Raw genomic sequence first — 56,402 nt, 5'->3', positions numbered from 1 at the left:
ACAAGCCGCTCACCTGTTGACCTTGTCTAGGGCGATGAGCGCAATGCCGAGATCGGGCCGGTGCGTGCGCTTTAATTCGGCGGACATTTCCCGCAGAATCACTTCGAGCGTGGGGCGGACATGGCCCTCCAGGAAATGCCCTCCTTTGGCACTTCCGTCGGAGAACCCGAGGACCACATGCAGATGCAAGCTTGCCTTGCCGCTGTTGTCCACCGCGATATCCCCCAGCATGCTGAGGACTTCCGACTGAACCTCAATAGGTAGGCGATCCCACGTAGCGCGTTTGTGCTCGGAAGCTCATTTTCTGCATGAATCATGCGGAGAGCCATATGAGCGACAAGGTGAATCAGGTTCGGACATTCGAAAGTTTGACGGCGACGCCGTCGCAACGTTCGCCGCGCCATTGGTCTGATGACGAGATAGCGCGGCTTGTGGCGGAAGCGTTTTCGCCAGGAGGGACGGTGGCGGAGGTTGCGCGCGCCTATGAACTGTGACCACTTGGCCGCGAGACAGTTTCCTGCGCAAGACCACACTTCCATCGCTTCTGGCGGCATGAACCTGAAACACCCTCTTTGCTAGGTCCAGGCCGACGATGCAAACTTCCTTCATGGATGCCCTCTCCTCTAAGTGGCGCTCTGGCGAACATCACTCTGGCACATTGCGATGCCGTCGGTAGGGGGCATCCACATGGGGTAATCGCGGGAGCGGTACCGCTCTCAAGCCGATCATGATCTTGGATGGCGGCTGTTCCCCGATAAGATGAAGTACGGGCCCTCGACTGGACGCCAGGCCCAAGCATCAATGGAGAACAGCCATGGAAGAATATATCGGCCTCGACGTGTCAATGAAAAGAGACTGCAGTGGCAATCCGTCGGGATGGCGTGCGTGTTTGGCGCGGGAAATGCGCGTCCGATCCTCACGTCACCTTAAAGCCCTTCACGCCGGACATAGTCCGCGACGGTCAGGGGCTGGATGTGGGGTAACGCGTATTGACCAACGGCCCCAGCTTGCCCTTTCCGCTGAGCATGCCGCGCCAGTACATAAGCGGCAGGTATATGTTCTCACCTTCACCCAGCCCGAACAGGTTCATCGAGTAATCCGAGGGGATGAAGCGGGGGACTCCGGATTTGCGCGCGGCCTCCAGGAGCCGATACGCATGGGCGAACTCGAGCCCTCGCATATGATCGCCCGGCCTCTAGCTCAGCTGCGATCCCGTCTCTATGCCTCACCTCGCTACATCGAGCGGCATGGCGAGCCCGGCAACCCATCGGCGCTGACGGAACACGAATGCTTATGCCTGCCCACATCCAGCACATGGACGTTGAGCGACGGGCCATGCACCATCGAGGTTGCCGTCGGCGGAAGGTTCCGGCTCAACAGCGTCGGCATGATCCGCCGGTTGGCCACGCTCGACCTGGGTATCGCATTCATCTCCGAAGAGTTGGTGACCGACGAACCCGCTAACGGCCAATTGCGTCGCATTCTGCCTCGCTGGCAGGGGTCGCCTGCCACTGTCTACGCCGTCACCGAAACCCGCCTCGTGCCGGCTAAGACCCAACGCTTCATCGAGTTCCTACGAGAACGGCTGAAGGGCCACTAACAAAGTGACGGTCGGGGTTATCTTCGCCGGCGCGGCAATCGGTGGCGCCGCGCTATCCTCGCCAGGATTGAGCATCCTGCTTTGGATCGTCGTCATAGCGATGGTGATCTCATTCATGTCGGTATTTGCCGGGTGCAAGTTCGCTTTTCCGCGCACAACCTGACAGCGCTGAAGTGCTTCGGCACCCGGCTTCGCATTGGGATCGAGCTGACAGACCAGCATGGCTTCAATTATAAGAGGGCGTATCACGCAGGGGGCAACGCTCTAACCCGCCAAGCCTACCCCTAGTGGGGTGGCCGCCGGAGAGGATGAAGCTGATAACTCTTATATCATTGTTTCTTCGATATAATTTTTAAATTTTGGGAGTGCGCGGACGCCCTCGTTGATCACCTCTTCGGTGAGTTTGTGGATCTTTCGGTCCTGAACGTACTCCAGCACGACTTTCGCCATGTCGATTGCGCCCTGAGGTGCGGGATCATGCCACGCATAAGGTCCACGTCAGCGTTGCCGGTGAATTCCACAGCCAGCGCGATGGTGCCGCTGTGTATGAATCGGGTCCGCCGCTGGATTGATTATGGCCAGTTGCTCCGGGCATCAGCTATAATTGATGCTGTATGAGATGGTGGGGAGACCGAGCACGGTATTTGGCAGCGACCGGCCGAGATGAAGTCAACATGCCCAAGTGAGGCGACAGGTTAGAGAATGCACGAACACAGCAACCATCCCCACAATTCCCATAATCATGGCCATTCGGGCGATGCGCATCGGGTCAAGGACCCTGTGTGCGGCATGGAGGTCGATACGCAGACGGCTGAATATCGCCTGACACACGAGGGGCACACGCACTATTTCTGCTCGGCTTCATGCAAGGCAAAATTCGAGGCCGATCCCGCACGATATCTTGGCGGACGCACCGATGCGGACACGCCGCAAGCGGCCGAAGGTACGATCTGGACCTGCCCGATGCACCCCGAGATTCGGCAGGACGGACCGGGAAGCTGCCCGATCTGCGGCATGGCGCTTGAACCGCTGATCGTGACAGCCGACAGCGGCCCCAGTCCTGAACTCGCCGACATGACGAAGCGCTTCTGGATCGGGCTGGTTCTCGCGGTTCCCGTGTTCGTGCTCGAAATGGGCGGCCATCTCTTTCCGGTGCTACATCATCTTGTGCCAACCCAAGTTTCCATCTGGTCACAACTCGTTCTGGCGACGCCAGTGGTCCTGTGGTGCGGCTGGCCGTTCTTCGAGCGAGCCTGGGCGTCCCTGGTCAACCGCAGCCTCAACATGTTCACCCTGATCGCCATGGGAACCGGCGTTGCCTGGGCCTACAGCATCATCGCTGCCATTGCGCCGGGCATTTTCCCGACAGCGTTCCGCGCGACGGACGGCACGGTCGCGGTCTATTTCGAGGCGGCGGCGGTCATCACCGTTCTGGTGCTGCTCGGTCAGGTGCTCGAACTGCGCGCCCGTGAGCAAACCTCGGGCGCGATCAAGGCCCTTCTCAATCTGGCGCCAAAGACAGCGCGGCGCGTCGGTGATGACGGCGTGGAGGAAGACGTGCCGGTGGAATACGTCGCGCTTGGCGACAGGCTGCGCGTTCGTCCCGGCGAAACGGTGCCGGTCGATGGCCTCGTGGAAGATGGGCGCTCGTCGCTCGATGAGGCGATGGTCACAGGCGAATCCATGCCCGTCACCCGCACTGTGGGCGATCATGTCATCGGCGGCACGCTGAACCAGACCGGCGCGCTGGTGATCCGCGCCGAAAAGGTAGGCCGAGATACCATGCTGGCACGCATCGTTCAGATGGTCGCTGATGCGCAACGCTCGCGCGCCCCGATCCAGCGCATGGCCGACCAGGTTTCCGGCTGGTTCGTGCCATTGGTTATCGTTATTGCGATTCTCGCTTTCGTCGCCTGGGGCATCTGGGGGCCGGAACCACGCTTAGCCTATGGGCTGGTCGTGGCAGTCTCCGTGCTGATCATCGCCTGTCCTTGTGCGTTGGGGCTGGCCACGCCGATGTCGATCATGGTCGGCGTAGGCAAGGGCGCAGGCGCCGGCGTGCTGATCAAGAATGCCGAAGCGCTCGAACACATGGAAAAGGTCGACACGCTCATTGTCGACAAGACGGGAACGCTCACCGAGGGCAAGCCGTCCGTGACAGCGATCGTAGCGGCGATCGGTTTTGATGAGGCGGAAATCCTGCGGTTGGCCGCTGCCGTCGAAAAGGTCTCGGAGCATCCGCTTGCGCTCGCAATCGTGGCGGCAGCCGACGCGAAGGGTATCATTGTTCCGGCAGTGACCGGCTTCGACTCTCCGCTCGGCAAGGGCGCGCTCGGCAGCGTCGAGGGTAAGGCGATCGTACTGGGCAATGCCTCGTTCATGAAAGAGCATGGCATTGATCCATCGATTCTCGCCACGCAGGCGGACGCATTGCGCCATGATGGCGCGACGGCGATCTATATCGGCATCGATGGTGCGATCGGCGGCGTCTTCGCCATCGCCGATCCGGTCAAGGCGACGACGGCCGAAGCGATCAACGCGTTGCATGCGGAAGGCATTCGCATCGTGATGCTGACCGGCGACAACAAGACCACGGCGGAAGCGGTCGCCCGCAAGCTTGGCATAGACGAGGTCGAGGCGGACGTTCTGCCGGATCAAAAGAGTGCGGTGGTGAACCGTCTCAAGGCGGAAGGCCGCGTGGTGGCAATGGCGGGTGACGGCGTAAATGACGCCCCCGCGCTTGCGGCGGCCGATGTTGGCATCGCGATGGGTTCGGGGACCGATGTCGCAATCGAGAGCGCCGGTATCACCCTGCTGCAGGGCGATCTTTTGGGGATCGTCAAGGCGCGGCGGTTGTCGCAGGTAACGATGGCAAATATCCGCCAGAACCTGTTCTTCGCCTTCATCTACAATGCCGCCGGCATCCCCCTGGCAGCCGGTGTCCTCTACCCCGCGTTCGGCCTGCTGCTCTCACCCGTCCTCGCAGCTGCCGCCATGGCGCTTTCCTCGGTCAGCGTCATCGGAAATGCACTGCGGTTGCGCGGATTGAAGCTCGGCTGACGCCACTGGGCAGGGGCGGCATCGCCGCGATCGAGACCAGTTCTGGTCGCTAAAGGACATCGATTTGCATAGGGACGTATACGACCGGCCCGAGGGCGGCACCGGTTGCCCGAGTGCCCAGCTTTGTTCCGGAATGGTGAAAATTTGGCGGGCCACAGAGGATGAAACTGGGAACTCGTATGTCATTACAATTGCTCTATGAATTTTCATCGACCCCTGACGTCGCGGCCCTCTTTGCTTCGTCCTGCGCCGCCTTTATAGGCTTCAGCCGGGCAATGTGAGGTTCCATTCGCTTGAGGACACGTTGCAATGGTTCGCCGTCTAGCCAGAATGCGCCCAGTTCGATTCCCGCATTCTTCTGCTGCGTTTCGAACCATGTGATCAGCTCCTCTGTCGGCTCCTGATCGAACATCATGCGGATGAGCGTGTCACGGTCACTGGAGTAACCGCCAAGAGCGTGTACGCTGGCGCGGTCAAGATTTTCGATGCTGAGGACGACTTCGGCCTGCATGTTGCCGTATCGACCGGCCCCATCCCAGAATCCGTCGATTGCGCTGCTTTCGCGTTCCATCGCAGCGCGAAAATCGGGAGCCTGATAGAGGGCGTGAAGATTGACGATTACGCTGCTTGGCTCCGGCATGATCTCAAAGATCGCGCCCTGCCAGCCTTCAGGAGGAACGCCGCCCTTAAACGTCTTCGCTATAGACGGCGCGAGCGTCCAGGCGGAGATTTTTTCAGGCAGACTTCGCTCGGCAATGAGCTTCCAGACACTGCCCTTATCTAGTTTTAAAAGTACAGACGCCGGGCCTTCGGCACCATGACGAGGACGGCAAGGGCGAAAGCTGCGGCAGCCAGCCCGATCAGGGCCTGCAGGTCGATCCATTGCGCCAGAATGCCGATGACAAAGGCTCCAAGCGCCGGCGCGGCGCGGAAGATCAGCGTGTAGAGCGCGACAACGCGGCCGCGCATCGCCGGCGCGCTCATCAATTGCGCCATGGACTGCATGGCGATGTTGCAGGCGACATGGAAGAGGCCCGCCACGGCAATGGCCGGAAGGGCGACCAGAGGACCTGCCGCAAGCGCAAAGACGACCAGCGAGGCGGCAATGCCGAGCGCTGAAGCATAGCTGATGCGCGCCAGAACCTGAAGGCTTCGCCGCTTCAGCATCCAGGAGGCGCCGATGAGGGCACCGATGCCCTGCGCGCTCATCAGCATCGCCAGCAGTTCGGGGCCGCCTGCGAAACTTCCACCTGCAATTGCCGGAAACAACTCGGTGAACGGGCGTGCGAGCAACGCAAAGGACAGGGTCAGGAGGAACAGCATGGCGATGGGGCCGGTGTTGCGGATATAGGCAAAACCCGAACGCACGTCGCCGATGAGCCGTGTCGAACGGGGCGCCGACGCGGGCCTGTCGATCCAGCGCCGGACGTGGAGAAGCACGGCGAACACGGCGACGAAGGAGCAGGCATTCAGCAGGAAGACGCTGGAAATGCCCGAATAAAGCATGAGCAGCCCGGCAATCGCCGGCCCGATAGTTCGCGCCAGGTTGAAGGCGATGGAGTTGGCGGCTATCGCCTGGGACAAACGGCCTTCCGGTGCCAGAGATCCTGTCACGAGCATGCGTACCGGCTGGTTGAAGCCCTGAAAGGTGGCATCGATGACAGCCCAGGCAAGCAGCAGCAGCGGGGAGGCAAGCCCCGCGACGACCAGCCCCCAGACGACGCCGGTATTGGCCATGGCGAAAAGCTGCGTCAGCCGGATCAGGCGGTAGGGATTGGACCGGTCGGCGATCGCTCCCGCGAAAGGCGCCACCCATATGGCGGCGATCAGGTCGCTGAGCGCGATCGCGCCGACCCAGGCCGGCGAATGCGTCAGGTCCCAGACCAGCCAGCCGACGGCCGTCTTCTGCGCCCAGATGCCGGTGGCGCCCGCGCATTGGGCCGCGGCGAAGAGCACGAAATTCCGGATGCGCGGTTCTGGTGATGAGTCGAGAGCGGCGGCTTCAGGTATGGCGGTCATGGTACGGCTATGGCTTCCGTCTAAAAAATGTCTGGCTGCCGGACGGATTCTTGCCGTCGGACCACATGCGCCACGATTATCGGCACTGATACAAGAAAAACCTATTCCTCAACGCCGAGTGCCGCCAGCAGTTCGCCGCGCAGCTTTGCGAAAGCATCGTCCGTCTTCACGCGCGGCCTTGCGAAACCGACAGGCCGGTCGAAGACGATCTCGCCGTCATCCATCACCATGACGCGGTCCGCGAGCACCAGCGCCTCGTCGACATCGTGGGTGACGAGCAGGACGGTCGGGCGGTAGACGGAAACAAGCCTCGTCAGAAGGCCGTGCATCCGGATGCGCGTCAGCGCGTCGAGTGCACCAAAAGGCTCGTCCGCGAGGATGAGATCCGGGCGGCGCACGAGCGACCGGGCAAGCGCGACGCGCTGCTGCTCGCCGCCCGACAGCATGTTGGGCCAAGCGTCCTGCCGCCCGCCCAGACCCACATCGTTCAGCACGCCGAGCGACAGATCCTTCGCATCGCCTCGACGCAGCCCGAGCGCGATATTGTCGAGAACCGAATGCCAGGGCAGCAGGCGCGAATCCTGAAACAGCACCGAGAGATTTTCCGGCGCGTCGATCGTGCCGTCACCCTCGGCATCGTCGTCGAGCTTGGCGAGCGCTCGAAGCAGCGTGCTCTTGCCGGAGCCGCTCTTGCCGATCAGCGCCACGAACTCTCCGGCGGGAATGTCCAGCGACACATCCTTGAGCACGGCCCGGCCGGAAAAGCCCCGCGTCAGGTTGCGGATATGCACCGGCTGGGTATGGGCGACATGCTTCTGGAGGGCGTCTGCATTCATGTTCCGATGACCTTTCGGTAGGAAAGCGCCCGGTTTTCCAAGACGCGAACGATGGCATCTGATGCAAGGCCGAGCACCGCATAGATGACGAGGCCGACGACGATGATCTCGGTCTGCCCGTAGTCGCGCGCCCGGCTCATCAGGTAGCCGATGCCGCGCGTCGTGTTGATCTGCTCCAGCACGACAAGGGCCGTCCAGCAGGTGGTGACCGAGAGCCTGAGGCCGGTGAAGAAGCCCGGAAGCGCACCCGGGATCGCCACCTGGCGGATGAATTCCCAATGCGTCAGCCCCGTCGTGCGGGCGAGCTCGACATAACGGATATCGATGCCGCGCAACGCCGCGTGGGTGTTGATGTAGACGGGCACGAGTACGCTGGTGACGATGATGGTGATTTTCATCACCTCGCCGATGCCCAGCCATAGAATCGCGAGCGGAATGAGGGCGAGCGTCGGGATGGCGCGCTTGATCTGGACGAGCCCGTCGATAGAGGCCTCACCGATCCGCGTCAGGCCGGACAGGAGAGCCAGCACCAGGCCGAGGACCACACCCAGCACAAGCGCCAGATAGGCGCGCGCGGCGGAGGCGAGGAAGTGTTTGCCGAGCGTGCCGTCCGCGGCGAGATCGATGCCGACTGAAAGCACCGTCGAGGGGGCTGCCAGGATATTGGCGGGCAGCCAGCCGGCCGATGACGAGATCTGCCAGATTGCGAGAACGGCGAAAGGTCCGAAGAGCAGGGCTACCGGCGGAAGCTTGCGCGGCACGAGCACGCGCTGCTGTCTTGCCGCCGGTCGCGATGCCGCCTCAGGGGAACCGAAGAGGCGAGGCGCCGGATAGCGGGCGCCGAGAAAGCCGGTCGGGTCGATATTGGCCTGGTCAGTCATGGGACACTCCTCGGAAATCGGGATCGGACATCAGCTTGCGGAAACGGGTTTCGGCGTTGCCAATCCGATCCCGGCCCCGATACCGGCGGAAAGGGAGCCCGGATCGGCCAGCCCGCGAAGCGCCGGAAACCGCCAGGCGCAGAGCGCTGCGACCAGCACTGTGCAGAGGCCGCCCACGGCCGCTGCCGGCACCACGCCCAGCCAGCCGGCAACGGCGCCCGCACGGAAGTCGCCGACTTCGTTGGAGGCGCTGATGAATATCTGCGACGCGGCATTCACCCGGCCGCGCACGGCATCGGGCGTGCCGAGCTGCAGCACGGTGTGCCGCATCACGACGCTGACCGTATCGGCCGCACCGCCGATGCCGAGCGCCACGAGCGACAGCGTGAAATCGCGCGAGATCGCGAAGACGAAGGCCGACAGGCCGAAAAGCGCGGTGAAGCCCAGCATCGCCGTTCCGGCCTTCCGGCGCGGCATGGCGCGGGCGAGAACGAAGGCCGCGAAGACGGCGCCGACGGCGGGCGCGGCCCTGAGCAGGCCAAGCCCAGCCGGCCCAACCTCCAGGATGTCCTTCGCGAAGGCCGGTAGCAGCACGACCACGCTGCCGAAAAGCACGGCGAACAGATCGAGCAGCACCATGCCGAGCAGGATGGGCGTGGCCCAGATATAGGAAAGGCCGGCCAGCAGGCGCTGGGCCGTCGTTTCACCTGTTTCGCGCTGTGGGGGTACGGTTGCCAACGGAGCAAGGCGCAGGGAAAGGACAGCGCCCGCAAGCGCGGCAAGGCCGACCCCGGCATAGCCGCTGGCGGGACCTGCAAGCAGCAGAAGGCCTGCAAAAGCCGGCCCGGCGATCGTCGCCGACTGCCCGCCGATGGTGGAGATGTTCACGGCGGAGGCGAGCATTTCCGCCGGGACGACCTGCGGCAGCAAGGCCCAGAGCGCAGGCTTCGCCAGCGCGACGGCCGCACCGAACAGGAGCGCCGCGACGTAGACGAGCAGGAGATCCGGCGACGACTGGAAGGAGAGCAGGAAGAGACCGGCGATCGATACGGCGGCGGCGAGGAAGCCGATGGCGACCAGCCAGGCGCGGTTGAAACGGTCGGCCCAATCCCCCGCAAAGACCCCGATCACGAGGATCGGCAGGAACATGGCCAGACCGACGAACCCGAGATGAAGCGGATCGCCCGTCAGCTCGTAGACGTGCCAGCCGATGACCACCACCAGCATCCGGATGAGCAGATGAAAGGCGAAGCGGGACGCGAAATAGATCGCGTATCCCGGCACCTTCCAAAGATCGCGGAACGGCGTGGTCGACTTGGCGGTCACGAGGCGAGCCGGCTGTTGGCAAAGCGGTTGGCAGGCCGGTTCAGGCCGTAATGGTCGCGCAGCGTCCGGCCTTCGTATTCGGTGCGGAAGCGGCCCTTCTGCTGAAGGATGGGAACGACTTCGTTGACGAAATCTTCCAGCGACCCGGGCAGGTAGGGCGGCATGATGTTGAAGCCGTCCGAGGCACCCTGATCGACCCAGCCGAGGATACGGTCGGCGACCTGTTCGGCGGTGCCGACAACGGTTCCGTGGCCGCGCGCACCCGCGAGCCGCCAGAGAAGCTGGCGGAGCGTCAGGCTTTTCTCACGCTCGATCAGGTCGTAGATGAGCTGCGAGCGGCTTTTGGCGCCCTGAACGTCCTCGGGCTTCGGAAGCGCATGCAGAGGAACCGGACCGTCGAGAGGGTAGGAGGAAAGATCGACGCCATCGAAACGCGCGGCGATATGGCGAAGGCCGACCTGCGGGATCGTCGCCTCGTTCAGTTCCCGTTCTATCTCCCGCGCTTCCGCCTCCGTGCGGCCGACGATCGGGCCGAGCCCCGGCAGGATGACGATGGAATCGGCGGTGCGGCCATAGCTTTTCGCCTGGTTCTTGACATCGACGTAGAAGGCCTGCGCCTCGCCCAGATCCTGCTGCGCGGTGAAGATCGCTTCCGCGTAACGCGCGGCGAAGGCCCGGCCCGTGACGGAAGAGCCGGCCTGGAGCAGGACGGGATAACCCTGCGGGCTGCGCGCCACGTCAAGCGCGCCGTTCACCTTGAAGTATTTTCCCGTATGTTCGACGTTGTGGATCTTGTGGCGGTCGGCGAAGAGGCCGCTTTCACGGTCGGCGACGACGGCGTCATCTTCCCAGCTGTCCCAGAGCTTCGAGACGACCTCGACGAATTCGGTGGCGCGCGCATAGCGTTCCGTGTGGGAGGCACGCTCGGTGCGGCCGAAGTTGCCGGATGCGGCGTCCGACCAGGAGGTGACGATGTTCCACCCCGCCCGTCCCTCGCTGATGTGATCGAGCGAGGCGAAGAGACGGGCGAGATTGTAGGGTTCGGTGTAGCTGGTGGAGGCCGTGGCGATCAGGCCGATGCGCGACGTCGTGGCTGCCAGCGCCGAAAGCAGGGTGAGAGGCTCCAGGTGGGCGCCCGGCCCGAATTCGTAGTTGCGGCCAAGCGCGAGGTGATCGCTGAGGAAGAGGGAATCGAACTTGCCGCGCTCGGCGATGCCGGCGATTTCCTTGTAGTAGGCCAGCGAGAAGATTTCGCCCGGCCGGGACCCCGGATGCCGCCAGGAGGCTTCATGATGACCGGTGGTGGGCAGGAATAGGTTGAGATGGATTTGTCTTGCTGTGCCGGTCATGGGGCTCTTCCTCGCTCGGGCAATTCTCTGTTATGAAACGAAACGGGCGCGGTCCACCGGACGACGCCCGCCGCGAGGGCTCAGTTGGTGTCGCGGGCCGTCTGGTCGTCGGCCGAGAGCTTTGCAAAGCGGAAGTCGAACTCGTCCTTTGCCTTCAGCTCCTTGTCGGCAAACGAGCCGGCTTTCTGAAGGAGGTCGATCGTCGCCTGCTGGATCCCGAGGATTTCATCGGTGAAGCCCGGCGTGGAGGCATTGCCGTCCGCCTTGAGGATCGCGTCGGCGTCTTCGGCGGGAATGCCCTGCCCCTTGACCAGATATTCGCTCAGCCAGACATTCTGGTTTTCGTTGCGCCAGCGCTCGGCGCGATACCAGTGAACCACGTAGTCGCGGATCGCGGCGGAAAGTGCCGGGTCGGCAAGCGCCGCCTTGCTGGCGTAGAGATAGTGCAGGCCGGTATAGGCGCCTGCCGCACTCGGAATGGAGATCGCGCCGTCCTTGCCTGCTCTTGCGAGATAGCGTGCGCCGGCGGGCTGCTTCAGCGGCGCCGCGTCCACTTCGCCGCTGATCAGGGCGTCGGAGTAGTAGCTCGGCGCAAGGATGACGGGTTCGATGTCGGCGAGCGTTAGGCCGACGGACTGAAGATTGCGGATGACGGTCGCCTGTGCCGCCGTTGCCTCGCCGAAGGCGACGCGCTTGCCCTTGAGGTCGGCCAGAGACTTGATATTGGAGTTCGGTGCCGTGCCGATGCTGAGGCCGCTGCCGTCGCGGCGCACGGCGGCGACGATCAGCACATCCGCACCCGAGTAGTGCGCCAGGATCGGCGGCACGTCGGCGACCTCGCCGACATGCACCTCACCGGCACGGATCGCCTCGAGGCCGATCGGGCCGCTGCTGAAATTGACGAAGGTCACTTCCGAGGCGAGCTTGTCGCGCTCGCCGGAAAGCGTGAACAGCGTCTCGAAACGGTTCGCGTCATCGGTCACGACGAGCTTGGTTCCGGCCGGGACGGCAAGCGGCAGCTCGTCGGCGTTTGCCTCCGCGGGAAGGAGGCCCGTTGCGACGGTCAGCGACAGCGCGACGGCGGCGCCTTGCAGCAGGCTGCGGCGATTGAAGGTCCATGTGGTGGTCATTGTCTCTCTCCAGTTGGCTGTGCCGGCCCGAGCGTTTCGGAAGCGCGGAAGTTGGATGACGGCCGTCTATTCGGCGGCAGCTGCGACTGTGTATCGATCGAAGAAGGTGAGGCCGACGCTGCGGTGCAGACCGGCACGCTGCGCGGCCAGCGTACCGACGTCGCGCAGATCGAGGTTTTCGATGTTGACCTCCGGCCCGAAGGCGCGGAACAGCCATGCGGCGACCTTGGCGCCGCCGGCCGGGCCGATCTCGAAGACGAGCTTTTCGAGCGGAATACGCTCCGCCAACCGGTGCAGCTCGTCGCTGTCGCGCTCGACGATCTGCACGATATCGCTGTTTTCGACGACGATCTTGCTGGCGCCGGCATCGAGGTCCCGAGCCGCAAGGCTCGCGATGGCATCGACGTCGAGCGGTGCGTCCGGGAATTTCCGGCCCACCTCCGTGAAGACGAAGAGACCGGAAGACGCGGCAAGGCGAATATGCGCCGAGCGGGTTTCCGCCGACTGCGGGTCGATCACGTCTTCGCTTACCTCGACACCGGAAAGACCGAGATCGGCTGCCCTTTCGAAGAACTGCGCAACCTTGTTCTGCACCACCGCTACTTCATAGATCACGCCACCGAGCGTCGTGCGAATACGGGCCGCGCGCTTGAAACCATCGTTGCCGAGGTGCAGGAGATCAACCGCCACGTCAACGCGATCGTGGACGCGGCGCAGGAGCAGGAGCAGTCCTCCGGACGCCAGCAGATCAACACCGCCGTCAACCAGATGGACCAGGACACCCAGAAGAACGCGGCCATGGTGGAGGAAACGACCGCAGCAACGCATAGCCTCTCGCGGGAAGTCGTGTCGCTCAACGAACTTCTGAGGCTGTTCAAGCTCTCCGGATCGCACCAGGCATCGGCTCCTGTTCGCCGTACGACGGGTGCGGAAGCCCTGGCCGCCTCGCCAGTCCGCGCCCTCGGCCGCAAGCTTGCCGCCGCCTTTGTCGGCAATGCCGCCGTCAAGCAGGACACATGGGAGGAATTCTGACGACCGCTTAACACGGCGCCACGAGCGATGATTTCCAAACGACCGTCCATCCGCGCGTTTCGCGGATGGACAACCAGGTTGGCGGAGCCCGAAGCCAGGACGCAGAGCCTTTGCATCCTCGAAAAGGAGAACGGTTCCGCCATGTCGGCGGAGGGGAGAACAGACTCCTGCAGGCGCTTATTCTAGAAGCGCTGGACGAGCTCGACGGCATGGTGAGTAGGATCGAAGCGGAGTCGAGTCCATCGACGAGCGCCTGTCCATATTGCGATCAGGCCTGGAACAAGGCTCCAAAATCAAAAACAGAAAGCTGGCTCCGTACGATCGGGCAAAGCGTGCCATCCCCTAGTCACCCGAATCTGAAGTTCGTGTCATCGTTTTCTGGCAGAAGCGTTTGACGGCTGCGAGGATCTCATCTGCGGATTTGACCCATCGGTAGGGCCTGGGGTTTTCGTTGTGTGCCTCGATGAAGGCGTTGATGTCGGCCTCCAGTTCGGCGGTAGAACGGTGGACGCCGCGCAGCAACTGCTTGCGGGTCAGTTCCGCAAACCAGCGCTCGACCTGATTGATCCACGATGCTGAGGTGGGTGTGAAGTGGACATGCCAGTGTGGGCGGCGCGCGAGCCATGCCTTGATCTTCGGGGTCTTGTGGGTGGCATAGTTGTCCATCACCAGATGCACGTCTCGCTCTGGCGGCATGGCCGTGTCAATCCGTTTGAGGAAATCGAGGAACTCGGTAGCGCGATGGCGCTTGTAGCATTTGCCGATCACCGCCCCGGTCGCGATGTCGAGCGCGGCAAAGAGCGATGTCGTGCCGTGGCGGATGTAGGTATGGGTCCTGCGTTCGGCCACGCCGGGGGCCATCGGCAGGACGGGCTGTTCCCGATCAAGCGCCTGGATCTGGGATTTTTCGTCCACGCACAAGACGATGGCCCGGTTCGGCGGTGCCATGTAGAGGCCGACGATATCCTGCACCTTGTCCACGAACAGCGGGTCGGTCGAGAGCTTGAAGGTCTCGCTCCGATGCGGCTGCAAGCCGAAGGCGGTCCAGATCCGGCGAATTGTAGTGTGCGACAACCCCGTGACGGAGGCCATAGAACGGATCGACCAATGGGTGGCATCCTTCGGCGTGGTCTCCAATGTGCGGGTGATGACAGCCGCCACCTGCGCATCGGACACCGTGCGTGGCCGGCCCGCGCGATATTCGTCCGAAAGCCCTTCGATCCGGTGTTCGGCAAAGCGCCGCCGCCACTTGCCGACCGTGTGCTCAGAATGGCCGAGTTCGGCCGCAACTTCCTTGCTGTTCAGGCCATCCGCGCATCGAAGCACGATCCGGCATCTGTCCGAAAGCGACCGCGCTGCCTTGTGCCTGCGCAACTGGGCTTCAAGAAAACCGCGCTCATCAACACTGAGATCAATTGCAACAGACCCCCGACCACGCATCATCAACTCCCCGAAGCCACATCACATCAATGATGCCTAATTCGGTTCCGGGTGACTAGGCTGAGGCTTCAGGGAAAAGCGTAGGGAAGTTATGCTAGGGATCCCACGGATTGGTGAGCGCAACTCCCATTCCCTCGAAATCCTTGATGTTGCGCGTTACCAGTGTCATACGCCGATTAAGGGCGGTCGCCGCAATATAGGCGTCATTGATTGGTTTGGGATTGGGCACATGCCATTGTGCCGCCTGAACAGCCGCTGCCTCGTCAAGAGGCAGGATACGACCTGAAAAAGCCGTGAGGACCGTATTTTCCAGCCAGCTACGCAGTACCTTCCCGGCGATGGCATCATTATGTTCCACCAGCCGCACACCAATCTCCAGCTCGTGCAGGACCACAGACGAAATGAAGGTTTCGGCTGGATCGACGGTTTCGTTCCATGCCGCGACATTAGGATGTGCCCTGCCGCTCGCGACCTTGCGCAGCTCGGACACGACATTGGTATCGAGTAACAGCATCAGGACAGATCGACCGGCCGGGAACGCTCCGTGCGCGGCGGGATCGGCAAGTCAATGCTTTCTGCTCCCGGCGCAGCCAGCATGTCACCGAGCGTCCGCATTTTACCGGTCAGCCGTTTGTACTCGTCGAACGACAAGAGGACATGCGCAGGCCGTCCCCTGTCGGTGATGATCACCGGCCCCTCCTTGGCAGCGCGTTTTGCACGGCCAAGGTCCTCATTGAGTTCTCGGCCTGAAAGCGTGGTAACGGTCATAACAAGCCTCCAAGGTCGTGGTTACGTAACCACATCTAATCCACATGATTCCGAATTGCAAGATGTACCCCCACTGCGAGGCACCAATCGCAAGCCCACGATTCAGCTTGTCGCCGGCAGACATCATCCTGCAAAGCACAAAGAGTTTCGGAGAAATTAGCATCGCAACGAACGGAGTCCGAGCCGGCGCCAGCCAAGCAATCGTGGGATGGCTGACGGGCTCGATAGGGGCGACGGAATACGCATATCCTTGGCGAGTAGCCTACACGGTCACAAAACCGGGCCGAGAATGGCGAGAATATTGTTCCAAAAGCGCCGCCCGACGGCCCAGGATTGGACTTCTTCTGGCAGGATCCGCCGGCATTGCATGAGATAGATCGATTACCAGGCGTGTAGCGTATCGGTCAATTCCACATCCTCAACGAGAATGTTGTTCTCGTCGTTGAGATCGAATCTGCGCCAGTCCATGCTCACCGAGCCGATCAGCGTGATTTCCCCGTCCATTGTCACCGTCTTGGCGTGAAGCAGCCCGGTCATCATTGCGGGCGGAGAAGACAATGGCCGTCTCGACGCCTCGGTTTGCGCAGGCGCAGAGCGCGGCCTGAATGGCCGCGTCCGGAACGTAATAGGGTGTCGTGATGAAGAGCGAGTGCTTCGCCACATAGATGAGGGTCTCGAACATTTCCGGCATGGCCGAATTGCGGAAGGTGGGGCCGGTGGCGATGACCTGCGCGGTGAAGCCGGACTTCGTCCCCGCCATCGGCCGGCGCAGGAGATCTCCGATGTCACCGCCGCCATTGCCCATCCAGTCGCTGGCGAAGAGATGCTGGTTCTGCCGCACCACCGGCCCCTCGAAACGCATCAATACGTCGACCCAGAGGGCGAACTTCGCCTTGGACAGGAATTCGGGATCAGCGCAGTTCTGGCTGCCGCAATAGATGATGCGGTTGTCGATGACGGCGATATCCATACGCCGGGAACCGCGGAACTGGGTCGCGTGCGCGGATCATTGCTGATGTATGATGCGGATAAGATTCAGGCAGTGATCTGAGCAGAGGCTTTTTCGGCCTGGCGCAGGCTTTTCCACTCCCATGGGAGCAGTTCGTGCAAGCGGGAGACGGGCAGATCGGCGATGCGGGCGAAGACATCGGCAAGCCATGCCTTTGGGTCGACATCGTTGAGGCGGCATGTGGTGATGACGGTCAGCATGACGGCGGCACGATCGGCTCCACGCTGGGAACCGGCGAACGTCCAGTTCCGCCTTCCTAACGCGATACCTCTCAGCGCCCGTTCCGCGGCGTTATTCGTGAGACAAACCCTTCCGTCTTGGAGGAAAAGGGCAAAGCCCTCCCAGCGCTTGAGCATGTAATCGATCGGCTCGATGACCTCGGACGATCTGCTGAGCGTGGCGCGTTCCTTCGTCAACCACTGACGCATCTCATCGAACAGCGGCTTGCTCTTCTGTTGCCGCACGACCAGTCGTTCTTCGGCGCTCAAACCGTTGATCTGGCGCTCGATTTCGAACAACTCGTCATAGCGCTTGACGGCTTCCAATGCGATCGGTGAGATCGGCTTACCTTTACGCTTGTGATCGCGGGCATTTTTCTGGATATCGGCCAGCGCAAAGAATTTCCGACGCGAGTGGGCATGGCAAAAGGCAAAGGTGATCGGCGCCGTCTTTGTCTCGGCGACAGCGAGCGGCTCGAAGCCATTGTAGCAGTCGCTCTGTAGAATACCGCCATACTCGGCCAGGTGCTTCTGTGGATGTTCGCCGCGCCGGTCACTCGACGCATAATAGATCGCCGCCGGCGCAGCAGTTCCCCCGAACGGCTGGTCGTCCCGGATGTAGGTCCATATTCGCCCGGTTACGCATTTGCCCTTGGCCTGGATCGGGATGGTCGTGTCGTCACCATGCAATCGCTCGGCCGCGAAGACATGCTTCTCGATCAGGTCGTAGACCGGCATGAGGGCCGCCGTTCCAAATCCGACCTGATCGGCCAGCGTCGAGGTCGACAGGTCTATGCCCTCACATTTGAATCTTGTGCTCTGGCGGTTCAGCGGACTGTGCATCCCAAATTTGTCGAAGACGATCGTCGCCAGCAGATGCGGACCGATGAAGCCGCGCGGCGTGGCATGGAACGGTGCTGGCGCCTGGCTGATCGCCTCGCAATCGCGGCAGGTAAATTTCTCCCGAACCGTCTCGATCACCTTGAAGCGGCGCGGTATCTCCTCCAGCGTTTCGTTGACATCCTCGCCCAGCTTCGACAGGCGCGACCCGCCGCAGCAAGCACAGACGGTCGGAGGATCGATCACCACGCGCTCGCGCTCGGCATCCTCCGGCCAGGGTTTGCGAACCGGCCGTTTGCGTGTGAACGAACGCACACTCGAAGCTCTGGCGGCAGCAGCCTGGGCCGCCACTTCAGCCTCCGTCGCGGCCATCACGAGTTCTTCGAGCTGTAATTCCATCTGGTCGATCACACGCGCCGTACGCTCGGATCTCTGACCGCGCAGTTCGCGCCGGAGCTTTTCGATCGCCAGTTCCAGACTGACGATCAGCGCCTCACTGTCCGACAGCATGGCCTGCGCATTGGCGGCTTGCGCTACCGCGATGTCGCGCTCGGCGATGACGGTGTCGCGCTCGGCGGCAACGACATCGCGTTCAGCCTGAAGGATCGCACGCTCGGAAAGCAGCGCCAGATAGGCGTTTGCAAGGTCCGCAGGGAGATCGGAAGGCTTCGATACCATGAAACCATACCATCATATTCTATCAATATTTTCAATGAAGTAATACTATCCGACCTTCGTCGGACGAAAGGTTTCCTGCGGATGGCGCCAATCAATTCCGGACAACAAATAAGAAAGCTGCGCAGGCGATATAGCGATCGCGCCGCCCTCCGCAGACGGCCAGACGAACCGGCCGCGGTCCAACTTCTTTGTAAAAAGGCAGCTCCCCTGGCCGTCACTCCAGATCACTTTTATCAGCGTTCCGCTGCGACCGCGGAACACAAAAAGATTACCGTCCAAAGGGTTCAGTTTCAGCACCTCCTGCACCCGCAACGCAAGGGATGGAAACCCACACCGCATGTCGGTATGGCCCGTTGCAATCCACACCCGCACATTTTGACCGGAAGGAAGCGTGATCACCGCAACGTCTCCAGCCCCCGCATGATCCGCAATAGCGCATCAACGTCGACGCTGCCGTCCACGACCACACGGCGGCCGTTCGCTGCAACAATCTCCATGCGACCGGAAGCAGACGCCACCGGATGCTCCATCGCAGCAGGCACAGTAACCTGCTTCACCGGTACAAAAGTTTCCGGCATGACGAGCGCCGGCACAAAACCATCGGTTTGTTTCTGGCCGTGCAAACCCTGGCGAACCGATTTGCGCCAACGGTTCAACAGGGAGCGGCTGATGCCGTACTGACGGGCCGTGGCCGACGCACGGCCTCTCCCCGCAAAGCTTTCTGCGACAATCCGCAGCTTCTCATCTTCCGTAAATCGACGCCGCCGTCCGGTGTGGATCACCTCGAGACGGCTCACCCGTGACCCGATGTCTCCTTCCAAAATCTCCATCCGTCAAACTGTCCTTATGCATGGGAATAAGGACAGGGTCTGAACAGTTTTACGCAATATTCAAAGGCGGTCGCGCTCGGACGGATACGGCGTCCCCGATGCCCATATCGATCATCCCTACGCACGCGCCATGCTGCCCGGCACCAAGGTTGGCGGCTGTTATCTCAAGGTCACCAATAATGGCGCCGAAGACGGGCTGGTGAGTGCAACGGCCGAACGCGCGGGAACTGTCCAGCTTTACGAAATGCAAATGGACGGCGGTAACATGGTGATGCGAAAGATCAAGACGGCATCGCCCTTCCCGCCCGTTCGATCGTGGAGCTGAAGCCCGCCAGTATCGCGTCATGTTCATGAACGAACGGACGAAGACGTTGATGTTCTCCACCGAGGTCACATGACTGACACAACCGGTCGTTGGAGCCGAGATGCATCTCCTTCGCATTCGCTCCGTGGTGTAGACAAACGGTTGCGAGAATGGTGGGCGATCAAGAAGCCTGACTCCGCCAATGGCAGCGCGCTCAGGCGGCGACAACCTTCTTCGCTGCTTCGTTCAACCTCTCAACGATCGGGGCGTCCCGTCCGTTTGGAGCCGGTCTGCCACAGAGATAGCCTTGAACCTCCGTGCATCCCTCCTCGCGAATGCGATCGAACTGCGCCTGCGTCTCGACACCTTCGGCAACGGTGGTGACGCCGAGACGCTTGCCGAGATCGGCAACAGCCTTGACCACGGCCGCGCTTTCCGGCCGATCGACAGCCTCCTTCACGAACGAACCGTCGATCTTGATCTTGTCGAAGGGGAAGATGCGCAGATGAGCAAGCGAGGAGTAACCGGTCCCGAAATCATCGAGCGCGACCCGCACGCCCATGTCCCGCAGCCGGCGAAGGTCATCCATCGCAAATGCTTCCGTTCCGAGCAGTGCGGTTTCCGTGACTTCAATTTCCAACCGGTCGGGGGACAGGCCGGAAGTGACCAGGGCAGAAAGCACGGTTTGGGCAAGCGTGCCCTTGCCGAGCTGGCTGGCCGAGATGTTGACGGCCACGCGCGCCCCGTCCTTACGTCCCACGGCATCCCGGCACGCCTGATCGAGCACGAAATCACCGATCTGGTCGATCAGGCTGCTTTGCTCAGCGATTGGGATGAACTCGCCGGGCGAAACCCACCCCCGTTGCGGATGGTGCCAGCGGATCAGCGCCTCGCGGGCCGTCACCTTGCCCGTCTCGATATTGACGATGGGCTGATAGAAGACGAACAGGCCGCTTTTCGTGTCGAGGGCCTTGCGCAGCTTTGCCTCCAGCCGCACACGCTCCTGGACGCGGGTCTCCATGGCCGGCAAGAAGATATGCGCCTGTGCCTTGCCGGCGGCCTTGGCCGCGTAGAGCGCCAGGTCGGCGCGGGCAAACAGCGCGTCGGCACTCTCCCCATGCTCCGGCGCAAGCGCGATACCTATGGACGCGCCGAGCTGGATGCTCCTGTCATGGTCGAGGTCGTAGGGCTCGCTCAGGGCCTCGATAATCTTGCCGGCGAGGGTCATCGCGGATTCGGCGCTGTTATGCGGGACGAGCACCGCGAACTCATCTCCGCCGAGGCGGCCGACCGTCATGGCCGGACCGTTGCAGATCGCGCGCAGGCGGCTGGCGACCTGGCCGAGCAGGATGTCACCGACAGGATGACCTCTCGTGTCATTGATGAGCTTGAAGCCGTCGAGGTCGAGATAGAGCAGGCCGATGCGATTGCCGGGCGTGGCGAGGCCCTTGGCCAGCTCCTCGCGGAAGGTGACGCGATTGGGAAGCCCGGTCAGCGCGTCGTAGTGGGCGAGCTGGCGGATGCGGCTTTCGGCCTCGACTTCCCTGGTGACCAGCGCCCAGGTGAGCATCGGACCGATATAGCTGCCGTCATCGGCCATGACCGGCGAAACCTTCAGGTCCAGCACTTCCGGCCCAACCTTTATGCGGACGCTATGCGGCAGATTCTTTGGATCGGCCAGGAGGCGGCGTTGATGATGCGGGTTTTTATGGAAGACGTCGATGCAGGTGCCGACTAACTTGTCGGCTTCGATCGGTAACAGGTGCTCGATCTTGCGGATCAGTTCCTTCGAGGTCTCGTTGGCATAGGTGATGTTGAGCGTTTCCGGATCGGCCGTCATCACGGCGACCGGCATGTCGTCGATCATCCTCAGCAGCCGGCTTTGTTCTTCGTTCTTGCGGCGGGCTTCGGTCTGGGCGTTCACCATGGACGCGAAGTCACGCTGGTTGATGCTCAGGATCACCAACATACCGATGGAGACGAGCGCTATGTTGACGGATGCCGCAATGAAGGTCGGCTGGCCTGTCGCGGCGAAAAAGAAGATGAAGGCGCCATTGACGATGGTGGTCACGATCAGCGCAGCCGAGCGCAGGTGCATCAGGCTGAAGATGCAGGAGATTACCGTAATGGCCATATAGAAGGCCAGGTGCGATCGCGTGTAAGCGCCGCCATAGGGGAACAGCAGGAACGACCAGCCCGTGAAGGCGAAGGCGATGCCGAACGCGAGATAGTTCACACGCTTGAGGGCGTGCAGGGCCGTTTCTGGCGTTGGCTCGACATGGCGCGATTTCCACCAATGCAGCACGCGCACGGCGCAGACGAGCGTCAGCACGGCCGGTATCCCGACCGTGAGCCAAAGCGGTGCGATCGCCATATGCGTGGTAGAGACGGCCCAGGTGCTCGACAGCAGGATGAGATACATCAGCGGCATTTGTCGGGAGAAGGCGCGATACTGCGCCTTGAGCAGATCCGGATTGTCGGCAGGAACCGCTCTAGTTCTAACGATCCGGTCGAACATGTCTTGCACTGTCATCTGCCGCCTCTAACAGCAATGGGGCCGGGATCGGCGGGCGTCCCGGACTCCCGGGAGCCATTCCTGCCTTGATCGGCGTTCAGCGTGATCTGCCCGCTGCCGACGATCTCGGAAAGAACGGCCGGGTGACCGAGCAGGAAGCCTTGTGCTTCCTCGCAGCCTTCGGCGTTCAGCATGGAAAGCTGGTCGTAGGTTTCGATGCCTTCCGCCAGAACCGGGATGCCGAAGGTCTTTCCAAGCGCGAGTACAGCGCGAATGATGGCGGTCGTCTGCGGATTGGCGGACGTCGACGAGAAGAAGGAACGGTCGATCTTGATCTTATCGAAGGGGAAGGCGCGCAGCGTATCGAGCGAGGAATAGCCGGTCCCGAAGTCATCGAGCGCGATGGAAACGCCGAGGCCCTTGATCTGGCGTAGCATGTGCAACGACCGTTCCCGGTCCGCGAAGATCGTTGATTCCGTCAACTCGAGCTCCAGCCGTTCGGGCGGCAGGCCAGTTTGAACCAGAACCTCCATGACGATGCGGGGCAAGTCGGCATGGACGAATTGCACGGCCGACAGGTTCACCGCGACCTTGTAGGGCTGTTCCCACGTCGCCGCTTCCGCGCAGGCCGTTCGCAGCACCCACTCCCCGATCGGCAGGATGAGGCCGTTTTCTTCGGCCAGGGGAATGAACTCGGTCGGGCCGATCGGGCCAAGCTGCGGATGCTCCCAACGCAACAGCGCCTCGTAACCGCGTATCTCCCCCGTCGAGACCGCCGTCTGCACCTGGTAGCGCAGTGAGAGTTCATGCCGGGTGAGCGCCTGGCGCAGATCGGCGGCCAGTGATCGGCGCGCCTTGATCTTCTCATCCATGCCTGCCTCATAGAAGCAGACGTTGCGCAGCGGATCGGCCTTCGCCCGATACATGGCGAGATCGGCATTGTTGATGAGGCTTTCTTTGTCGGAGGCATCGGTGGGGAAGACCGCCACGCCGAAGCTCGCCCCTGGTATGATCTCCGCGCCATCGAACAGGATCGGCTTGAACAGAGCCTCTCCAAGACGGACGAGCAAATCGGAGATGCCATGCGCATCGTCCATGCGATAAAGGGCCGAGAACTCATCGCCGCCTGTCCTGGCGACGAACTCTCGCTCATCCTCGCTCAGAAGGCTTTTAATGCGCCGGCCAAGGACGCGCAACACCTCGTCGCCAGCATTGTGGCCGCGCAGGTCGTTGATCTCCTTGAAGCGGTTGAGGTCGATGCCGACCAAAGCAAGCCTGCCCCTGCGTTCCAGGGCCAGCGACAGTTCGAGATCGAGGCGTTCATTGAAGTTGGCGCGGTTCGGCAGGCCGGTGAGCGTGTCGTTCAGCGCCAGGCGTCGCAGCCGTTCCATCGAGTCCGCCTGCGAGCTGTCATCGATCAAGTAGCTGACCAGTCCTGTCCCGACGATGACGAAAGACATGGCCGCGATGGCGATGGCGAGCGTCTGCAATGCCTCGGGGTTCGAGAACGAGCCATCCACCATCAACGGTTCGACGCGCAACGCGGTCATGCCGGTGAAATGCAGCGTGACGATAGCCAGGGCCAGCACGCCGGCCATGTAGGTGGGTGTGTGCCGGCCGGGGCGCATGGCAAGATGGAGCGCCAGCGCCGACAGGCCGACCGAAAGCACGATCGAAGCGACCAGATGGGGCATATCCCATGACACGATGCCCTGCACGCGATAGGCCATCATGCCGGTGTAGTGCATGGCCGCGATCGCCAGGCCGACGATGGCGCCGCCGAGGGCGGGTATGAAACCTGTCCAGCGGCTACCGGCAAGCACGAAGCCGATCGTGCTGCCGACAACGGCGATAAGCAGGGAAGCGACTGTCATAGCCGGATCAAATCCGACCGGCGCTCCGACGTCGAAGCTGAGCATGGCGACGAAATGGGTGCACCAGATCGCAACCCCGGCCGCGAGCGCCGTCATGAACAGCCAGCCATACCGTTGGCCGCCGGAGGTGCTGGTTGTCCGCTGGAACAGCCGAGCCGTCACCCATGAACCGACGACGCACAATAGCGCAGCCAGCAACACCAGCCACAGGTTGTGGTATTCGGCAATACATTCTATCACTGTCATCATTCGAAGATGCTTCCCAAGGCATCCGCCTCATTTAGAACACTGGTATTTCCACTTAGCTGGAATGTAGTTGAAACGGTATTAAGCATCGCAGCTGTTCTGTTTGTTCTCAATGTGCTGCGCGCGCGGACGGCGAGCCGCAAATTTGTCGTTAGCGCCGATATCTTCACGCTGCGCGCGCGGGCGACGTCCTCTCTAACCGCCGATGAAGACCTTCCCGGCCGGGTTCGAGGCGGAAATTGGCAAGCAGAGCCTTCAACTGTTCGGCCTGAGACGCGAGACTGCCACTCGCCGCAGACGTTTCCTCAACGATTGCCGCATTCTGTTGTGTGCCCTGGTCGATCGAGCTGACGGCCGTGTTGATTTCCCCGATCGCGGTCGATTGCTCGCGCGACGCCTCGACGATTGCGAGAACGTGTCCGCTGATCTCCTGCACATCCGCAATGATGGTCTGCAGGGCCTCGCCGGTCTCGGCAACGAGCGTCACGCCGGATTTGACCTCCTGGTCCGATTTGGCAATGAGTGCCTTGATTTCCTTTGCAGCACTGGCGGACCGTTGCGCCAGTTCGCGCACTTCCTGCGCAACGACGGCGAAGCCCTTCCCCGCCTCGCCGGCGCGCGCGGCTTCGACGCCGGCGTTGAGCGCCAGCAGGTTCGTTTGAAAGGCGATCTCATCCATCATGTCGGTGATGGAACCGATCGCGCGAGATGAGCGCTCGATCTCGCCCATCGTCGTCACCGCCTGTTGGACGATCGCTCCGGACTTCTCGGCGCTGGCCCTGGTCCGCGTGACGACGCTACCGGCTTCCTCGGCCCGCTTGGCGGAATTCGACACCGTTGTCGTGATCTGATTGAGCGCCGCGGCGGTTTCCTCGACCGAGGCGGCCTGATGTTCCGTGCGTTTCGCCAGGTCGTTGGCGGCCGAACTGACCTCGCCGGCCGCGCCATCGATGGACGATGCGTTTTGCGCCACTGTCTGCAAGGCGCTGCGCAGGGTCTCGACGGAATTGTTGAAGTCGCGCCGCAGCGTGTCGAGAGCCGGGATGAAGGGCTCCGTGATCTCGCATGTTAGGTTGCCGGCCGCAACCTGTCCGAGACCCGCACCGATCTCGTTCACGGCATGGACCCGTCCTGTAATATCGGTGGCGAACTTCACCACCTTGATGACGTTCCTGTCTTTATCGAAGATCGGGTTGTAGGATGCCTGGATCCAGACATCGCGCCCGCCCTTGCCGATGCGCTTGAACTCTTCCGCGACGAACTCGCCGCTGCGCAGCCGGTGCCAGAATTCGGCATAGTCCGGGCTCTGCTGGTATGCGGGCTCAACGAACATGCGATGATGGCGGCCGGCAATCTCGGCCAGCTGATAGCCGAGCGTGGACAGGAAATTCTCGTTGGCGTTCAGGATCTCGCCCTCCGGCGTGAACTCGATGACCGCCTGGGCGCGCGAGATTGCGGCAATCTTGCCCTGCGCATCGAGCGCGGTCGCCACCAGGCCGGTCGCCTTGTCGGCTTCTGTGCGCGCCTGCTCCTCATTGTCACGGGCAACGGAAAGAAGCTTGTGGGTCTGCTCGATCATCCAGACGAGAGCCACGGTTTCGAGCACGAGGATCACGGCGTGCAGGACCACCCGGCCGAGGCTTCCGCCGCCATAGAAAACCAGGGTGTCGAGGCTCATGCCGAGGCCCAGGTGATGCACCGCGACGAGCGCTGCCCCGAGCAGGATGACACGGATATCGTACATCAGGGCGCTGATCGCCAGGGCCGCGAAAAACGCCATGTGAATGTCGGTTTGCCAGGGATGACCCCGCGCGGCGATTAGCAGCGCCACGATCTCTGCCATCAGGACCGTCACGACCATGAGCCGCAGGGCGTCGCCCTGGCGCATCGCGGCGTAGGTCGCCCCGACCCCCAGGAGCCCGGCGACGGCGAGCGCGGAAGCCAGGCCGAAGGAACCCTGCACCGCCCAGTCGGTCGTGAGTGTGCCGAAGGCAAGAATGGCAACGATTGCGCAGAGGGCTATGGTAGAGAGCCTGCGGACGTGGTCGAGTGTCATGGGATCACCTTGAAACTGGTTGAGCTTGTGATGTCAGCGGCTCACAGAGACCCCTTGCCGCAAGGGTAAAAAGTGCACCTCCCGAACGGACGCGCGAGGCGAATTCCGGGTCGGGCGCGTAGGCGACGACGATGTTTGAGAATCGGGAAGGTGCGACGATCGAGCCGCCGGAGGCTACGACGATCTGCCACGCGGTCATTTCGTCGGTGAGGATGGGAAACACGACCGCCATTTGTCCGGTCGATGGCGGCGCATAGTCCGCAGCGAGAAGGCCGGCCGCCGTCAGCAGCGCCATAACCATGGCGGGCATGGAAGGCGGTAAAAAACGCGCCACCCCCTGTGTTGCCTCACGATGATTTCTGCCCTGCAGAACCCCCATGGCCCCCGGCCCTCCTCAGATGATCCGTGTCGTCATGCGTCCGTTGAACGCACGTGCCGTTCTCATTCGGCGACATTCGCGGCATCATGCCGAGGTATTAGCAGTGGGGAGATTGAGGTGGGCGCCAAATCAGGCCCATCCACTGGAAGGAAAATGCGATGCGCGCCTGTCTTCCATTCCTCACCCCTGGCAATCAGGAGCCTAGTAATCCGACAATGCTCGGCCCCATCGAGCTTTGATTGGAATCGGGCGTTAAACGGTGGGCGCCGAACCTGTATGCCGGGGATTACTAAACCCTGGGTCCGCGCGCACGGTCCCAAACATCATTCAACACTAAAGTAGTTAACGATTTGACGCTTCGCGCTTCAGGACGCCGCCTACGCGCTGCAAAGCTTATGAACAAGCGATGGTGCTCACGAAATCAGTTGCACTTCTTGCTGCATCTAGAGTGACGTGAGGATTTCGAGCATGAATTACTTCTTCCTGAGCTGACACCCATGATTTCTTCCCTCCAAGGCAATGTAACCTCACCCACCTCCACGATTATCTCTCAGTCGATATGATCGACTATCTCACCAAGGCAAAAGCTATTTATCCCACGCAGTAATATATCAGTTTGGACCATGCCTAGTGAGCTTAGGTCGGCTCGGTTCGTCTGTAACCGCAATCAGCTAGCCTGTTTATCCAAACTTATAGAGCGTAACGTCTAAGTGCGCTTCATCTACGTTACATTGGAAATCAGATCATGAGCGTGTCCGCTGAACGGAGGAACCATGTGCAACGATTTGTTTGATTGCGAATGGCCCCTCGCAACTAGGCATCTTCCACATGCACGTTCAGTTTTTTCCTGTTCATTTCCACATCCTCCAATGCTCCTGAGCGAATCGTTATGTCGTCCCTCCTTCCCTATAAGACGATGGCGCTTTCAGGAGGGTTGTACGGCGCATATAGCCCGTGCTAGCTCCGCATTCTGCACCATGCCCGCCGCCTCCTCCGGATCGAACCAGGCCCGCATCCGCTGAGCGCGTTCGGGCCAGTTCGTCAGCGTGCCGCGCACGCGCAGGCCGAACAGGGTCACATGACAACGCTGCTGTGTCCCGTCGGCTACCTCCCTGGCATAGCGATAGCCCGCCAGAGGGTGCGTCAGGATATCGCCGATCACGCCGGCCTCTGCGAAAGCGTCCATCGCCGCCGAAAGATAGGGCGGCCTATCCTTCCGGGGCAGTCCTTTCGGCACGACCCAGCGCCCGCGCCCCCGCGACGTCACGAGCAACACGCGCATGCGGCCACGCCGGTCCTTCCGCCAGGGTATCACTCCATATTGTTGCAACACCCCGGCGGGCACGCCACCAGCCTGCTCCCTCACCGCGCCCATCATGGCCGTCCTCCCGCAGAGCCGGCCCGGCGTACGGCTCGGTCATCCCCGCACAGGAGCGGCAAGCCGGCGTGAACAACACTCAGCCGCTTGCACCACGGGCAGCGACGGGCAGCGCGCGGCAGGGGACGGTTGCAGGAAATGCAGAATCGCAAGGAAAGGGGATGTCTCATGGATACGCTCCATCTGCGCGACGCAATGGCATCGCTGAAATGAACCGCAATCTTCAAAATTCCCGGAGCAGGCTATGTGCGGCATTCAAGAAATGGGAAAACGCCGCTCCGGGTCGAAACACGTGCTTCGCCGGCAAGCCTCGACACCTTGATGAACGTTTCCATGCACATGCCAGTGATGTGGGGTCGTCGGCCAGACAAAGCAAGACACGCCGGATTTTTCTTTTTTTTCAGTTATTTGACTTTCCCATCTCTGTGGCCGATAGTCGCTCAATGAACACGCATCGCGCCGGCCACGAAACTAGGCCACGTCTGCTCATGTGCTCCTGACCCTGGCCGGCCCGTCCCAATATGTCCATGTAAGCCGGCTGCGGCCCGCCTCTTCCAAGGCGCGGGCGACCGCGCGCAGGACCGGATCGGCTCGCATCGGATGCCTATTGGAGATCGCAATGGACAATCACACACCGTTTCTCGCCATGGACATATCACTGGCCGCCATCGAGCCGCACAAGGAAGCGGCGATCGCCCTTGCGGCCGACCGGCTCACGAAGAAAGCCGGTATCGCATACGGGGACGTCAAAGCCGCGCTCATGGGCAGGGAAGCACTCGGCTCCACCGCCCTCGGCCGGGGCATTGCCATGCCCCATGCGATGGTGCAGGCTTGCTCTCGCCCCCCCCTGTGCACTCATCGACCTGGCAACGCCGGTCGATTTCGACGCGCCGGACAGCGTCGACGTGATGCTGGCGCTGATCTGGCCTCAGAGCGGGATCAAAGTTACGGCACTCCGACAACGAGAAAGTGAAGAAGCTTGGAAAAACAGGCCTTCGTCTGGATAACGATCTTCGGCGACGACCCGGTTAACCGAGATAGCGAGAGCAACGTTCGTGTTTTTGCACTATCCAGGCTCAGAACTCTTTCCAGTCGTCCTGGGTAAGTTCGCGGTCGCCGGCGAGTTACACAATCGCGCGCGCCGGCCGCACCGAGACTCGGTTTGTCCGTTTCGGCTCGTGCGTCGCCGTAGATGATTTCGGTCCTGTACGGAAGCGGGAGATGAGCGACTGCAATGCTTTGGCTTCTTCATTCAGCGAGACACTGGCCGCCGTGGCTTCCTCCACCATCGCAGCGTTCTGCTGCGTAACCTGGTCCATTTGATTAACGGCGGAGTTGATCTCCTTGAGGCCTACTGCCTGCTCCGACGCCGACGACGAGATTTGATTGATCAGATCGTTTATCTGGACGACCTGTTCGGCGATACGCTCCAGTGCATTGCCGGCTCGGCCGACAAGGTCGACGCCATCGCGAACCTGCGTTTCGGAGCCATTAATCAGGTTCTTAATCTCCTTGGCGGCTTGTGCCGAGCGCTGTGCGAGTTCTCGGACCTCCTGGGCGACCACAGCAAAGCCCTTTCCGGCTTCGCCTGCACGAGCAGCCTCCACACCAGCGTTCAGCGCCAGCAGATTGGTCTGGAAGGCGATCTCATCGATGACACCGATGATGTTGGAGATTTCGCCGGACGACTCCTCGATACTCTTCATTGCGGCGATCGCCTTCTTCACCACCGCGCCTGATCTGGCAGCATCGTTACTTGCGGTTGCGACCGACTGCGCAGCCGTGCGGGCATTTTCGGCACTGGAGTTGACCTGGGACGTCAGCTCATCGAGCGCAGCCGCCGTCTCCTCGAGACTTGCGGCCTGTTTTTCAGTGCGATGCGAGAGGTCGGCCGCGCCGGTGGAGATCTCGTTGGTGCCGTTACCGATGTTGGAGACCGACGCGTTGATCGTCTGGATCGTCTCCTCGAGGCTCGTCATGGCGGAGTTGAAATCGGTCTTGATCTTGGCGTACTCGCCAGGGAACTCGCCGGACAGGCGGTAGGACAGTTCGCCGGAAGACAGGCGGGCAAGCCCCTCGGCCAGCCGTGCGACGATGTTGCGCTGCAGCGTGCTGGAGGCTTGGCGCTCCGCCTCGGAGCGCCCACGCTCCTCTTCTGTCATAGACCGCTGGCTTTCGGCCTCGACTTCGAGGCGTTTCGCGTCAGTGAGTTGGTGGCGGAATCCTTCCAATGCCTTGGCGACCGCGCCCGTCTCATCGGTGCGCTCCTGGCCACGGACGGGCTCGGCATAGTTACCAGAGCTCAGCGTCTGGACGTCGTTTACAAGGATCGCGAGCGGCCTCTGAACGAAACGGCGGATGGCGACCCAGAGGCCGGCGAGCACGACGGCGAGCACGACCAGTCCGCCGACGGCCATCATGAAGGTCTGCTCCTTCACCGGCGCGTTGAATATCGAGTGCGGGATGTCCACCAGCACCACCCAGGTTGCGTTTACGTCCGGCAGAGCGATCGGATAGACGACGCGATCGAACGGCTCGTTGTTGTCGGAGGTGAGGTTCGGGATGAAACCCGCTTCCCGCGATGTGAGCGCTGCCTTGATAGCGTCGCTACCGGCTCCTTCGTAATCCTTCATCTCCATATCCGATCGCGGGGCAACCAGCCATTTGCCGGACTGGGTCAGGACCAGCACACGGCCCGAACCAAATGGTTTGAGTTCGGAGACCCGCTCGGCGAGCGTCGACAGGGAAACATCGATACCGCTGACGCCGATCAATTTGCCATTCGAATGGACGGGATAGGCGATTGACGAAATGGGAACGTTATCACCCGTGCCCGTCTCCAGGTAGGGCGCGGTCATGGCGCCCTTGCCGCTCCTGGCGGCGAGGGCGTACCAGGCACCCTCCGGATCGGATTCGAAGGTGGTCAAGGCGATGCCGTCCTTGCCCTTTGTCCAGTTGGGATTGAACATGCCGCTTTTGCTGCCGCCGAACTGCTTGTTGCCGATGTAGTCTGCGGCCTTGCCGTCAAAGGCGTCCTTGTCGGACGCAAACCAGCTTCCGAAGGCAAAGTCGTTTCGCTCCACATTGACCTTCAGGAGGTCTATGACGGTCTTGCGATCGAGGTATTCGCCTTGATGACCACTCCCGATGATGCCGGCGGTAGAGCGCGCAGCGCTTGCCAGCTCGCCGACCGCTCCTGCGATATCCGCGGCGATCGCGCGCGCCTCGATGTTCGCCTCATTGCGGATCAGCTATTGGATCCGCTCTCCGGATTGGGAAATCAGGACGAGGTTTGATGCCAGCAGAACGGCCGCGATCGTGCTGCCGGTCACTGCGATCAGCTTCGTCGCAAGCGACTTTGACTGTATGTTGAACATGAAATTCTCACAAGTTGAGACGTTCGCCGCGGAACCGCGGCGAGACATGATGCTATCGAGATGTGGGTGAGAGCTCCGTCATGGAGAATTGAACGCCGCAACCGGCCTTCGAGAGCAGTCCCTGCTCCCGCGAAGTTTGCATATGTCGTCTACTCAAGCATCGCCAATGCCGCTATTCTCGCCTATGGATTGGCTGTGCGCGGCTGATTTCCCACTCCGCTTTGTCTTCGGACCTAGAGCTGTTCCCAAGTAGCGCCAGATACGAAGCCAGATGGGCCGAAGCCCAAGGTGAGACGGAGATTCGGAATCCGCCGTTCTCCTGATTTCCGCCTGCCCCGAAAAACAAATGAATAACGGCATCAGCGTTCCTCCATGCCGTTTTGTTGAGACGCAGGTCAGCGGTCCCTGTCACTGTCCAGCTTGTAGGACTGCCCCTGAAAGAACGTCAGTGGGATACTGTCTTTCAATGGGTGCGCGTATACTCCCCTACCTATGCCGCAGATGAACATCCCCACAGACGCATCGTCCCAGCATATGTCCGGCTGCACGTCGCGCGGCGAGGCTTGAGACGACCGCCGCCCTTGGAAAAAAGCAGGCAGCGTCTTCCGGCTGCGGCTGTACAACATATCGATCGCATTGCGGATCATCGACGTCCTCCCACCTTGTCGGCAGAGTACGACCTATTGGAACTAGAAGGAAATTTGCATCTCAAATTCCTGTATTTCCAATACTTTGCTTAGGCGTCTCTTCCGAGCAGCCAACCGTACAAAGAGCCAAGGAAATAAACTTCCCAAATGCCCTCATCATATGAATAAATTTTTGTGATGGCGGAGAGACCTATAACGTCCCGATCATTCGATGTCCCGCAGATGGAGGAGCACAATGACGGACGACATGCTGCATGTGATGAAATGGCATAATGGCGAGAAGGAATATTCGCCCTTTTCCGACGAAGAGATGCGCCGCCGTCAGAGTGACGTGCGGCGCTGGATGGCGGAGAACGACGTCGATGCGGCGCTGTTCACCTCCTACCACTGCATCAACTACTATTCCGGTTGGCTCTACTGCTATTTCGGCCGCAAATACGGGATGGTCATCGACCAGGACAATGCCACAACCATCTCGGCCGGCATCGACGGCGGTCAACCGTGGCGTCGCAGCTTCGGCGACAACGTCACCTATACGGACTGGCGACGCGACAACTTCTATCAGGCCGTCCGGCAACTCACTCCGGGCGCCAGGCGCATCGGCATCGAGTTCGACCACGTCACGCTCGATTTCCGCCGCCACCTGGAGGAGGCGTTGCCGGGAGTGGAGTTTGTCGATGTCGGGCAGCCGTCGATGTGGATGCGCACGATCAAGTCGCTGGAGGAACAGAAGCTGATCCGCGAGGGTGCGCGCGTCTGCGATGTCGGCGGTGCGGCATGCGCGGCGGCCATCAAGGCAGGCGTGCCGGAACATGAGGTCGCGATCGCCACGACCAATGCGATGATCCGCGAGATCGCCAAGTCGCATCCCTTCGTCGAATTGATGGACACGTGGACGTGGTTCCAATCGGGCATCAACACGGACGGTGCGCACAATCCGGTGACCAACCGCGTCGTCCAGTCGGGCGACATCCTCTCACTCAACACGTTCCCGATGATCTTCGGCTACTATACGGCACTCGAGCGAACGCTGTTCTGCGATCATGTCGACGATGCGAGTCTCGACATCTGGGAAAAGAACGTCGCCGTTCATCGCCGCGGACTGAATCTCATCAGGCCCGGCGCGCGCTGCAAGGACATCGCCATCGAGCTGAACGAGATGTACCGGGAGTGGGATCTGCTTAAATACCGTTCCTTCGGCTACGGCCACTCCTTCGGCGTGCTCTGCCATTACTATGGCCGCGAGGCGGGTGTGGAATTGCGCGAGGACATCGACACGGTGCTGCAGCCGGGCATGGTGGTTTCCATGGAGCCGATGGTCATGCTGCCCGAGGGCGTCCCGGGCGCCGGCGGTTACCGCGAGCACGATATCCTGATCGTCACGGAGGACGGGGCGGAGAACATCACCGGATTCCCCTTCGGACCGGAGCACAACGTCATTCGCAACTGAACGACGCCGCATCGTGAGAAAGCAAGAAGGGGACCGGCAGTTACCTCTGCCGGTCCCCTTCGTTTTCATCGCCGCCGGAGGCGGCGACCGTCGGCCTTAAAACTCTGATTTCAGGGCGGTGACGATGCCGTTCACGCAGACATCGAGAAGGATCCGACCCTTGTCTTCCGAAGCGTCCCTGGGTGAGGACAGCGTGCCGCTCGGCGGCGTCCATTCCGGCTTCGGTGGATAGACGTCGTAGGGCGGGAAGCTCGCCGGTGCATGGTCGATGGCCCGGTCGAGTTCGACGAGATGCGGATAGAGGGCGAGCATCAGCGATGTCTCCAGCACGCCACCGTGCTCCAGGTCCCAGCCCGTGAAGCCATCGGGGTAGAGCTTGGCGATCGTCGCCTTGTCGACGAAATCCCAGTAGGACAGCACGACGATCTTCATCGTGTCGATACCGCTCCATTTCAGCTCGCGCAGTGCGAGGTCGATGGCCTCGACGATGAACCAGGAATTCTCGAAATGGCCGTTGACCAGGCATAGCTTCCGGACGCCATGGCGGGCGAATTCCTTGATGACGTCGCGTAGCGCCGCAACCAGGGTGGCGCCGTCGAGGCTGGTCGTGCCGGGCAGGTGGTTGCCGCCGCCGGATTTCTGGTGGGACTTGTAGCCGTAGGTGAAAGGAGGTGCGACCAGTGCACCGATTTCACCTGCCACGCGCCGGGCGAATTCGACCGGCAGCAGGACGTCGACATGCATCGGCATGTGGTGGCCATGCTGTTCCATCGAGCCGATCGGAATGAGGATCGGGACGGAGCCATCCCGCACCTTGGCGTCATAATCGGGCCACGGCAGCTCGGCTGCAAACAGGGAATTGGCGGGCATGAAAATCTCCTCCTGACTGTTGGAGGTAAATAATTGCTACCGGCTCCAAAATATGAGAAATTTATAATCATCATCACTGCATGAGAAATCTAAATCCGTGCGAAACATCGTCAACTTCCAGACCGACCTGCTGCGGACCTTCGTCTCCGTGATCGATCTTGGCGCTTTCACCAAGGCGGGCGAAGCGCTTGGGCGCACGCAACCAGCCATTTCCCTGCAGGTCCGGCGACTTGAGGAGCTTGTCGGCGCTCCGCTCATCAAGCAGGTCGGCCGCACGCTGCTGCTCACCAGCGAGGGCGAGATGCTGTTGAGCTACGCCCGTGAAATCCTGCGGCTGAACGACGAGGCGGCCTCCTATTTCAACCGGGCGACGATTTCCGGTGTCATCCGCGTCGGGCTTCCCAATGATTATGCGGTGGCCTTCCTGCAAGGGGTGATTACGGAATACACCCGTCAGAACCCGGAGATTTCACTCGAGCTGCATTGCGGATGGAGCGCCGAAATCCTCGACCGGCTGCGCGCCGATGAACTCGATGTCGCGATTGCCATGGTCAATAGCGAGAGCACGCAATATCTCTCGCGGTCCTGGATCGAGCGGCCGGTCTGGGCGGCGGTGGAGGGTGCGAGGTTCGATCCGGTCGCGGGCATTCCGCTCGCCGCCCATCCCGAAGGCTGCGCCTACCGGTCGCGCATGATCCAGGCGCTCGATGCTGCGCATATCCGCTGGCGCGTCGCCTATACCGGTTCGGGCATCGCCGGGTTGCAGAACGCCGTTGTCAACGGTCTCGGCGTCAGCGCGCTGACCGGCTACACCATGCTGCCCGGCATGCGGGTTCTGGACAAGTCCGACGGATTTCCGCCGCTGGCAGAAATCCGGGTGGGGCTGTTCTACAAGCACCCGCGCCTGTCGGATGCGGGCATCCGTCTGGTCAATCACGTTATCGGTCGATTGGATGAGGCCGGCGTCTCCGGCGATCCGGCACGGGCCCGCGTGGAGCTCGACCGGCAATAAGCATGGCAAATGAGAAAATTATAAGAATTAATTTTGCAAATGCATGAGCGCTGCATACCCTCATCGCAATAACAAAGCGAAGGGGAATACAATGACCATCAAGGACATATCGACGGAGCGTCGTACCCGGCGCGAAATTCTGAAGAGTGCCGCCCTCGCCGGCGGCGGGGTTCTGGCAACGCCGTATCTGAGCCGCCTCGCCTTCGCCGCACCGGTCGAACTGACCATGCTGGCCTGGTACGGACATGCCGAACCGGACGTCGTCGCCGAATTCGAGGCGGAGAACAACGTCAAGTTCAAGCCGAAATACTATACCGGCGGCGACAACATGCTCGGGCTGATCGCCCAGTCGCCTCCCGGCACGTTCGACATCATTCTTTCCGATGCCGAATACGTCCAGCAGCTCAATGCTGCCGGCTACATCGAGGAACTCGACCCGAAGGACTATGCCTTCGACGACTATTTCCCTGAATTCCAGCAGTTCTCCGGTCACTGGCAGGACGGCAAGCTCTATTCGGTGCTCGCCCGTTTCGGCTTCCTGGGCGTTGCATACAACACGGAGGCGCTGACCGAGCAGGAGGCCTCGACCTATAACGTCTTTTGGGCCGAGAAGCTGAAAGGCAAGGTCGGACACTTCGACTGGCATCTGCCCAATCTCGGCCAGGTCAGCCTCCTGGAAGGCAACGCGTCTCCCTACGACATCGATGAGAGCGCTTGGGGCAAGTTGCAGGAGAAGATGATGACGCTGCGCCCACAGGTCGGCGGCTTTTTCGACTATGGCGGCACCTTCTCTTCGTTGCAGAACGGCCAGATGCTGGCGATGGCCGGGATCGGCGACTGGATTACCGGAACGCTGGAGCGGAGCGGCGCCAAGGTGCGCAGTGTCATCCCCGAGGAAGGCGGCCTGCAATGGACGGAATCCTTCTCCATCGGCAAGGGTTCGGCCAAGGCCGACCTCGCCAGGAAATGGATACAGTATTCCACCTCGGCCAAGGGCCAAGTGAAGTCGGCCAACATGGCGGCTTATCCGGCTCTCATCCCCAACCAGAAGGGCTGGGAATTGCTGGCAAAGGAAACGCCGGATGAAGCCAGGCGCCAGGGAATGCTGCTGAATGAAAGCAACGTCATGGACATGATCCGCAATGGGCGCATCAAGTACCGGCAGCTCCCCGTCCAGCAAAGCCTCGAGGACTGGAACGACTTCTGGTCCGAATACAAGAGCGCGTAGCCAGAGGCCGCTGGGTCTGCAATTTTGCCGATACTCGTCGGGGCGGGCATTAGTGCCCGCCCGTTCATTCCGGTTATCCTGCACGGCTGCCGGCCGGGCAGCCGCACTTTGAGCGTGGAGCCGATGCGATGCGCAAACCGATTACCCTGTATGGCTTGACCTTCTCGCTGCCGATGCTGGTCTGGCAGTTAATGTTCTTCCTGGCGCCGCTGGTGTTCCTGATCGCGCTCAGCTTCTGGACGGTCCGCAATTTCCGGATGGAGCCGGATTTCGATACCGTCAACTGGGTGAGAATGCTCGGGCGCGGCGTCTTCTGGGATGCCTACCTGCGCACATGCGCGCTCGCCGCGGCCTCCGCCGTCATCACCAGTGCTCTTGCCTTTCCCTGCGCCTATGCGATTGCCTTCAAGCTTTCGGACTTGGTGCGGCGCTGGGCGATCTTCCTGATGATCATTCCCTTCTTCACCAGCTACCTCGTGCGCGTCTATTCCTGGCAGATATTCCTCTCCGACAACGGCATCATCAACGCGCTGTTCGCGACGGTCGGGTTCGGACCGTTCGGAATGCTCAACTCGATCTTCGGAATGATGGTCGGCTACCTGACGCTGAGCTTCCCGCTGGTCGTGCTCTTGCAGCTTTTCAGCCTGATCTTCGTCGACAGGACGTTGATCGAGGCGGCGCACAACCTCGGCTGTGGCCGGCTGCGCACAGTCTTCGAGGTCATCGTGCCGTCCGCCCGCGTTGGCCTCGTCATCGCCGCCCTGTTCTGCTTCATCCTGACCTTCGGCGATTTCGTGAGCCCCCTCTATCTCGGTGGCGGTGACCCGCCCACGCTGTCCATCCTGATAACGGACACGACGAAGTCGGGCCAGCAGTGGCCGCGGGCGGCCGTGATTGCGCTCACCATGATCGCGACGCTGCTGGCGGTCGCCTTCGCCTCGGTCACTTATGCCTACAGGGAGCGCGGACGATGAACGACTTCAACCGCAACCGGCTGATCGACTGGTCGCTGAAACTCTATCTCGTGCTGGCCTTCGCCTTCATCTTCGCCCCGATCGGCGCAAGCTTCGTCTTCTCGTTCACTGTCGACCGGTTCCCCTCGCTGCCACTCGGCGCCTTCTCGACCGTCTGGTACGAAACGGTAGCCGCCGATCCGCTAGTCTGGGAGGGCTTGCGCAACACGCTGGTCGCGGGCGTCACGGTGTCTTTTCTCGCCACGGCCATCGGCTTCGGGGCCGCCTATACCGACTTCCGCTACAAGTTCTTCGGAAAACCCCTCTATGTCGCGCTGGCGCTGCTGCCGCCCACCATTCCGGTGGTCATCCTCGGCCTCGCAATGCTTGCCTTCCTGTCGAACATCAGCCTCTCCGGCGCCATCCATTCGGTCATCATCGCCCATGTGGTGATGTGCGCGCCCTTCGCCATGGCAATTGTGCGGCTGCGGCTGTCCCAGATGGACGAATCGCTGGAAGCCGCCGCGTGGAACCTCGGCGCGTCGGAGTGGATGGCGATGCGCTACGTCATCATCCCATTCTGCAAACCGGCGATCTTTGCCGCACTGTTCATCACCATGGCGGTGTCCTTCGACGAGTTTGCCGTCGCCTGGTTCGTCTCCGGCCTCAACGAGACGCTGCCGGTCAAGGTGCTCGGCTTCCTCCAAGGCCAGGTAAGTCCCCGCATCAACGTTATCGGCACGTTCGTCTTCATCGTCTCCATGACGCTGGTCATCCTCGCCCAGGTCCTTCTCATGAAACGCAGCGGCGCGACCAAGGCGACCGCGTAAATCGCTGGAGTACAGGTATCATGACCGATAGGCCTCTTGTCGTCTTCGATGGCGTCGTCAAACGGTTCGGCACATTCGTCGGGGTCGATAAAATCGATCTCGAAATTCGCAAGGGCGAGTTCCTCGCCATCATGGGGTCCAGCGGGTCCGGCAAGACGACGACGCTACGCATGCTGGCTGGACTCGAGGCCCCGACCGAAGGTGAAATCCGCCTTGCCGGAAAACGCATCAACGACCTGCCGACATGGCGGCGCGACACACCGATGGTGTGGCAGAGCCTCGCCCTGTTCCCCTTCCTGACGGTGCGCGAGAATATCGAGTTCAGCCTGCGCATGCGGGGCGTGGAGAAGGCCGCGCGCCGCAAGCGTGTCGACACCTGGCTGGAGCGCATGCAGATCGGCGAGTTCGCCGAGCGCAACGTCGCGCATCTCTCGGGTGGCCAGCGCCAGCGCGTCGCGCTCGCCCGTTCACTGGTGACGGAGCCGGAGATCCTCTTGCTGGACGAGCCGCTATCGGCGCTCGATGCCCATCTCAAGGTACGCATGCAGACGGTGCTGTCCAACCTGCAGCGCGAACTCGGAATCACCTTCGTCTATGTGACGCACAGCCAGTCCGAGGCATTCTCGATGGCCGATCGCGTCGTGATCATGAGCCGCGGGCGAATTGAGCAGATCGGCAACCCGCAGGAAATCTACCGGGCGCCGCGCACCCGCTTCGTCGCCGAGTTCCTCGGCTCGTCCAACATATTCGCCGGCAGCGTGACGGGCGTCGACGGCGCGTCGGTGACGATCGCGACGCCCGCCGGGGAATTCGTCGCCGCATCCAATGCGGCCAGGCCGGTCAGCAAGGGCGACAGGGCGACCTTCGTGGTGTCTGACGACCGGGTGCATCTCAGCAACGAGCCGCCGGCCGCGGGCCATAATGGCGTGCAAGTCTCGGTGGTGGGCGAAGAATTCGTCGGCGCCACGGCGGTTGTCCATCTGGAGAATGCAGCAGGCGCGCTGGAGCTGAAGGCGCAGAAGAGCCACGACGAACTGGAAAAGCTCGATCTTACGCCGGGCGCCATGGTGTGGCTCTCCTGGCGGCCTGAAGCCGGGCATATCCTGCCCGGAGAACAAGGCTGATCCGGATCGGGACGGAAAATGGCGTGCATCGCGCGCGGAAAGAGTTAGGGATGTTCGAACGCAACAGTGGAACCGTCACCGCCAATCGAGGCGAGCCGCCGGAAAAGCGCGGCGCAAAGACATCTCGACGCGTTGCGCTCAAGGTCGGGTTCGTGCTTGCCCGGCATTTCACGCTAAGCGCCTTCGCGCTGTTCGTCGATACGCTGCGGCTTGCAAGCGACGTCGATGATCGTTCGGGCCGGGTGCTCTGCGATTGGGAGGTCGTCGGCGCGACACCGCACATGATCAAGTCGAGCAGCGGCATTCAGGTGTCGCCGACCGCGAGGCTCGGCGATCCGGAGCGCTTCGACTACATCGCCGTCGTCGGCGGGCTTCTCGATGTCGAGGAGCCGCTTGATCGCCAAACCGTAGCCTTCCTGCATGAGGCGTCACGAAAAAAGGTCAAGATCCTCGGCGTCTGCACCGGCAGTTTCATCCTTGCCAACTCCGGTCTTCTGCGTAACAGACAGGCCTGTGTCAGCTGGTTGCACCATTCCGAGTTCAGGGCTCGTTTTCCGGAAGTCCGACTAACCTCACAGCGGCTTTTCATTGAGGATGGCGGCATCATCACCTGCGCCGGCGGTAGCGTGGTTGCTGACCTCGCGGCCCTTCTGGTGCGAAGGCATGTGGGGGAGAGTGCGGAAAAAAACGCCCTTGAAATCCTTCAATTGGAACGCAGGCGAGAAGGCAGCGAAGTGCAAAGCCGCGCACCGATCTCGCTTCCGGTCCATTTCGATGAACGTATCAAGGCCGCGCTGCTGTGTATGGAGCAGAATATCGACGAGAAGGTCGGCATCGAAGCGATCGCGGAGAATGTCGGCCTGTCGCGCCGCCAGCTTGAGCGCGTCTTCCACGCCAAGACCGGCATCTCCCCCGCCGTGGCTTATGAGAAAGTCCGGATGAACAAGGCGATGCTTCTGGTGGAGCGTACGTCGAAGCCGCTGATCGAGATTGCGCTCGACATCGGCTTTGAAAACAGCTCGCACTTCTGCAGGCGGTTTCGCGCGAACTTCGGCATGACGCCAACCGCACTGCGCATGAAGGCGCGACGGTCCAGGGCCTCCCACGATCGACGGGAATGCAGCCCATAGCCTGGCCCAGCGGGAACAGGCGCTGACGGCGCTCATCGCGCGCCTGTCGATCGAACACGCTACCGCCGCGAGCAGCGCCGCGGAGCGCAGATGCAGAAGGCAGAAGATGCATGTGTAACGGTGATCGCCGTATACAAGTCGATGTACGACTGTGTGTAGTCGTTACCGCCTTGATGGGAATCGGACCGACCAATCGCGCCTTTCAACGAAATCTACACGAAGGTGCGTCTCGTACGATAGCCGCACCACAATAAGCGCCGTTCATGTCCACATGAAACCTACTTATTTGCTGTGCAGCATGGTGCGGCATAGGTTTTCCTCCTAGCCCGCGAACAAGACGGGCAGCGCGACGGGTACACGAATCTGTCTCCAGAGAGGAATTTCCATGTTCAGCAAACGCATGTTTCTGGCAGCGACGACGCTCGCCTACGGCCTGGCTCTCGGTGCGGCAACCGCCGCCGAGCCGCTTTCCGTCATGAGCTTCGGCGGTGCCTATCAGGACGCCCAGCGCAAGGCCGTCTTCACTGCCTATGCGCAAGAAACAGGCCGCCCGGTTTCCGAGCAGGAATACGGCGGTGAGATCGCCAAGATCAAGGCGATGATCGACAGCGGCAACACCACGATCGATGTTGTCGATGTCGATGCCCCCACGCTGCTTCAGGGCTGCGACGAGGGCATTTTCGAGCAGATCGCCTGGGACAAGGTCGGCCCGAAATCGGAATGGCTGGCCGGCACCACGTCGGATTGCGGCGTCGGCACGATCGTCTATGCGACGATCCTCTCCTATGACGAGGAGAAGCTTGCGAAAAAGCCGACGAAGCTTGCCGACCTCTTCGACCTCGCCAGCTTCCCCGGCAAACGTGGCCTCTGGAAGAACCCAGCGACCAATCTCGAATTCGCGCTGCTCGCCGACGGCGTGGCAGCCGAGGCCGTCTACGAGACGCTTTCGACACCGCAAGGCGTCGACCGCGCCTTCGCCAAGCTCGACACGATCAAGAGCGAGATCGTCTGGTGGGAGGCGGGCGCGCAGGCGCCGCAGTTGCTCGCCTCCGGCGAAGTGACGATGACGACGGCCTGGAACGGCCGCATCTTCAACGCCAACAAGGAAGGCCGCAATTTCGGCATCGTCTGGGACAACCAGATCCTCGACTCGAACTACTGGGTCATTCCCAAGGGTGCCAGGGACATCGAAGGCTCGCTCGACTTCATCCGCTTCGCCGTCGAACCCAAGGTGCTCGCCGGCATCGCGAAATACATTCCCTACGGCCCGGTCCGCACGACGGCAGCGGCCGAAGTGGCGCCGGAAGACGCCCGGAACCTGCCCACCAGTACCGACAACCTGACGACCTCCCTCACCCTCGACAACGCCTTCTGGGCGGATCACGGCGACGAGATCAGAAAGCGCTTCACCACCTGGCTTTCCAACTGAGGGGCGGCATGATGAACACGATGACGCTGGAAAGGAGGCGGCTCGGCGACGAGCCGCCGATCCGCACCGCTGCCGGGACCATGGTTGTCTTCGAAGGCGTGCAAAAGACCTATGACGGGCGCACGCTCGTCGTCGAGGACCTGAACCTTGCCGTGCGGCGCGGCGAATTCCTGACCATGCTCGGCCCCTCCGGCTCCGGCAAGACGACGACGCTGATGATGCTCGGCGGTTTCGAGCAACCGACGAACGGCCGCATCCTGCTCGAAGGTCAGGCCGTCGAACGCCTGCCGCCGGAGCGGCGCGACATCGGCTTCGTCTTCCAGAACTACGCCCTCTTCCCGCACATGACGGTCAGCGAGAATGTCGGCTTTCCGCTGCGCTATCGCGGCGTGAAGGGGGCGGCGGCCGGCCGGCGCATCGAGGAGGCGCTTGCCATGGTCAAGCTCGGCGGTCTCGGCGAGCGCCGCCCGGCACAGCTTTCCGGCGGCCAGCAGCAGCGCGTGGCGCTTGCCCGGGCCATGGTGTTCAACCCCAAGCTTATTCTCATGGACGAGCCGCTCGGCGCGCTCGACAAGCAGTTGCGCGAGCACATGCAGATCGAGATCAAGCAGATCCAGCAGCGGCTCGGCATCACCATGGTCTATGTGACGCACGACCAGTCGGAAGCGCTCACCATGTCCGACCGCATCGCCGTGTTCCACGAGGGCCGCATCCAGCAGCTCTCCGATCCGGTGACGCTCTACGACCAGCCGGAAAACCGCTTCGTCGCGGGTTTCATCGGCGACAACAACACGCTCGCCTGCGAATTCATCGGCACCGAGAACGGGTTTGGCGTCGTGCGCATGAAGGACGGCACCCGGCTCCTGACGACGGGGCCGGCGGGCCAGTCGAATACCAGCCTCACGGTCTCGCTGCGCCCGGAGCGGCTCGGCCTTGATACCGGCAACAGGCAGGGTGCGGAAAACCGTCTCCAGGCCCGCGTCGTCGAAACGACCTTTCTGGGCGACCGGATACGGCTCACGCTCGAGGCCTTCGGCGGCGAATATGTCGTGGCCTCCGTGCCGGCAGCTGAAGGGGCCTCGATTGTGCCGGGCAGCAGCATCGACATGGTCTGTTTTGCGGCCGATTGCAGAACGTTGACGAGGTAACCATGGCGCAAACGATGTCCCTCACCACGCTGTCGTCGCGCGCCAAGCTCGGGGCCGCGCTGCGGCGGGCCGAACGGCCGAATCGCCTCCGGGCACTGGCGCTGGCGCTGCCGGCACTCCTCTTCCTGCTCGTCACCTTCGGCGCGCCGATCGGCGTCTTCCTCACCACGGCCGTCAGCAACCCGGAGGTCAGCGAAATCCTGCCCGAGACCGTGCGCGCGCTCGACGGATGGGATGGGCAATCGGTGCCTTCCGAAGAGGCCTTCGCAGCGCTCGTCGCGGATCTCGGCCGCGCGAAGGAAAACAACACGGCCGCAACGCTCGGCAAGCGGCTGAACTACGAGAGCGCCGGCATGCGCAGCCGTGTCATGTCGGTCGCGCGCAACCTCGGCAGCCTCAAGCCGGGGCCGCTGGCGCCGCAATTTGCTACCCTCGACCCCGCATGGGCGGATCCGGCCCTGTGGGCCATCATCAAACGCAACGCCGCGACCGTTACGCCCTATTACCTGCTGACGGCCGTCGACCTCGGGCAGGACGCCACCGGCAGCATCGTCGGGGTGGCGGGGAACCAGGCGGTGTTCCTCGACATTCTCGGGCGGACGCTCTGGATCGCCGGCCTCGTGACCGTCGCAACGCTGCTGCTCGGCTTTCCGACAGCTTATGTGATTTCGCTGGCGCCGGGGCGCGTCGCCGCCTTCATGCTGCTGCTAGTGCTTCTGCCTCTGTGGACCTCGCTTCTGGTGCGCACCACCGCCTGGGTCGTGCTGTTGCAGACGGACGGGGTCATCAACCAGATCCTGCTCGCGCTCAACCTCACGACCGAGAAGCTGCAGCTCATGCTGACCCGGTTCGGCACCGTGACGGCGATGACCCACATCCAGCTTCCGTTCACGATCCTGCCGATCCTGAGCGTCATGAAGTCCATCCCGGAGGGGCAGATGCGGGCGGCGCGTTCGCTCGGCGCCCCGCCGCTATCGGCCTTCTGGCGGGTCTATGCGCCGCAGACGCTGCCGGGGGTGGCGGCCGGTTGTCTCATGACCTTCATCCTGTCGCTTGGCTACTACATCACGCCGGCACTCGTTGGCGGGCCGCGTGATCAGATGCTGTCGAATTTCATTGCCACCTACATCAACCGCGACCTGAACTGGGGCATGGCCGCAGCGCTTGCCTGCGTGCTCCTCGTCATGACGCTTTCCATCTACCTCGTGTTCCTGCGCCTCGTCGGAGCGGAACGCATCAAGCTCGGATAGACCCCATGTTGTGGCTTCCCGCCTATGCGACCCGGAGCGAACGGTTTTGCCGCCTTCTCGTCGTCACCTTCGCCGTCGCCGTGCTCGTCTTCCTGATCGGGCCGCTCTTCGTCGTCTTCCCGCTGTCGGTGTCGAAGGACCCGTTCTTCACCTTCCCGATCAAGGACTATTCGCTGCGATGGTATCTCGATTTCTTCGAGAACAGCCGCTGGACGCAAAGCCTTTTGAACAGCGTCGTTGCCGCCACCTTCAGCACCGCGATCGCGACCCTGCTCGGCACGCTCGCAGCCCTTGGCATCAGCCGGCCGGGCTTCCCCTTCCGCAAGGCCGTCATGGCGTTGATGATCTCGCCGATGATCATGCCCGTCGTCATCGTCGCCGTCGGTGCCTACATGTTCTTCGGCGCGCTCGGACTCACCAACACGCGCACCGGCCTTGTGCTGGCGCATGCCGCCCTCGCCATCCCCTTCGTCGTCGTCACCGTGCTCTCGGCGCTCTCGACCTATGACAGCAACCTCACGCGGGCGGGCACCAGCCTGGGTGCTGGACCGGTCAACGTGTTCTTCGCCGTCACCCTGCCGCTCATCCTGCCCGGCATCGTCTCAGGCGCGCTTCTCGCCTTCGCCGTCTCCTTCGACGAGGTGATCGTGGCACTCTTCCTGACCGGCGCCGACCAGCGCACCCTGCCGGTGCAGATGTTCTCCGGCATCCGCGACCAGATCAACCCGACGATCATGGCGGCGGCGAGCCTGCTGACAACCGCCTCCATCTCGCTCTTCATATTGCTTAACCTGATCCGCCGGATGCGGAAGGCCTGATCAGGCCTCCCGGTTGCCGGCGAGAAACGCGTCGGCAAAATGCGCCGCAAAACTTTCGGCGACAGGCGAGCGCTTGCGATCCGAACTCAGATAGATGCCGACGACGACATCGGCGAGCCGCGGCAGGCCGATTGTGTCGTCGAGCGTCGCAAGCTTCCCCGGCACGATGCGGCGGGCGAGAACCGTGTTGCCGAAGCCGGACCCGACCGCGGCTTCCAGGCCGGCAAGGCTGGGGCTCGTATAGACGAGATCATAGCCGCGCCCATCCCGCTGCAAGGCGGTCAGCATGGCGCGGCGGTACAGGCAGCCCTCCGGGTAGCAGACGATGCGCAGGTTGGCATTGACGTCGGTAACCACCGACGTCGTCGTTTCGCCGACCCAGGTCAGCGGTTCCTTCCACGTCATGAAGGCACCCTCCGCCGGGCCGTCCGGCGTCATCGCCACGACGATGTCGTAGAGCCCGTTGCGCAGGCCCTGTAGCAGAACATGCGAGAGGTCGCAGACGACCTCGAAGCGGAAGTCGTGGCCGCTGCGGGCGAGTTGCGGCATAAGCTTCGGCAGGAAATGATCGGCATAGTCGTTGGGGATGCCGAGGCGGATTTTGCCGTGCTGGTCGCGCTTGGAGAGCCTCAGCACCATTTCGTCGTTAAGCGTCAGTATCTGGCGCGCATAGCTTGCGACGAGCTCGCCCGCCTCGGTCGGCTGGGCGCCGGCATCCTTGGCGAAGAGCGGCACGTTGAGCAGCTCCTGCAACTTCTTCATCTGAAAGCTGATGGCCGGCTGCGTGCGGCCGAGCTGCTCGGCGGCGCGCGTGTGGCTGCGCAGGTCGATGACCGCGAGGAAGGTGCGCAGGAGATCGGTTGGGATGTTTCTCACGACGGCGGCACCCACGTCAAAAAAGGAAACGGGCCGTACGGACGGCCCGTTCCAAGGTACCCGCGGACGGGTCAGGCGGGGAGGATATTATGCTCTGGGCCGAAGGGGAAGCCCGTGATGTTCTCGCTGCCGCTTTCCGTCATCACGAGGATGTCGTGCTCGCGGTAGCCGCCGGCGCCCGGCATGCCGTCCGGAATGGTCAGCATCGGCTCCATGGACACCACCATGCCCGGCTGAAGCACCGTGTTGATGTCCTCGCGCAACTCGACGCCCGCCTCGCGGCCGTAATAGTGCGACAGCACGCCGAAGGAGTGGCCGTAGCCAAAGGAGCGATAACCAAGAAGACCCTGGCTGCGGTAGATCTCGTTCAACTCCGTTGCGACGTCGCCGCAGCGCGCGCCGGGCTTCAGGAGTTCGAGACCACGGCGGTGGACGGCGCAATTGACCTCCCAGATGCGCAGGTGCTCGTCGCTGGCATGGTCGAGGAAGAGCGTGCGTTCCAGCGCCGTATAGTAGCCGGCAATCATCGGAAAGCAGTTAAGCGAGAGGATGTCGCCCTTCTGCACCCGGCGCGAGGTTACCGGATTGTGGGCGCCGTCGGTGTTGATGCCGGACTGGAACCAGACCCAGGTGTCCATCAGCTCGGCATGAGGGAAGCGCCCGGCAATGTGGCGGACCATTGCCTGCGTGCCGGCCAGCGCCACCTCGTATTCCGGCACGCCTTCGCGGATGGCGGCCGCCACCGCGGCACCGCCGATATCGGCCGTTGCGGCACCCTCCTTGATGAGCGCTATTTCCTCTGCGGACTTGATCGTCCTCAGCCACATTGTCGGCGAGCCGATATCGACGAATTCAACGGCCGGGAACGCCTCTTCGAGCAGGCGGCGGAGATCCAAGGTTACCTGGTCGAACTCGATGCCGAGGCGCGTTGTACCCGGAAGCAGCGTTTGCAGCGCGTGGAAGAAATTGTCGCGCTGCCAATCGGTGTACGTGATGTTGTCGCCGAAGGTGCGGCGATAGGGCTGGCCCGCATCGATGCCGGCGGTGACCGACGTCGCCTTTCCCGGCGTGATGACGAAGGCATAGCGGCGGCCGAAGGAGCAATAGAGGAAATCGGAGAAATAGCAGATGTTGTGGTAGGAGGTCAGGATCGCCGCGTCGAGCTTCAGCTCCTCCAGGATGCCGCGCATCGCGTTCTGCCGCCGCTCCATCTCACCCGCGGAGAACGTTGGCCGGTCCTTTTCGCCGTTGTGCATCTCCTGTAACCGCAGAAGCTGGTTCGGCATCCCTCTCGCAAACATGTTCATTCGAAAACTCCTTCTCCCGCGGCCAACCGCGCCGTTTTGACGAGGCCCAAGGTAGAAATCTTCGCTGCCGGTGGAAAATTAGAAGTTTCAATGAGGGCATAAGAGAGAGCGGACTGTTCGCTCCTTCTACGGTTTCGTCCGGGCGGATCTCCTCCAACTGGTCATCGTCGTGTTCCTGGAACAGGATATATTCATCGTCCGTCTCAGATTCGAGGAAATCTTCCTATGAACGACGCAATCATGAGAATGCGTGCTGGGTTACCGTGAAAGAAGGATCGGGATCTCGGAACTAGAAAGCAGCGTCTTTGTCGCGCTTCCGAAGACAAATTCGCTGACCTTCGGCTGACCGTAGGCGCCCATGACGATAAGCTCGGCGCCGATCTCCCTTGCACGGTCCATCATAAGCCGGCCGGCATCCCTTCCTTCGATGCGATCGAGTGTGACGGACACGCCACTGCGGGCGAGGTGAAGGGAGATGTCCGCACCTGGATCCTGCCCGAGCAGACGGATGATCTTCGGCTCCGGCACGACCACCAGATGCACGGCCTTGGCGCGGGATAGGAAGGGCATTGCATCGGCGATCGCGCGTGCTGCTTCGCGGCTGGCATTCCAGCCGACGACGATTTTCTCCGGCAACCTGTGGGTCTGCCAACCGGCAGGAAGAAGGACTGTCGGGCGACCGGAGGCGAAGATCACGTCCTGCGAAAGATCCAGAACGCCGGTTCTGCGCTCAAAATGCCGGCCGACGCCGAGGACCGAAAGGGATGTGTGACGGGCATGCAGCATCAGCGACTCGCCGAGTTCGCCTTCGCAGATCCTCAGTTCGCAGGTAATCTCGAACTCTTCGTTCGTCCGGGCGATGAGGTCGCGCAGGGTTTCCTCGCTTTTCACTTTCCATTCGTTGCGCGCGTCGAGAAAGCTGCGGATTGCCGCTCCACGGACATAGCCGGCATAGAGATCGAGCGCGATATCCTGAGGACAATAGGCGACCACAAGGTGCGCGCTCCACAATTTCGCGAAGGTTGCGGCATAGGACAGCCTCTCGGAATGCTGCTCGCTGTCCATCGCGTCGAGATACACAGTCAGATCTTTTGGTTCAAACACTTCCGGCTTCCTCCGTTTTCTTTAGTGATATTGTCGCGCCGAATTCGCGTACTACGATTTTTTCCGGATGCTAGGTGCCACGAGGATGTCGCAAGGGGCCTCGTCGAGGATGGCGGACACGACACTGCCCACCAGCAGGTGGGCTATGCCCGATTTTCCATGGGTTCCCGTCACGATAAGATCGACGCCGTGCGCTGCTGCATGGTTCGCGATGAGACGGCCGACATCGCCTTCCAGCACAACAATCTCGATTTGGTCGGGGATTCCTGCTTCCTCGAGAAAGTCTTGGGCTTTCCGGATAGCCAGCCGCGCACATTCCCGGCTGTAGGCTTCCGGCTCTTCGGTCAACGGGCGATAAGGCGCATCATAGGCATGAAAGAGCGACAGTTGATCGACTTCGAACAATTCGAGCGCCAGGTCGAGCGCTGATCCGGACGCTGGTGAGAAGTCGGTTGCAACCGTCACCTGTCGATAGCTGGTCCGCGCGCGTTGCTTGACCACGAGGACAGGGGCCGAAGCGTGCCGAGTGACCTTGGTTACTGTGCTCCCAAGAAGGGACTGCCCCATGGGGGCGTTTCCGGCAATTCCGGTCACGACGAAATCGCAGCCGAGTTGCTTTGCGGCCTCCAGGATCACATCGCCGGGATGACCGCTCTTCACCAGCAGATCGATGCGGATTCCATCGGCATCGGCAAGGTCGTCTCTCAGGATGCGCATGGCTCTCTGCTGCGCGCCCGCGAGGGCCGGCCGCGATGGCTGATCATTCTGCACGTTGAGTTCGTCCAGAACATGGAGAACGGTCAGGCGCGCATGCCAAGCACGAGCAAGAGCAATAGCGCGATCGATCGCGCGGTCGCTGCGGGCGCTGAGGTCTGTGGCCAGAAGGAGATGGCTCGGGCTCCGTTTTAGTGCTGACATTGAGCTCTCCTTTGATCGTGCATGGCAATGTCGCGCTGGGCGATAAGCGTGAGAGGGCCGGCGACAGAGGCGCCTGTCCTACGTGCGGCGGCGCCGTGACTATCGGACCAATCCGAGAGCGCTGAAATCGACAGCGAGCGGGCTGGCGAGATCATCCATCGAATCGTAGAGCAACTCCAGTGCGTAGTGGGGATTGTGCACGTGGATACCCTTGTCGGAACCGACGAACTTCCAGTTGTAGGCAGCTTTCAAAAGGCGCGGCGTCCAAGCGGCATACGGCACCGGTTTGCCATCGGCGTGGTCCGCGACGCCGTCGCCGTTGGCATCCGAGAAAAAGTAGGGGTGGCGGCTGCCATCGTAGAGCAGCGGCGTGCCTGCCACCTTGGCCGCATAGTCCTCTAGCATGCTCATCAGTTGGCGGGCGTTTTGTGTGATGTCCTGGCGGATGCCCTTTTTCAGGTCACCGCTGCCATCGAAGCTCACGCGCGAAATGCGGATATCGGCCGCATTGCCGGACGTATGGCAGGTCAGGCAGGTCTGCTCCGCCACCTGAAGACTGTGCGGATCGTGGCACGAGACGCAGGTCTCCACCGGTCTGGCGTGTAGAAAGCGGCCGGAATAGGTTTTGCCAGCGTAATGATAGCCGCTGCCGCCGTAGCCGCCGAGCATGGCAGCCGCGGCCGTGGCATAGTGCGGGTTGATGAAGGTGAGGGCAGGATCGGGCATGTCATCGGGTTTGCCTTCGGCGGCCCTGCCGACGACGATACCGGCCGATCGTCCCTGATGACAGGTCATGCATGACACTTCGCCGCCGGTGACCGGATGGCTGATGCCGCTGGGAAAGGCGAGCTTGGTGATTGCTGCTAGGCCCGTGTTGTGACAGGTCTCGCAATCGACCACGCCGCCGACCGGCACGGGATGGGCCGGAAGGCCGGGCTCGCTGCCGTCGAGCCCATGGAACGAGCGGAACCCGGCACCGGAATGGCACACGGAACAAACCGGAGGGATGCCGCCGGCCTCGTTCCAGTAGGAAAACGACACCGACCCTGCATCCGAATGGCCCGAGCGCGCCCATGCAGCGATGTACTCGCTTTGCGGGATCGCAATCCGTTCCGGTACGAACGGCCCCGATTTGGGCATGATGAAGATCGGGGTGCCGGCCGCATTGTCGTTCACCGACTGCGCCTGTACCGTTGCCGTATATTGGACAAACGCACCCACGACGGGCGAGAGCGAACACAATACGGCAGTTGGTATCAGGAATCGGCGCATCGTACCTTACAACTTGCTGGGGATGTGCGGCCTCGTCAGTCTGAGGCTGCCAACCTATACGCGTTCGAACAACGTTGCTGCCTTGATCGAAGTCAAGGACGGAGGACGAAACATTGGATTTCGTTGCATCCAGACCAATGAATCAGAAGGCGGGCGTAACCATAGAGACCCAGATCACGGATCAGTGTGCGCTTTTCGCGCAGCTCGAGGACGATTTCCGCGTGGAGGTCGTCGTCGCCCGCGGCGACAGGGTGCCGCAGGGCGCGCCCGTCTTGCGCTCGCGCAAGCATCCCGAACTGACCCTCGTTGCCCCCGTCTCCGGCGAGGTCGCCGCCATCGATCTCGGACCCGGCCGGCGGCTCTCCCGGATGCTGTTCTTCCATGCGTCGGACGCCGGGCGTCACAAGCACGACGTTACGGCCGCCTCGGGCGGCGATGACGCGGCGGCAACGCGGGCGTTGCTCCTTGCCGCCGGCCTGTGGCCGTCGTTCCGCTCCCGCCCCTTCGGCCGCATTCCCGCGCCGGGCGAGACGCCGTCCGCTATCTTCGTGATGGCGCTCGACACCCGGCCAGACGCGCCCCCGCCGCGGCTTGCCCTCGACGGGCGCGAGGAAGAGCTCGCGGTCGGGCTGCGGTCGCTCGCAGGGCTGACGGCGGGGCCGATCGTCTTCTGTCAGGATCGCGGCCCCGACATCGGCGGCACGGCCGGCCTCGGCGCGCGATACCGCATCAGAAAGGTGGCGCCGGTCCATCCGCACGGGCTTGCCGGATTCCAGCTTGCCGCATGCCACCCGGTCGAGCCGGGCCGTATCGTCTGGGATATCCATGCCGAGGATGTGGCTGCCATCGGCGCGCTGCTTCTCACCGGACTGGTTGCCGAGACCAGGCTGGTTTCGGTTGCGGGGACGGCCTTGCGGGAGCAGCGGCTGGTCCGTTGCCAGCCGGGAGCGGATCTGCGCGCGCTGAGCTACGACATCATCAGGCCCGGACCCCATCGCCTGCTCTCGGGCTCGATGCTCGACGGCACCGAAAGCCGCTGGCTCGGCCGGTGGCATCGGCAGGTGACGGGCATCGCGGAGGCGTCGCGCGATAACCGCCCGCACTGGTTCTCGGCCGCGTTGCGCGGCGCACGGCGTCCGCTGCCGATCATCCCCACCGCCGCGCTCGAGCAGGCTTTCGGCGGCGTGCTGCCGGCAGCAGCGCTCGTGCGCGCCATCGCGTCCAACGACGTCGAGACCGCCACGCGGCTCGGCGCGCTGTCCCTCACCGAGGAAGATGTGGCGCTCGCCGACTACGTGACCGGCGCCGCACCGCGCCTGTCGGCGATGCTGCGCGGCATGCTCGACCGTATCGCGGCGGAGGAGGCAGCCTAATGGTTTCGTCAAGCTGCATTTTTGAAGTTAGCGGTGAATGGGTTTCTTGTTTGGAGGATTGCCCATACGACGTTTACGCGTCGTCTCGCGAGGGCGATGACGGCTTGATTGTGACGTTTCCCCTCGGCGCGTTTTCGGTCGTAAAAGGCTCGGCTTTCCGGATCTGCGAGCGCGTTGAAGGCGGACTGGAAGAAGACGCGCTTGAGGTTCTTGTTACCGCCTGTGGAGCGTCGGATGGCTCTGGATTTGCCGGACTGACGCAGGACGGGCGTGAGACCGGCTGCGGCGGCCAACGCATCGGCCGATTGGAAGCGGTGGCCAGAACCGACACAAGCGATGAAGTCTGCCGTCAGCACGGCCCCCATCCCCGGCAGGCTGCGGATGAGGGCCGCATCAGGGTGGCTTTCGAGAAGGGTTTCGAGATCGGCGTCGATGCGGTCGCGCTGGGCCCGGGCAGCCAGAGCTTCGGCGGCGAGATCCTTGACCAGCCTGGCTCGGGTTTGCGCGCCGGGCACGTCGATGGCTTGAGCCTTGGCCAGAGCAACGACATCCTGGGACATGGTCTGGGCATCCCGCATGCGGGGATAGACCTTCGTCAGCGAGCGGACGAGATGATGAGGCTTGGCGCTGCGCAGCTCGTGCGGAGCGGCGAACAAGCTCAGGAAGACGAGGCCGGCCTTGGTCTTCACGTCGATGCGCCTTTCCAGCGCCGGAAAGAGCGAGGACAACAGATCGCGCAGGCGCGCAAGGCGTCGGGTCTGATCGACGACGACTTCGCGGCGCCGGCCGACGAGCAGGCGGATGTCTACATCGATCTCGGTCTCAGTCTCGACCGGCCGCAGATCGGCGCGGGTTCGTGCGAGATCGGCGATTGTCGCGGCATCGCGAGGATCGGACTTGTTCTCACCGCCGCGCATACCCTGCCGCGCACGGTTGACCGCAAGGCCAGGCGTGTGAACGATACGCATGCTGTCTTCGGCCAGCATCGCGCAGAGCAGCGTGGCACAACCGCCCAGCAAGTCGAGGGCGACGGTTATGCTTTCGGCTTCCAGCGCCGACAGTTCGCCGATCAGTGCTGCGATCCCTTCCGGATCGTTTCTGACGGCATGGCTGAAGATGGGCTTTGCGTCCGCGCTGATCACGCAGGCCCAATGAATGTCCTTGGCGGCATCGATGCCGACGTAGAAGTGCATGGCTTCCTCCCTGAAGTGTCCTCCTTTAAGCGGCAACCTTCCCACGTCCTCGCCCTACACAGCGATGATCCGCAGAGCCTAATCAGCGGTCGGGTCAGGTGTGGAGACCGGGCGGATCTGCCTCCCGAACCATGGAGGGCGGCCAGCATGATAGCCATACCCGGTCTCCTGCCTTCCAACATACTCGGCCTTAAAAGCCGTGCCGGAAAGGCAGATGTTGAAACGCACTTCATTGGTAGGGCGGCGTGACGCGCGGCCTATGGGATCGGGAGACGGTTGCGCTGATGCTGCTTGCGGCAGCCATGCCGCTCGTCGTCACCTGGCTGCTTGCGACCGGCACGGCCGGGCTCATGCGCCTCATCTTCGTGCTCGTCGCGGCGGGGCTCTGGCATCTCGCGTTCATGCTGGCACGCGCCCAGCCGCCTTCGTTCTCGGGGGCCCTCACGGCGCTGGCGATCGCGGTGCTGGCGCCGCTCGATCTCGGCCTTGTCCCGATGCTGCTCGGCATCAGTTTCGGGGTCGTCGCGGGCGAGCTCGCCTTCGGCGGCTGGGGCCGCAACGTGGTCAATCCGGCAACGGTCGCCGTCACCTTTCTCGGCTTCGGCTTTCCGGCGGCACCCTGGCCGGACCTGCCGGTGCAGCTTAGCTGGTCGGTCGCGGCCGTCGTCGTGATCGGCGTCGTCACGGGCGTGATGTCGGGGCGTATCGTCGCCGCGGCCGCGGTCGTGCTGGCGGCCGGTTTCTGGGGCCTCGCGCTCGAAACGCCGGTTGTGACGGCGGCGGCGGTGACGCTCGTCCTTCTGGTCTGCGATCCGGTGGCCAGCGCCGGCACGGCGCTCGGGCGCTGGCTCTACGGGCTGCTCTACGGCGCGCTGGTGCTCCTGCTCACCCTCGGCTGGGGGGGCGTGGCGCCGGTCCAGGCCACGGTCTCTGCCGCGCTGCTCGCTTCGCTTGCCGCGCCGCTTCTCGATGAAATCGCCATAAGCCTTTGGCTCGCGCGGAGGAAACGCCTTGGCTGACCTTAATCCTCTTTCCCTCTGGCGCCGCTTCCTGACGCTGCCGAACGAAAGCCGGGCGAAGACGCTGGCCGTCGCCTTCCTCGTCTCAGTCGTGTGCGCGGTGCTGGTCACCGCCGCCACCGTCGTGCTGAGGCCGATCCAGGCGCAGAACCGCGCTGCCGAGCAGCAGGCGCGCCTGGAGGCGCTGATCGCGGCTGTTCCGGGCATCTCGGACCTTATCGAGCAATCGGGCGGCGACGCACTCTCGACCGTCGTCATCAATCTCGATGCCGGCACTGCTGCAAAGGAGGTCACGTCCGAGACGCTTCAGGCCGCGCTCGCCGATCCCGCCAACTGGACGACACTGTCGGCAGCCGAGGACATTGCCGGCATCGGCAGCCGACCGGACTATGCGCAGATCTATCTGCTGCGCGACGGCGACGCGGTTTCGCTCGCCATCCTGCCGGTGGTCGGGACGGGCTACAACGGGCGCATCCAGGCGCTCATCGCGCTTCGGGGCGACATGCGCACGCTCGCCGGCGTCGCCGTTACCGAGCAGGCCGAGACGCCGGGCCTCGGCGCGCGTATCGCCGAACCGCTCTGGCAGCAGAGCTTCGCCGGCAAGCGGATCTTCGACGACACCGGCGCCGTCCGCTTCGCGGTCGCGCGCGGGCAGACGAACAGCGACCATGAGGTGGACGGCATCACCGGGGCGACGCGCACCGGCAACGCGATCACCCAGATGGTGCAGTTCTGGGCCGGCCCGAAGGGCTATGGCCCTCTCATGACGGCGATCCGCCGCGGGGAGTTCTAGCCGATGGCGGCAACCGAAGGCCTCTGGAACACGCTGACCGCGCCGCTGATCCGGCAGAACCCGGTGACGCAGCAGATTCTTGGCATCTGCTCCGCGCTCGCCGTCACCACCTCGCTTGACACCGCGCTCACCATGTCGATCTCGCTGACGGTCGTCGTGGTCCTTGCCGCCGGCATCATCAGCGTGATCCGCCGGCACATTCCCGCCTCGATCCGCCTGATCGTGCAGATCATCATCATCGCCTCGATGGTGATCGTCATAGATCAGGTGCTCGGAGCCTGGTTCTTCGAGCTGAGCCAGCGCCTGTCGGTCTTTGTCAGCCTGATCGCGACGAACTGCATCGTACTCGGCCGGACTGAATCCTTTTCGCGCAGCAACCCGCCTCTGCCCTCGATGGTCGATGCGCTCGGCAGCGGGCTTGGCTATTCGCTCGTGCTGGTGGCGATCGGCAGCTGCCGTGAGCTGTTCGGCAGCGGAACGCTGCTCGGCCTTCAGGTCTTCCCGCTTGCCGAGCAGGGCGGCTGGTTCACGCCGCTCTCCCTGATGCTGCTGGCGCCCAGCGCCTTCTTCCTGCTCGGCGGGCTGGTGTGGGCGATCCGCAGCCTCTGGCCGGAGCAGGCCGAGGCCCCGGAGTTCCCGGCCCATGACCTTGGGGAGGAACGCTGATGGCCGATCTCGGCGCGCTCTTCCTCAAGGCCGTGTTCGTCGAGAACATGCCGCTCACCTATTTCCTCGGCCTCTGTACCTTCCTCGCCCTGTCGCGACGGACGGAAGTCGCCTTCGGCCTCGGCGTGGCGGTCGTCGCCGTCATGGGGGTGACGGTGCCCGTCAACCAGCTCATCTACACGGCGATGCTGGCGCCCGGCGCCTGGGCTTGGCTCGGTATGCCGGATCTCGACCTTTCCTATCTCTCGCTGCTCACCTTCATTGGCGTGGTCGCCGCGAGCGTCCAACTGCTCGAGATGGTGCTCGAGCGCCACCTGCCGCGCGTGCAGGCGTCCTTTGGCGCCTTCCTGCCGCTCCTCACCATCCACTGCGCTATCCTCGGCGGCGGCCTCTTCATGGTCGAGCGGCGCTACGACCTGGCGGAGGCGGCGGTCTACGGCGTGGGCAGCGGGGCGGGCTTCGCGCTCGCCGTCGTCATGCTCGGCGCGATCCGCACGCGTCTCGCCTATGCCGACCTTCCCGCAGGCCTTCGCGGTCTCGGCATCACCTTCGTGCTGGCGGGCATGATGTCGCTCGGCTTCTCCTCCTTCGCGCAGATGGCGGCGCCATGACGGAGATCGCGCTCGGTTCCATCTTCATAACGCTCCTCGTCGTCGGCCTCACGCTGGCGCTGATCACCGCGCGCAACCGGCTGCTGCCGCAAGGCACCGTCGGCGTCACCGTGAACGGCGGGAAGCGCATCGACGCGGCCCGGGGCGACCAGCTTCTCTCGGTGCTGCACGAGGCCGGGATCGGCATTCCCGCCGCCTGCGGCGGCAGCGGTACCTGCGGCCTGTGCCGAGTGACC

General features: G+C 62.4%; 52 protein-coding genes and 6 pseudogenes (1 of these 58 running past the window's edge). 25 read left to right on the top strand and 33 right to left on the bottom strand.

What is annotated here, in order from left to right; genetic code table 11:
• Positions 1-9: 9 nt before the first annotated feature.
• A pseudogene (locus AB3G45_RS03595) lies at positions 10-273 on the bottom strand (PPC domain-containing DNA-binding protein); the annotation flags it as partial.
• Positions 274-308: 35 nt separating this feature from the next.
• Here AB3G45_RS03595 and AB3G45_RS03590 point away from each other — a divergent pair.
• On the top strand, positions 309-494 hold the full coding sequence (locus AB3G45_RS03590; RefSeq protein WP_367829262.1) for a transposase: 186 nt from the start codon (positions 309-311) through the stop codon (positions 492-494).
• Here AB3G45_RS03590 and AB3G45_RS03585 read toward each other — a convergent pair.
• A pseudogene (locus tag AB3G45_RS03585) lies at positions 490-609 on the bottom strand (IS110 family transposase); the annotation flags it as partial. The gene AB3G45_RS03590 and the pseudogene AB3G45_RS03585 overlap by 5 nt on opposite strands.
• A gap of 205 nt (positions 610-814) precedes the next feature.
• On the opposite strand from AB3G45_RS03585, the pseudogene AB3G45_RS03580 reads away from it, so the two are divergent.
• Together AB3G45_RS03580 and AB3G45_RS03575 are read left to right on the top strand one after the other, a co-directional pair.
• Positions 815-923 (top strand): annotated as a pseudogene (locus AB3G45_RS03580) (IS110 family transposase); the annotation flags it as partial.
• A 233-nt stretch (positions 924-1,156) separates the two neighbouring features.
• Positions 1,157-1,600 (top strand): substrate binding domain-containing protein, encoded by a 444-nt coding sequence (locus AB3G45_RS03575; protein WP_367829261.1) that lies wholly within the window; start codon positions 1,157-1,159, stop codon positions 1,598-1,600.
• Here the strand turns inward: AB3G45_RS03575 and AB3G45_RS03570 are convergent.
• Both AB3G45_RS03570 and AB3G45_RS03565 read right to left on the bottom strand, forming a co-directional pair.
• Positions 1,574-1,822 carry a hypothetical protein gene (locus AB3G45_RS03570; RefSeq protein ID WP_367829260.1) on the bottom strand — a complete coding sequence of 83 codons (249 nt, stop codon included), beginning with the start codon at positions 1,820-1,822 and terminating at the stop codon, positions 1,574-1,576. The two genes, AB3G45_RS03575 and AB3G45_RS03570, sit on opposite strands and share 27 nt — an antisense overlap.
• A 102-nt stretch (positions 1,823-1,924) precedes the next feature.
• Positions 1,925-2,127: pseudogene (locus AB3G45_RS03565) on the bottom strand (DUF305 domain-containing protein); the annotation flags it as partial.
• A gap of 175 nt (positions 2,128-2,302) precedes the next feature.
• On the opposite strand from AB3G45_RS03565, the gene AB3G45_RS03560 reads away from it, so the two are divergent.
• On the top strand, positions 2,303-4,660 hold the full coding sequence (locus tag AB3G45_RS03560) for a heavy metal translocating P-type ATPase (RefSeq protein ID WP_367829259.1): 2,358 nt from the start codon (positions 2,303-2,305) through the stop codon (positions 4,658-4,660).
• A gap of 196 nt (positions 4,661-4,856) precedes the next feature.
• Here the strand turns inward: AB3G45_RS03560 and AB3G45_RS03555 are convergent, their stop codons facing one another.
• The 8 genes from AB3G45_RS03555 to AB3G45_RS03520 form a co-directional block, all read right to left on the bottom strand.
• Positions 4,857-5,300: a hypothetical protein gene (locus AB3G45_RS03555; protein ID WP_367829258.1), complete on the bottom strand. Its 444-nt coding sequence runs from the start codon at positions 5,298-5,300 to the stop codon at positions 4,857-4,859.
• A 146-nt stretch (positions 5,301-5,446) separates the two neighbouring features.
• Entirely contained in the window at positions 5,447-6,679 is a 1,233-nt protein-coding gene (locus tag AB3G45_RS03550) for an MFS transporter (RefSeq protein WP_367829257.1), read from the bottom strand.
• A gap of 101 nt (positions 6,680-6,780) precedes the next feature.
• Positions 6,781-7,515, bottom strand: coding sequence for an ABC transporter ATP-binding protein (locus AB3G45_RS03545; protein ID WP_367829256.1), 735 nt, complete (start codon positions 7,513-7,515; stop codon positions 6,781-6,783).
• Entirely contained in the window at positions 7,512-8,396 is an 885-nt protein-coding gene (locus tag AB3G45_RS03540) for an ABC transporter permease (RefSeq protein ID WP_367829255.1), read from the bottom strand. The genes AB3G45_RS03545 and AB3G45_RS03540 overlap by 4 nt, the downstream gene beginning before the upstream one ends.
• Before the next feature lie 30 nt (positions 8,397-8,426).
• Entirely contained in the window at positions 8,427-9,722 is a 1,296-nt protein-coding gene (locus tag AB3G45_RS03535) for an MFS transporter (protein WP_367829254.1), read from the bottom strand.
• On the bottom strand, positions 9,719-11,071 hold the full coding sequence (locus tag AB3G45_RS03530; RefSeq protein WP_367829253.1) for an LLM class flavin-dependent oxidoreductase: 1,353 nt from the start codon (positions 11,069-11,071) through the stop codon (positions 9,719-9,721). The genes AB3G45_RS03535 and AB3G45_RS03530 overlap by 4 nt, the downstream gene beginning before the upstream one ends.
• 80 nt (positions 11,072-11,151) lie before the next feature.
• Positions 11,152-12,201 carry a PhnD/SsuA/transferrin family substrate-binding protein gene (locus AB3G45_RS03525; protein ID WP_367829252.1) on the bottom strand — a complete coding sequence of 350 codons (1,050 nt, stop codon included), beginning with the start codon at positions 12,199-12,201 and terminating at the stop codon, positions 11,152-11,154.
• A gap of 66 nt (positions 12,202-12,267) precedes the next feature.
• Positions 12,268-12,795 (bottom strand): phosphosulfolactate synthase, encoded by a 528-nt coding sequence (locus tag AB3G45_RS03520; RefSeq protein WP_367829251.1) that lies wholly within the window; start codon positions 12,793-12,795, stop codon positions 12,268-12,270.
• 42 nt (positions 12,796-12,837) lie between these two features.
• Between AB3G45_RS03520 and AB3G45_RS03515 the strand changes: the two are divergent.
• Positions 12,838-13,233, top strand: a pseudogene (locus AB3G45_RS03515) (chemotaxis protein); the annotation flags it as partial.
• Between the two features lie 342 nt (positions 13,234-13,575).
• Here AB3G45_RS03515 and AB3G45_RS03510 read toward each other — a convergent pair.
• The 4 genes from AB3G45_RS03510 to AB3G45_RS03495 form a co-directional block, all read right to left on the bottom strand.
• Positions 13,576-14,673 carry an IS630 family transposase gene (locus AB3G45_RS03510; RefSeq protein ID WP_367829349.1) on the bottom strand — a complete coding sequence of 366 codons (1,098 nt, stop codon included), beginning with the start codon at positions 14,671-14,673 and terminating at the stop codon, positions 13,576-13,578.
• A gap of 94 nt (positions 14,674-14,767) precedes the next feature.
• Entirely contained in the window at positions 14,768-15,187 is a 420-nt protein-coding gene (locus AB3G45_RS03505; RefSeq protein ID WP_367829250.1) for a type II toxin-antitoxin system VapC family toxin, read from the bottom strand.
• Entirely contained in the window at positions 15,187-15,441 is a 255-nt protein-coding gene (locus tag AB3G45_RS03500; RefSeq protein ID WP_367829249.1) for a type II toxin-antitoxin system Phd/YefM family antitoxin, read from the bottom strand. Before AB3G45_RS03500 ends, AB3G45_RS03505 begins: the two co-directional genes overlap by 1 nt.
• A gap of 381 nt (positions 15,442-15,822) precedes the next feature.
• Complete coding sequence (locus AB3G45_RS03495; protein WP_367829348.1) at positions 15,823-15,945, bottom strand: hypothetical protein; 123 nt, start codon at positions 15,943-15,945, stop codon at positions 15,823-15,825.
• Between the two features lie 145 nt (positions 15,946-16,090).
• Here AB3G45_RS03495 and AB3G45_RS03490 point away from each other — a divergent pair, with 145 nt between their 5' ends.
• Positions 16,091-16,492, top strand: a complete 402-nt coding sequence (locus AB3G45_RS03490) for a hypothetical protein (protein WP_367829248.1) — start codon at positions 16,091-16,093, stop codon at positions 16,490-16,492.
• On the opposite strand, the gene AB3G45_RS03485 is transcribed toward AB3G45_RS03490, so the two are convergent.
• Genes AB3G45_RS03485 through AB3G45_RS03475 form a run of 3 tightly spaced genes read right to left on the bottom strand, consistent with a single transcriptional unit; the run spans position 16,477 to position 19,016 of the window.
• Positions 16,477-18,186, bottom strand: coding sequence for an IS66 family transposase (locus AB3G45_RS03485; RefSeq protein WP_367829247.1), 1,710 nt, complete (start codon positions 18,184-18,186; stop codon positions 16,477-16,479). The two genes, AB3G45_RS03490 and AB3G45_RS03485, sit on opposite strands and share 16 nt — an antisense overlap.
• Before the next feature lie 45 nt (positions 18,187-18,231).
• Complete coding sequence (tnpB, locus tag AB3G45_RS03480) at positions 18,232-18,585, bottom strand: IS66 family insertion sequence element accessory protein TnpB (RefSeq protein ID WP_367829246.1); 354 nt, start codon at positions 18,583-18,585, stop codon at positions 18,232-18,234.
• Positions 18,582-19,016 (bottom strand): transposase, encoded by a 435-nt coding sequence (locus AB3G45_RS03475; protein WP_367829245.1) that lies wholly within the window; start codon positions 19,014-19,016, stop codon positions 18,582-18,584. The genes tnpB and AB3G45_RS03475 overlap by 4 nt, the downstream gene beginning before the upstream one ends.
• A 130-nt stretch (positions 19,017-19,146) precedes the next feature.
• Here AB3G45_RS03475 and AB3G45_RS03470 point away from each other — a divergent pair, with 130 nt between their 5' ends.
• Positions 19,147-19,341 carry a copper chaperone PCu(A)C gene (locus tag AB3G45_RS03470; RefSeq protein ID WP_367829244.1) on the top strand — a complete coding sequence of 65 codons (195 nt, stop codon included), beginning with the start codon at positions 19,147-19,149 and terminating at the stop codon, positions 19,339-19,341.
• A 193-nt stretch (positions 19,342-19,534) separates the two neighbouring features.
• Here AB3G45_RS03470 and AB3G45_RS03465 read toward each other — a convergent pair whose 3' ends face one another.
• From AB3G45_RS03465 to AB3G45_RS03445, 5 genes are all read right to left on the bottom strand, one after another.
• Entirely contained in the window at positions 19,535-21,853 is a 2,319-nt protein-coding gene (locus AB3G45_RS03465) for a putative bifunctional diguanylate cyclase/phosphodiesterase (RefSeq protein WP_367829243.1), read from the bottom strand.
• Positions 21,850-23,958 carry a putative bifunctional diguanylate cyclase/phosphodiesterase gene (locus tag AB3G45_RS03460; protein ID WP_367829242.1) on the bottom strand — a complete coding sequence of 703 codons (2,109 nt, stop codon included), beginning with the start codon at positions 23,956-23,958 and terminating at the stop codon, positions 21,850-21,852. The genes AB3G45_RS03465 and AB3G45_RS03460 overlap by 4 nt, the downstream gene beginning before the upstream one ends.
• 163 nt (positions 23,959-24,121) lie before the next feature.
• The gene (locus AB3G45_RS03455; RefSeq protein ID WP_367829241.1) at positions 24,122-26,011 is read right to left on the bottom strand and encodes a methyl-accepting chemotaxis protein; all 1,890 of its coding nucleotides are present in this window, start codon (positions 26,009-26,011) and stop codon (positions 24,122-24,124) included.
• Between the two features lie 4 nt (positions 26,012-26,015).
• Positions 26,016-26,390, bottom strand: a complete 375-nt coding sequence (locus AB3G45_RS03450; RefSeq protein ID WP_367829240.1) for a hypothetical protein — start codon at positions 26,388-26,390, stop codon at positions 26,016-26,018.
• Positions 26,391-27,315: 925 nt separating this feature from the next.
• A complete protein-coding gene (locus AB3G45_RS03445; RefSeq protein WP_367829239.1) occupies positions 27,316-27,768 on the bottom strand; it encodes an NUDIX hydrolase in 453 nt (150 codons plus the stop codon).
• A gap of 619 nt (positions 27,769-28,387) precedes the next feature.
• Between AB3G45_RS03445 and AB3G45_RS03440 the strand changes: the two genes are divergently transcribed.
• A complete protein-coding gene (locus AB3G45_RS03440) occupies positions 28,388-28,741 on the top strand; it encodes a PTS sugar transporter subunit IIA (RefSeq protein WP_367829238.1) in 354 nt (117 codons plus the stop codon).
• A 151-nt stretch (positions 28,742-28,892) separates the two neighbouring features.
• Here the strand turns inward: AB3G45_RS03440 and AB3G45_RS03435 are convergent.
• Positions 28,893-31,145: pseudogene (locus AB3G45_RS03435) on the bottom strand (methyl-accepting chemotaxis protein).
• Between the two features lie 395 nt (positions 31,146-31,540).
• Positions 31,541-31,792, bottom strand: a complete 252-nt coding sequence (locus AB3G45_RS03430) for a hypothetical protein (protein WP_367829237.1) — start codon at positions 31,790-31,792, stop codon at positions 31,541-31,543.
• 235 nt (positions 31,793-32,027) lie between these two features.
• On the opposite strand from AB3G45_RS03430, the gene AB3G45_RS03425 reads away from it, so the two are divergent.
• Positions 32,028-33,242, top strand: a complete 1,215-nt coding sequence (locus tag AB3G45_RS03425; protein WP_367829236.1) for a M24 family metallopeptidase — start codon at positions 32,028-32,030, stop codon at positions 33,240-33,242.
• 96 nt (positions 33,243-33,338) lie between these two features.
• On the opposite strand, the gene AB3G45_RS03420 is transcribed toward AB3G45_RS03425, so the two are convergent.
• Entirely contained in the window at positions 33,339-34,112 is a 774-nt protein-coding gene (locus tag AB3G45_RS03420; protein ID WP_367829235.1) for a creatininase, read from the bottom strand.
• Positions 34,113-34,209: 97 nt separating this feature from the next.
• Between AB3G45_RS03420 and AB3G45_RS03415 the strand changes: the two genes are divergently transcribed.
• From AB3G45_RS03415 to AB3G45_RS03370, 10 genes are all read left to right on the top strand, one after another.
• Positions 34,210-35,124, top strand: coding sequence for a LysR substrate-binding domain-containing protein (locus AB3G45_RS03415; protein ID WP_367829234.1), 915 nt, complete (start codon positions 34,210-34,212; stop codon positions 35,122-35,124).
• A gap of 91 nt (positions 35,125-35,215) precedes the next feature.
• Positions 35,216-36,352 carry a spermidine/putrescine ABC transporter substrate-binding protein gene (locus AB3G45_RS03410; protein WP_367829233.1) on the top strand — a complete coding sequence of 379 codons (1,137 nt, stop codon included), beginning with the start codon at positions 35,216-35,218 and terminating at the stop codon, positions 36,350-36,352.
• Between the two features lie 128 nt (positions 36,353-36,480).
• Positions 36,481-37,326, top strand: coding sequence for an ABC transporter permease (locus AB3G45_RS03405; protein WP_367829232.1), 846 nt, complete (start codon positions 36,481-36,483; stop codon positions 37,324-37,326).
• The gene (locus tag AB3G45_RS03400; protein ID WP_367829231.1) at positions 37,323-38,135 is read left to right on the top strand and encodes an ABC transporter permease; all 813 of its coding nucleotides are present in this window, start codon (positions 37,323-37,325) and stop codon (positions 38,133-38,135) included. The genes AB3G45_RS03405 and AB3G45_RS03400 overlap by 4 nt, the downstream gene beginning before the upstream one ends.
• Positions 38,136-38,155: 20 nt before the next feature.
• Positions 38,156-39,259, top strand: a complete 1,104-nt coding sequence (locus AB3G45_RS03395) for an ABC transporter ATP-binding protein (RefSeq protein ID WP_367829230.1) — start codon at positions 38,156-38,158, stop codon at positions 39,257-39,259.
• Between the two features lie 50 nt (positions 39,260-39,309).
• Positions 39,310-40,389: a GlxA family transcriptional regulator gene (locus tag AB3G45_RS03390; RefSeq protein ID WP_367829229.1), complete on the top strand. Its 1,080-nt coding sequence runs from the start codon at positions 39,310-39,312 to the stop codon at positions 40,387-40,389.
• A 385-nt stretch (positions 40,390-40,774) separates the two neighbouring features.
• A complete protein-coding gene (locus AB3G45_RS03385; protein ID WP_367829228.1) occupies positions 40,775-41,818 on the top strand; it encodes an ABC transporter substrate-binding protein in 1,044 nt (347 codons plus the stop codon).
• An 8-nt stretch (positions 41,819-41,826) separates the two neighbouring features.
• Positions 41,827-42,966 carry an ABC transporter ATP-binding protein gene (locus tag AB3G45_RS03380; protein ID WP_367829227.1) on the top strand — a complete coding sequence of 380 codons (1,140 nt, stop codon included), beginning with the start codon at positions 41,827-41,829 and terminating at the stop codon, positions 42,964-42,966.
• Positions 42,967-42,968: 2 nt separating this feature from the next.
• Positions 42,969-44,216: an ABC transporter permease gene (locus AB3G45_RS03375; RefSeq protein WP_367829226.1), complete on the top strand. Its 1,248-nt coding sequence runs from the start codon at positions 42,969-42,971 to the stop codon at positions 44,214-44,216.
• A gap of 5 nt (positions 44,217-44,221) precedes the next feature.
• Positions 44,222-45,034: an ABC transporter permease gene (locus AB3G45_RS03370; protein ID WP_367829225.1), complete on the top strand. Its 813-nt coding sequence runs from the start codon at positions 44,222-44,224 to the stop codon at positions 45,032-45,034.
• On the opposite strand, the gene AB3G45_RS03365 is transcribed toward AB3G45_RS03370, so the two are convergent.
• From AB3G45_RS03365 to AB3G45_RS03345, 5 genes are all read right to left on the bottom strand, one after another.
• The gene (locus AB3G45_RS03365; protein WP_367829224.1) at positions 45,035-45,910 is read right to left on the bottom strand and encodes a LysR family transcriptional regulator; all 876 of its coding nucleotides are present in this window, start codon (positions 45,908-45,910) and stop codon (positions 45,035-45,037) included.
• 71 nt (positions 45,911-45,981) lie between these two features.
• The gene (locus tag AB3G45_RS03360; RefSeq protein ID WP_367829347.1) at positions 45,982-47,196 is read right to left on the bottom strand and encodes an aminopeptidase P family protein; all 1,215 of its coding nucleotides are present in this window, start codon (positions 47,194-47,196) and stop codon (positions 45,982-45,984) included.
• 279 nt (positions 47,197-47,475) lie between these two features.
• Positions 47,476-48,321 (bottom strand): universal stress protein, encoded by an 846-nt coding sequence (locus tag AB3G45_RS03355; RefSeq protein ID WP_367829223.1) that lies wholly within the window; start codon positions 48,319-48,321, stop codon positions 47,476-47,478.
• A gap of 51 nt (positions 48,322-48,372) precedes the next feature.
• Positions 48,373-49,239 carry a universal stress protein gene (locus AB3G45_RS03350; RefSeq protein WP_367829222.1) on the bottom strand — a complete coding sequence of 289 codons (867 nt, stop codon included), beginning with the start codon at positions 49,237-49,239 and terminating at the stop codon, positions 48,373-48,375.
• Between the two features lie 99 nt (positions 49,240-49,338).
• A complete protein-coding gene (locus AB3G45_RS03345) occupies positions 49,339-50,415 on the bottom strand; it encodes a cytochrome c3 family protein (protein WP_367829221.1) in 1,077 nt (358 codons plus the stop codon).
• Positions 50,416-50,624: 209 nt separating this feature from the next.
• Between AB3G45_RS03345 and AB3G45_RS03340 the strand changes: the two genes are divergently transcribed.
• Positions 50,625-51,884 (top strand): Na(+)-translocating NADH-quinone reductase subunit A, encoded by a 1,260-nt coding sequence (locus AB3G45_RS03340; protein ID WP_367829220.1) that lies wholly within the window; start codon positions 50,625-50,627, stop codon positions 51,882-51,884.
• An 8-nt stretch (positions 51,885-51,892) separates the two neighbouring features.
• On the opposite strand, the gene AB3G45_RS03335 is transcribed toward AB3G45_RS03340, so the two are convergent.
• Complete coding sequence (locus AB3G45_RS03335; protein WP_367829219.1) at positions 51,893-53,077, bottom strand: IS110 family transposase; 1,185 nt, start codon at positions 53,075-53,077, stop codon at positions 51,893-51,895.
• 284 nt (positions 53,078-53,361) lie between these two features.
• Here AB3G45_RS03335 and AB3G45_RS03330 point away from each other — a divergent pair, with 284 nt between their 5' ends.
• The 5 genes in view from AB3G45_RS03330 to nqrF are tightly spaced (at most 3 nt apart) and all read left to right on the top strand, a layout consistent with a single transcriptional unit that may run on beyond the window.
• On the top strand, positions 53,362-54,096 hold the full coding sequence (locus tag AB3G45_RS03330) for an RnfABCDGE type electron transport complex subunit D (protein WP_367829218.1): 735 nt from the start codon (positions 53,362-53,364) through the stop codon (positions 54,094-54,096).
• The gene (gene nqrC, locus AB3G45_RS03325) at positions 54,089-54,889 is read left to right on the top strand and encodes an NADH:ubiquinone reductase (Na(+)-transporting) subunit C (RefSeq protein WP_367829217.1); all 801 of its coding nucleotides are present in this window, start codon (positions 54,089-54,091) and stop codon (positions 54,887-54,889) included. The genes AB3G45_RS03330 and nqrC overlap by 8 nt, the downstream gene beginning before the upstream one ends.
• Before the next feature lie 3 nt (positions 54,890-54,892).
• Positions 54,893-55,555: an NADH:ubiquinone reductase (Na(+)-transporting) subunit D gene (locus tag AB3G45_RS03320; RefSeq protein ID WP_367829216.1), complete on the top strand. Its 663-nt coding sequence runs from the start codon at positions 54,893-54,895 to the stop codon at positions 55,553-55,555.
• Positions 55,555-56,166 (top strand): NADH:ubiquinone reductase (Na(+)-transporting) subunit E, encoded by a 612-nt coding sequence (gene nqrE / locus AB3G45_RS03315; protein ID WP_367829215.1) that lies wholly within the window; start codon positions 55,555-55,557, stop codon positions 56,164-56,166. The genes AB3G45_RS03320 and nqrE overlap by 1 nt, the downstream gene beginning before the upstream one ends.
• Positions 56,163-56,402, top strand: partial view of an NADH:ubiquinone reductase (Na(+)-transporting) subunit F gene (nqrF, locus tag AB3G45_RS03310; RefSeq protein ID WP_367829214.1) — the 5' end (the start) only. Its footprint extends 981 nt past the window's final position; 240 of the gene's 1,221 nt are visible here — the first part of the coding sequence; the start codon lies at positions 56,163-56,165; the stop codon falls past the right edge of the window. The genes nqrE and nqrF overlap by 4 nt, the downstream gene beginning before the upstream one ends.

The organism is Shinella sp. S4-D37, assembly GCF_040812195.1.
Classification (GTDB): Bacteria; Pseudomonadota; Alphaproteobacteria; order Rhizobiales; family Rhizobiaceae; genus Shinella.
Note: the sequence above shows the minus strand (reverse complement) of the source record. Positions and strands in the feature narration are given on the sequence as shown.

Bases quoted from the DNA above. Each gene is read 5' to 3' on its own strand.
- AB3G45_RS03590 (WP_367829262.1), top strand. From the start codon at position 309: ATGAATCATGCGGAGAGCCATATGAGCGACAAGGTGAATCAGGTTCGG.
- AB3G45_RS03575 (WP_367829261.1), top strand. From the start codon at position 1,157: ATGGGCGAACTCGAGCCCTCGCATATGATCGCCCGGCCTCTAGCTCAG.
- AB3G45_RS03570 (WP_367829260.1), bottom strand. From the start codon at position 1,822: ATGCTGGTCTGTCAGCTCGATCCCAATGCGAAGCCGGGTGCCGAAGCA.
- AB3G45_RS03560 (WP_367829259.1), top strand. From the start codon at position 2,303: ATGCACGAACACAGCAACCATCCCCACAATTCCCATAATCATGGCCAT.
- AB3G45_RS03555 (WP_367829258.1), bottom strand. From the start codon at position 5,300: ATGCCGGAGCCAAGCAGCGTAATCGTCAATCTTCACGCCCTCTATCAG.
- AB3G45_RS03550 (WP_367829257.1), bottom strand. From the start codon at position 6,679: ATGACCGCCATACCTGAAGCCGCCGCTCTCGACTCATCACCAGAACCG.
- AB3G45_RS03545 (WP_367829256.1), bottom strand. From the start codon at position 7,515: ATGAATGCAGACGCCCTCCAGAAGCATGTCGCCCATACCCAGCCGGTG.
- AB3G45_RS03540 (WP_367829255.1), bottom strand. From the start codon at position 8,396: ATGACTGACCAGGCCAATATCGACCCGACCGGCTTTCTCGGCGCCCGC.
- AB3G45_RS03530 (WP_367829253.1), bottom strand. From the start codon at position 11,071: ATGACCGGCACAGCAAGACAAATCCATCTCAACCTATTCCTGCCCACC.
- AB3G45_RS03525 (WP_367829252.1), bottom strand. From the start codon at position 12,201: ATGACCACCACATGGACCTTCAATCGCCGCAGCCTGCTGCAAGGCGCC.
- AB3G45_RS03510 (WP_367829349.1), bottom strand. From the start codon at position 14,673: ATGCGTGGTCGGGGGTCTGTTGCAATTGATCTCAGTGTTGATGAGCGC.
- AB3G45_RS03505 (WP_367829250.1), bottom strand. From the start codon at position 15,187: ATGCTGTTACTCGATACCAATGTCGTGTCCGAGCTGCGCAAGGTCGCG.
- AB3G45_RS03500 (WP_367829249.1), bottom strand. From the start codon at position 15,441: ATGACCGTTACCACGCTTTCAGGCCGAGAACTCAATGAGGACCTTGGC.
- AB3G45_RS03495 (WP_367829348.1), bottom strand. From the start codon at position 15,945: ATGGACGGGGAAATCACGCTGATCGGCTCGGTGAGCATGGACTGGCGC.
- AB3G45_RS03485 (WP_367829247.1), bottom strand. From the start codon at position 18,186: ATGGTATCGAAGCCTTCCGATCTCCCTGCGGACCTTGCAAACGCCTAT.
- AB3G45_RS03475 (WP_367829245.1), bottom strand. From the start codon at position 19,016: ATGGAGATTTTGGAAGGAGACATCGGGTCACGGGTGAGCCGTCTCGAG.
- AB3G45_RS03470 (WP_367829244.1), top strand. From the start codon at position 19,147: ATGCTGCCCGGCACCAAGGTTGGCGGCTGTTATCTCAAGGTCACCAAT.
- AB3G45_RS03465 (WP_367829243.1), bottom strand. From the start codon at position 21,853: ATGACAGTGCAAGACATGTTCGACCGGATCGTTAGAACTAGAGCGGTT.
- AB3G45_RS03460 (WP_367829242.1), bottom strand. From the start codon at position 23,958: ATGATGACAGTGATAGAATGTATTGCCGAATACCACAACCTGTGGCTG.
- AB3G45_RS03455 (WP_367829241.1), bottom strand. From the start codon at position 26,011: ATGACACTCGACCACGTCCGCAGGCTCTCTACCATAGCCCTCTGCGCA.
- AB3G45_RS03450 (WP_367829240.1), bottom strand. From the start codon at position 26,390: ATGGGGGTTCTGCAGGGCAGAAATCATCGTGAGGCAACACAGGGGGTG.
- AB3G45_RS03445 (WP_367829239.1), bottom strand. From the start codon at position 27,768: ATGATGGGCGCGGTGAGGGAGCAGGCTGGTGGCGTGCCCGCCGGGGTG.
- AB3G45_RS03440 (WP_367829238.1), top strand. From the start codon at position 28,388: ATGGACAATCACACACCGTTTCTCGCCATGGACATATCACTGGCCGCC.
- AB3G45_RS03430 (WP_367829237.1), bottom strand. From the start codon at position 31,792: ATGATCCGCAATGCGATCGATATGTTGTACAGCCGCAGCCGGAAGACG.
- AB3G45_RS03425 (WP_367829236.1), top strand. From the start codon at position 32,028: ATGACGGACGACATGCTGCATGTGATGAAATGGCATAATGGCGAGAAG.
- AB3G45_RS03420 (WP_367829235.1), bottom strand. From the start codon at position 34,112: ATGCCCGCCAATTCCCTGTTTGCAGCCGAGCTGCCGTGGCCCGATTAT.
- AB3G45_RS03410 (WP_367829233.1), top strand. From the start codon at position 35,216: ATGACCATCAAGGACATATCGACGGAGCGTCGTACCCGGCGCGAAATT.
- AB3G45_RS03405 (WP_367829232.1), top strand. From the start codon at position 36,481: ATGCGCAAACCGATTACCCTGTATGGCTTGACCTTCTCGCTGCCGATG.
- AB3G45_RS03400 (WP_367829231.1), top strand. From the start codon at position 37,323: ATGAACGACTTCAACCGCAACCGGCTGATCGACTGGTCGCTGAAACTC.
- AB3G45_RS03395 (WP_367829230.1), top strand. From the start codon at position 38,156: ATGACCGATAGGCCTCTTGTCGTCTTCGATGGCGTCGTCAAACGGTTC.
- AB3G45_RS03390 (WP_367829229.1), top strand. From the start codon at position 39,310: ATGTTCGAACGCAACAGTGGAACCGTCACCGCCAATCGAGGCGAGCCG.
- AB3G45_RS03385 (WP_367829228.1), top strand. From the start codon at position 40,775: ATGTTCAGCAAACGCATGTTTCTGGCAGCGACGACGCTCGCCTACGGC.
- AB3G45_RS03380 (WP_367829227.1), top strand. From the start codon at position 41,827: ATGATGAACACGATGACGCTGGAAAGGAGGCGGCTCGGCGACGAGCCG.
- AB3G45_RS03375 (WP_367829226.1), top strand. From the start codon at position 42,969: ATGGCGCAAACGATGTCCCTCACCACGCTGTCGTCGCGCGCCAAGCTC.
- AB3G45_RS03370 (WP_367829225.1), top strand. From the start codon at position 44,222: ATGTTGTGGCTTCCCGCCTATGCGACCCGGAGCGAACGGTTTTGCCGC.
- AB3G45_RS03360 (WP_367829347.1), bottom strand. From the start codon at position 47,196: ATGCCGAACCAGCTTCTGCGGTTACAGGAGATGCACAACGGCGAAAAG.
- AB3G45_RS03350 (WP_367829222.1), bottom strand. From the start codon at position 49,239: ATGTCAGCACTAAAACGGAGCCCGAGCCATCTCCTTCTGGCCACAGAC.
- AB3G45_RS03335 (WP_367829219.1), bottom strand. From the start codon at position 53,077: ATGCACTTCTACGTCGGCATCGATGCCGCCAAGGACATTCATTGGGCC.
- AB3G45_RS03330 (WP_367829218.1), top strand. From the start codon at position 53,362: ATGCTGCTTGCGGCAGCCATGCCGCTCGTCGTCACCTGGCTGCTTGCG.
- AB3G45_RS03320 (WP_367829216.1), top strand. From the start codon at position 54,893: ATGGCGGCAACCGAAGGCCTCTGGAACACGCTGACCGCGCCGCTGATC.
- nqrE (WP_367829215.1), top strand. From the start codon at position 55,555: ATGGCCGATCTCGGCGCGCTCTTCCTCAAGGCCGTGTTCGTCGAGAAC.